This is a genomic window from Enterobacter cloacae, from assembly GCF_011078175.1.
Lineage (GTDB): Bacteria > Pseudomonadota > Gammaproteobacteria > Enterobacterales > Enterobacteriaceae > Enterobacter > Enterobacter cloacae_Q.
The window spans coordinates 344,737-402,407 of sequence record NZ_JAALCJ010000005.1 but is presented as its reverse complement, the minus strand read 5'-3'; the positions used below and the strand labels follow the sequence as shown (position 1 = coordinate 402,407).

Sequence of the window (57,671 nt, the reverse complement as noted above, 5' to 3'; positions counted from 1 at the left end):
CGTTGAGCATCCGGAAAAATACCCGCAGCTGACCATCCGAGTGTCTGGCTATGCGGTGCGTTTCAACTCTCTGACCCCGGAACAGCAGCGTGACGTTATCGCGCGTACCTTTACTGAAAGCCTGTAAGGTTTCAGCTTCGGGGGTGAAATAAAAAAGCCGGGAGATTCCCGGCTTTTTTTTACTCTTCCGTTTTCGTCTCTGGCACAGCAGAGCTTGGCTTACGGCGCTTACCAATATTTTTAGTATCGCGGTGGCGCTGTTTAACGCGCGGCTTCTCTTTTTCTTTCTCTTTTCTCTCAGCACGTTTCGCGAGCGCTTTCTTGGACGGTTTACCCGTCATTTTTTCACTTGGCGCACGTGTGGTCGGACGAAGTCCGTCAATCACGCGAGCTTTCAGCGGCTCATCAACGTAGCGGCCAATTTTCTGTAGCAGCAAATGGTCGTGCGCTTCTACCAGAGAGATAGCAATACCTTTGCGACCCGCACGGCCGGTACGACCAATACGGTGCAGGTAAGTATCACCGCTGCGCGGCATATCAAAGTTGATTACGTGGCTCACGTCCGGGATGTCGATCCCGCGGGCGGCAACGTCGGTGGCAACCAGCACATTCACGCGACCATCGGTCAGGCGCTTGATGCCTTCGGTACGCTTAACCTGCGCCATTTCACCTTCAAGATAGCAGTTGTTGATGCCGGCGTTGCGCAGCATTTCTGCCAGCTCATGCACGCGCTCGCGTTTGCGTACGAAGACGATGGTACGGGTTGCCTCTTCCTGCTTCAGCAGGTGTTTCAACAACTCAACCTTATGCTCAAGGTTATCTGCGCGGTAGTACCACTGGTGGATCTTCTTCCGCTCACGCGTCGATGGCGTAGCGGATACTTCTACCGGATCTTCCAGCAGACGTTCGGCGAAATCTTTAATGGCATCCCCTTCAAGGGTTGCTGAGAACAGCATGGTCTGGTTACGCCAGCGCGTTTCACCTGCGATGTGTTCGATATCCTGGGCAAAGCCCATGTCAAGCATGCGGTCAGCTTCATCGAGAATCAGCGTTTCCACCGCGCGGCAGTCGAAGTTCTCTTCTTTTATGTATTGCAGCAGACGGCCCGTCGTCGCGACAACGATATCCTGGTTTTCGCTGAATACTTCGGCGTGGTTCATATACGCTACGCCGCCAGTGATGGTCGCGATATCCAGATGGGTATTCGCCGCCAGCTCACGCGCGTGTTCGGCAACCTGCATCGCCAGTTCACGGGTCGGGGTCAGGATCAAAATGCGCGGCGGGCCTGATTTTTTACGCGGAAAGTCGAGCAAATGCTGCAACACAGGCAGCAAGTAGGCTGCTGTCTTCCCCGTGCCGGTTGGCGCAGAACCGAGCACATCGCGGCCCTCAAGCGCAGGCGGAATGGCCGCGGCCTGAATGGCGGTCGGGCGTGTAAAGCCTTTGCTCTCAAGTGCATTGAGCAGGCTTTCATCGAGTTCAAGTTCGGAAAAAGTCGTTACAGTCATGTTCTACCTCTGTGTGGGGCGCTGATTATAGACGTTACGGCTGTAATCTTCATCTGTTTGTATGGATATCGCTTTTCGACCACTTCGCTTTCCCCTATGCTACTCCCGTTTCACTCAGAAGGTTGCACTGACATGTCTCAACTCAAAGCGCAGTTGCGCCGCGATGGTTTTACGTTTAAACAGTTTTTTGTGGCGCACGATCGTTGTGCGATGAAAGTCGGTACAGACGGTATTTTACTGGGTGCATGGGCGCCTGTCGCTGGTGTAAAACGCATTCTGGATATTGGTACGGGCAGCGGACTACAGGCGCTGATGCTGGCGCAGCGAACGGAAGAACACGTCACGATCGACGCCGTTGAGCTTGATCCTCAGGCGTCCCGGCAGGCAAGTGAAAACGCAGCCGTCTCTCCGTGGGCAGAACGCATCAGGGTGGAATGTGCCGATGTGCTGACCTGGGCACCCGAGCAGACGGCGCGTTATGATTTGATTGTCAGCAATCCACCGTATTATACGCCTGGCGTGGAATGTGGAACGCCGGAACGCGAGCAGGCACGCTACACCGGCTCGCTCGATCACAAGGCGCTACTGACCAGTTCAGCGGATCTCATCTCGGAAGAGGGTTTTTTCTGCGTGGTCTTGCCTGAAAGCACCGGCAATACCTTCATTGAGATCGCACGGGAGATCGGCTGGAATTTGCGTCTTCGTACCGATATTTCGGATACGGAAGGGCGCTTACCGCACCGCGTGTTGTTGGCGCTCTCGCCCAAAGAAGGGGAGTGCTTTATCGACAGGATGGTCATTCGTGGGCCAGACCAGCGTTATTCCGAAGATTACACTGCCCTGACCCAGGCCTTTTATCTGTTTATGTGAGCCTGCGGAGACAATACCGACGGGCCGGAAACCTCCAGCGTGTCGGGATAGTCCAGCGTATAATGCAGCCCTCGACTCTCTTTGCGCATCATCGCACAGCGCACAATCAGCTCGGCTACCTGTACCAGGTTGCGCAGCTCCAGCAGATTATTGGAAACGCGGAAATTGGCGTAATATTCATCAATTTCCTGCTGCAACATCATGATACGGCGTAACGCGCGCTCCAGACGCTTCGTTGTGCGTACAATGCCGACATAATCCCACATGAAAAGCCGCAGCTCGTGCCAGTTATGCTGGATAACCACCCGTTCGTCCGGGTTCTCTACCCGGCTTTCATCCCAGGCCGGCAGGCGTGGGGACGGACGTGCATAGGATATGCGTTTTGTAATATCTTCCGCAGCCGACCACCCGAACACCAGACACTCCAGCAGCGAGTTGGAGGCCATGCGATTCGCCCCATGCAGGCCGGTGTAGCTGACCTCGCCGATCGCATACAAACCATCCACGTCGGTACGGCCGTGAGCGTCAACCATCACCCCGCCACAGGTATAGTGGGCGGCAGGCACAATCGGCACCGGATCGCGGGTTAGATCGATACCCAGACCCAGAAGCTTTTCGTAAATCATTGGGAAGTGCTGGCGAATAAAGTCTGCCGGTTGGTGGCTAATGTCCAGATACATACAGTCCACGCCAAGCTGCTTCATCTCATGGTCAATGGCGCGGGCCACAATATCCCGCGGTGCCAGCTCACCTCTGGGGTCGAAGTCCGGCATAAACCTGGAACCATCCGGACGCTTCAGATACGCCCCTTCGCCGCGTAACGCTTCCGTCAGCAGGAAGTTTCGCGCCTGCGGGTGGAACAGGGCGGTAGGATGGAATTGATTAAACTCCAGATTCGCCACGCGGCAGCCGGCGCGCCAGGCCATGGCGATACCGTCTCCGGAGGCGATATCTGGGTTAGTCGTGTACTGGTAAACCTTAGAGGCGCCGCCCGTCGCCAGCACAACGGCTTTTGCCTGGCAGGTTTCCACTTTTTCTTTATTACGATTCCATACCCATGCACCGACAACACGGCGCGTACCGGGCAGGCCGATCTTATCGGAAATAATCAGGTCGACGGCGTTGCTGCGCTCCAGCACCCTGATATTAGGATGGCTGAGGGCTTTGCTGACCAGCGTGGTTTCAACCGCTTTTCCGGTTGCATCAGCAGCGTGCAGAATACGGCGGTGGCTGTGCCCGCCTTCACGGGTAAGGTGATAGCTCTCTTCACCATTAGCCTGAACCTGCGTATCAAACAGCACGCCCTGGTCGATAAGCCATTGCACGCAGTGGCGGGCATTGCTGGCGACAAACTCTGCGGCATGCTTATCCACGATACCGGCGCCGGCAACCAGGGTGTCTTCTACATGCGAGGCAATGCTGTCCGTTTCATCAAACACGGCGGCAATCCCGCCTTGTGCATAGAAGGTGGAACCTTCGCTCATCGGCCCTTTACTTAGCACGATTACGTTATGATGTTCCGCCAGGCGTAGCGCAAGGGAAAGGCCGGCAGCACCGCTACCGATGATCAGTACATCACAATGAAGTTCAGGCGTCGTGTTCATGATGTTTGTTTAATTTACTAAACATGGTGCAGGGAGAATAGCATTGTGATGCGAGATATCGCACGTTTTTTTTGATGTCTGTTGCAATGACTAAACGTAAGGTCGGAAGGCAAATCTGCGCTAAACGACCGGAAATATTTTGCGAAGCAGATCGTTAGCTTCAGATTTTGTGGTGAAATAAAGCCTGTGTTGCGTTACTCTTCTGACGATAAAGTTGATGATTCTTGTCAGAAAGCGGGTGCGTATCGTGAACAGACTTATAATGAGAGAAAATGAACGGTCTGCGGCGCGATGAACAAAAACAAAGGCGTTACGGAACTTATTGAAGAACAGACACTCTAATTCGGTGCTTGCTCAAAGTGCAATGTTGTTAGAGTGGCGTTTCGATAACGCGTGGAATTTGGTTTGGGGAGACATTACCTCGGATGAGCGAGCAGTTAACGGACCAGGTCCTGGTTGAACGGGTCCAGAAGGGAGATCAGAAAGCTTTTAACCTACTGGTGGTGCGCTACCAGCATAAGGTAGCGAGTCTGGTTTCCCGCTATGTACCGTCAGGCGATGTTCCTGATGTGGTACAAGAGTCTTTTATTAAGGCCTATCGCGCGCTGGATTCATTCCGGGGGGATAGTGCTTTTTATACCTGGCTGTATCGTATTGCAGTCAATACGGCTAAGAATTATTTGGTTGCTCAGGGCCGTCGTCCGCCTTCAAGTGATGTTGATGCTATCGATGCAGAAAACTTCGAAAGTGGCGGCGCGCTGAAAGAAATTTCGAACCCTGAGAACTTAATGTTGTCAGAAGAACTGAAACAAATCGTTTTTCGCACGATCGAGTCGCTCCCGGAAGATTTACGCATGGCAATTACGTTACGGGAGCTGGATGGCCTAAGCTATGAAGAGATAGCTGCCATCATGGATTGTCCGGTCGGCACGGTTCGTTCACGAATTTTCCGTGCGCGAGAAGCCATTGATAATAAAGTTCAACCGCTTATCAGGCGTTGACGATAGCGGGATACTGGAAAAGGTATTAGGCATGCAGAAAGAAAAACTTTCCGCTTTAATGGATGGTGAAACGCTGGATAATGAGCTGCTCGATGAGTTGTCTCATTCTCCCGAAATGCAACAGACCTGGGAGAGCTATCATCTTATCCGCGACACTCTACGCGGTGATACCAGCGAGGTTCTCCATTTCGATATCTCAGCACGCGTTATGGCGGCCATTGAGAACGAACCTGTTCATCAGACCACGCCGCTGATTCCTGAAGCGCAGCCTGCACCTCACCAGTGGCAGAAAATGCCGTTCTGGCACAAGGTGCGTCCATGGGCCAGCCAGCTCACCCAGATGGGGGTCGCTGCGTGCGTATCGCTTGCAGTTATCGTTGGGGTCCAGCACTATAATACTCAGTCTGAAGCCAATCAGCAGCCTGAAGCGCCAGTGTTCAATACGCTGCCGATGATGGGTAAAGCCAGCCCGGTTAGCCTGGGCGTACCGGCAGATGCCTCCGCAAGCGGCGGACAGCAACAGCAGGTACAGGAGCAGCGTCGTCGCATTAATGCGATGTTGCAGGATTACGAGTTGCAGCGTCGTCTGCACTCCGAGCAGCTTCAGTTTGAGCAGGCCCAAACCCAGCAGGCTGCGGTACAGGTGCCAGGAAACCAAACTTTAGGAACGCAATCGCAGTAATGAAGCAACTTTGGTTCGCCATGTCTTTGATGGCGGGTAGCCTGTTCTTCTCTGCTAACGCCTCGGCTGATGTTTCATCCGGGGCGTTGTTGCAGCAAATGAATCTGGCCAGCCAGTCACTCAATTACGAGTTGGCATTTATCAGCATCAATAAGCAGGGTGTCGAATCGTTGCGCTATCGCCACGCCCGCCTTGATAATCAGCCGCTCGCCCAGCTTTTACAGATGGATGGCCCGCGTCGGGAAGTGGTCCAGCGTGGGAATGAAATCAGCTATTTCGAGCCAGGCCTTGAGCCATTTACGCTCAATGGCGACTACATTGTTGATTCCCTGCCGTCGCTCATTTATACCGATTTTAAACGTCTCGCTCCCTATTATGATTTTATCTCGGTGGGGCGAACGCGTATTGCTGACAGGCTGTGCGAAGTGATCCGCGTTGTCGCGCGGGATGGAACTCGTTACAGCTATATCGTCTGGATCGACGCCGAAACGAAGCTGCCAATGCGTGTTGATCTGCTCGATCGCGACGGTGAAACGTTGGAACAGTTCCGCGTGATCTCTTTCGACGTTAACAATCAGGTTGGCAACAGCATGCAGAATTTGGCCAAAGCCAGCCTGCCGCCTTTGCTTTCCGTGCCTGCCGGCGATTCTGTCAATTTTAACTGGGTACCATCCTGGATCCCGCAAGGGTTCAGCGAAGTTTCCAGCAGCCGTCGCCAGCTGCCGACCATCGAAACTCCAGTTGAGTCGCGACTCTATTCCGATGGGCTTTTTAGCTTCTCAGTGAATATTAATCGCGCTACGGCGAACAGTTCCGAACAGATGCTCCGTACCGGTCGCCGGACGGTCAGCACGACGGTGCGCGATAATGCGGAAATTACCATTGTAGGTGAATTACCGCCGCCAACGGCAAAACGTATTTCAGACAGCATTAAATTCAGGGCTGCGCAATGATAAAAGAGTGGGCCACGGTCCTATCCTGGCAGGATGGCGTAGCGCTTGTCAGCTGTGACGTTAAAGCATCATGCAGCAGCTGCGCTTCGCGAGCCGGTTGCGGCAGCCGCGTGTTGAATAAGCTGGGGCCGCAAACGTCGCACACTATTGCTGTGCCGAGCGCTCACCCGCTGGTGGCAGGGCAAAAAGTGGAGCTCGGCATCGCTGAAGGTAGCCTGCTCACTTCCGCCATGCTGGTTTACCTTTCTCCGCTCGCAGGCCTGTTCGTGATGGGCGGTATTTTCCAGGTGCTGTTCGGCACAGATTTGGCCGCCATGTGCGGGGCCGCTTTGGGCGGCGTGGGCGGGTTCTGGCTTGCTAAAGGCGTTTCCCCGAGGCTTGCCGCCCGGGAAGCGTGGCAGCCCGTCATCCTCAGCGTTGCACTGGCACCCGACCAACTTCGTGTTGAGACGCTCTCTTCTGAGGCCCGGTGATCTGCCGGGCTTTATTATTATTTACATCGCAATAGCGAAAACGCTGTCTCTTCGCGCTATACCTGGCTTTAAGTGCATTTCCAGCAGACGAGGATGTAGTGTAGAATGCTGCGTTTTCGCACTGAAAAACGTCAGGCTAAGAACAGCGGCCTCCAGGAATTCGTAAGGCATAATTATTTAACTATATGAAGAACATACGTAACTTTTCGATCATTGCTCACATTGACCACGGTAAGTCGACGCTGTCTGACCGTATTATCCAGATTTGCGGTGGCCTGTCTGATCGTGAAATGGCAGCCCAGGTTCTGGACTCCATGGACCTGGAACGCGAACGCGGTATTACCATCAAAGCGCAGAGCGTGACGCTCGACTATAAGGCTTCCGATGGTGAAACCTATCAGCTGAACTTTATCGACACCCCAGGGCACGTTGACTTCTCTTATGAAGTGTCACGCTCGCTGGCGGCCTGCGAAGGCGCGCTGCTGGTGGTGGATGCCGGGCAGGGCGTAGAGGCCCAGACGCTGGCAAACTGCTACACCGCTATGGAAATGGATCTCGAAGTGGTGCCGGTTTTGAATAAAATCGACCTGCCAGCCGCCGATCCTGAACGCGTCGCGGAAGAGATTGAAGACATCGTCGGTATTGATGCGACTGACGCAGTGCGCTGCTCGGCGAAAACCGGCGTAGGCGTTCCGGATGTACTCGAACGTCTGGTGCGTGACATTCCGCCTCCGGAAGGCGACCCGGATGCGCCGCTACAGGCGCTGATCATCGATTCCTGGTTTGATAACTACCTGGGCGTTGTCTCGTTGGTGCGTATTAAAAACGGCACCATGCGTAAAGGCGACAAAATCAAGGTCATGAGCACCGGACAGGTCTACAACGCCGATCGTCTGGGCATCTTCACGCCAAAACAGGTTGACCGTACCGAACTGAAATGCGGCGAAGTGGGTTGGCTGGTCTGTGCAATTAAAGACATCCTCGGCGCGCCAGTGGGCGATACCCTGACCGGCGCACGTAACCCGGCAGATAAAGCGCTGCCAGGCTTCAAAAAGGTGAAACCGCAGGTTTATGCGGGTCTGTTCCCGGTCAGCTCTGACGATTACGAAAACTTCCGCGATGCGCTCGGAAAGCTGAGCCTCAACGATGCCTCCCTGTTCTACGAGCCAGAAAGCTCAACGGCGCTGGGCTTTGGCTTCCGCTGTGGCTTCCTCGGCCTGCTGCACATGGAGATCATTCAGGAACGTCTGGAGCGTGAATACGATCTGGATCTGATCACCACCGCCCCGACGGTTGTCTACGAAGTAGAAACCACGTCGAAAGAGGTGATCTACGTCGACAGCCCGTCCAAGCTCCCGCCGCTGAATAATATTCAGGAACTGCGCGAGCCTATCGCAGAGTGTCACATGCTGCTGCCACAGGAGTTCCTCGGCAACGTAATCACCCTGTGTATTGAGAAGCGTGGCGTGCAGACCAACATGGTTTATCACGGTAACCAGGTGGCGCTGACCTATGAAATTCCGATGGCAGAAGTGGTGCTCGACTTCTTCGACCGTCTGAAGTCTACCTCCCGTGGCTATGCGTCGCTGGACTACAACTTCAAACGCTTCCAGGCCTCGAACATGGTTCGTGTGGACGTGCTGATCAACGGCGAGCGTGTGGATGCGCTGGCGCTGATTACCCACAACGATAACGCGCCGTACCGTGGTCGTGAGCTGGTTGAGAAGATGAAAGATCTGATCCCGCGTCAGCAGTTTGACATTGCGATTCAGGCGGCCATTGGTAACCACATCATTGCCCGTTCAACCGTGAAGCAGCTGCGTAAAAACGTTCTGGCTAAGTGCTACGGCGGCGACGTCAGCCGTAAGAAAAAGCTGTTGCAGAAGCAGAAAGAAGGTAAGAAGCGTATGAAGCAGGTCGGTAACGTTGAGCTGCCGCAGGAAGCATTCCTTGCCATCCTTCACGTTGGTAAAGACGGTAACGGTAAATAACCTTAAGGAGTTGGCATGGCGAACATGTTTGCCCTGATCCTGGTCATCGCTACCCTGGTGACAGGTCTGTTGTGGTGCGTGGATAAGTTTATCTTCGCCCCAAAACGCCGTGAACGTCAGGCTGCCGCGCAGGCAGCCACAGGCGATGAACTGGACGCGAAAACCCTGAAAAAAGTCGGCCCAAAACCGGGCTGGCTGGAGACAGGAGCATCGGTATTCCCGGTGCTGGCGATTGTGCTGGTGGTGCGTTCATTTATCTATGAACCGTTCCAAATCCCGTCAGGATCGATGATGCCAACGCTGCTGATTGGTGATTTTATTCTGGTTGAAAAGTTTGCCTATGGCATCAAAGATCCGATCTACCAGAAAACGCTGATCGAAACGGGTCATCCGAAACGTGGCGACATCGTGGTGTTTAAATATCCGGAAGATCCGCGGCTGGATTATATTAAACGCGCGGTAGGTCTGCCGGGCGATAAAGTGACCTACGATCCGGTGGCGAAAGAGGTGACCATTCAGCCTGGCTGTAGCTCTGGCACCGCATGTGAAAATGCGCTGCCAGTGACGTACTCCAACGTTGAGCCAAGTGATTTTGTGCAAACCTTCGCTCGTCGTAACGGCGGTGAAGCGACCAGCGGGTTCTTCCAGGTGCCCAAAGATGAATCCAAAGAGAACGGCATTCGTCTGGTTGAGCGTAAAGAGACGCTGGGCGATGTCACTCATCGTATTCTGACCGTGCCTATCGCGCAGGATCAGCTGGCAATGTACTACCAGCAGCCGGGCCAACAGCTGGCAACCTGGATTGTGCCGCCGGGACACTACTTCATGATGGGTGACAACCGAGATAACTCTGCGGACAGCCGTTACTGGGGCTTTGTGCCGGAAGCAAATCTGGTCGGTAAAGCAACCGCTATCTGGATGAGTTTTGAGAAGCAGGAAGGCGAGTGGCCGACCGGCGTTCGCCTGAATCGTATTGGCGGAATTCATTAATATTCGTCAAAAATAACACGTAGCGGCTTTTATTCGCCGCTACGTGAATTATTTCAGCGATAAATCTCTTTGAACTAACGACATCCCCTGTCGTTGTGTATAGAATATTCCCCCGAAGTTTAAGGTTGGCCCTGCAAGGGTGCCACGGCACACGAAACCGCGTTGGTTTTCTCAGGTCGGTTTCGTGTGCTGCATTTTTGACGCATTCATTTATTGGTATCGCATGAACCCCATCGTAATTAATCGGCTTCAACGGAAGCTGGGCTACACTTTTCAGCATCAGGAGTTGTTGCAACAGGCATTAACCCATCGCAGTGCCAGCAGCAAACATAATGAGCGTCTTGAGTTTTTAGGCGACTCTATTTTAAGTTTCGTGATTGCAAATGCGCTTTATCATCGTTTTCCGCGTGTGGACGAAGGTGATATGAGCCGCATGCGCGCCACGCTGGTGCGCGGCAATACCCTCGCCGAAATCGCACGCGAGTTTGAGCTGGGTGAATGTCTGCGTCTGGGACCGGGCGAACTGAAAAGCGGTGGATTCCGTCGTGAATCCATCCTTGCCGATACGGTCGAGGCATTAATCGGTGGTGTGTTCCTGGACAGCGATATCCAGACCGTAGAAAAGCTGATCCTGAACTGGTATCAGACCCGCCTGGACGAAATCAGCCCGGGCGATAAACAAAAAGATCCGAAAACGCGTTTGCAAGAATATTTGCAGGGTCGTCATCTGCCGCTGCCATCCTATCTGGTGGTGCAGGTGCGTGGCGAAGCGCACGATCAGGAATTTACCATCCATTGCCAGGTCAGTGGCCTGAGTGAACCGGTGGTCGGCACGGGTTCAAGCCGTCGTAAGGCTGAACAGGCTGCCGCCGAACAGGCGTTAAAAATGCTGGAGCTGGAATGAGCGAAGAAAAAACCTACTGCGGATTCATTGCCATCGTCGGACGTCCGAACGTTGGCAAATCCACCCTGTTGAATAATCTGCTTGGGCAGAAGATCTCTATCACCTCGCGTAAGGCGCAAACCACGCGTCACCGCATCGTCGGTATCCATACTGAAGGCGCGTATCAGGCGATCTACGTCGATACCCCCGGCCTGCACATGGAAGAGAAGCGTGCCATTAACCGTCTGATGAACAAGGCGGCGAGCAGCTCGATTGGCGACGTAGAGCTGGTCATTTTCGTTGTGGAAGGCACCCGCTGGACGCCGGACGACGAAATGGTCCTGAACAAGTTGCGTGACGGCAAAACGCCGGTGATCCTCGCGGTCAATAAAGTGGACAACGTGCAGGAAAAAGCCGATCTGTTGCCGCACCTGCAATGGCTGGGCAGCCAGATGAACTTCCTGGACATCGTCCCGCTGTCTGCGGAAACGGGTCTGAACGTTGATACCATCGCGGGCATCGTGCGTAAGCATCTGCCGGAAGCGATTCATCACTTCCCGGAAGACTACATCACCGATCGCTCTCAGCGTTTTATGGCGTCTGAAATCATCCGTGAGAAGCTGATGCGATTCCTGGGCGCTGAACTGCCGTACTCTGTGACGGTGGAGATCGAGCGTTTCCAGAGCAACGAGCGTGGCGGCTACGATATTAACGGTCTGATCCTCGTTGAGCGTGAAGGGCAGAAGAAGATGGTGATCGGCAATAAAGGCGCCAAGATCAAAACTATCGGAATCGAAGCCCGTAAAGACATGCAGGACATGTTTGAAGCACCGGTTCACCTGGAACTGTGGGTGAAAGTGAAATCTGGCTGGGCCGATGATGAGCGTGCGCTGCGCAGCCTCGGTTACGGCGAAGACCAGTAGTTCTCATACGCTATGGCTTTCGAGGTGCAGGAAGGCGGCAAGGCCGCGAATCCCCGGGAGCTTACTCCAGTATGTGACTGGGGTGAACGGGCGCAGCCAACGCGCCTGCAACTTGAAAGACGACGCGTATGATGGATGGATGGCAGCGCGCCTTCGTCCTGCATAGTCGCCCCTGGAGCGAAACCAGCCTGATGCTGGACGTCTTCACGGAAGAGTCCGGTCGCGTGCGCCTTGTTGCCAAAGGCGCACGTTCCAGGCGTTCTAATCTCAAAGGTGCCCTACAGCCTTTCACCCCACTGCTGGTCCGCTTTGGCGGGCGAGGGGAAGTCAAAACCCTGCGCAGTGCTGAAGCTGTCTCCCTGGCGCTTCCGCTTTCTGGTATTACGCTCTACAGCGGCTTGTATGTTAACGAACTCATCTCACGGGTTCTTGAACATGAGACCCGCTTCTCTGAACTTTTCTTTGATTACCTGCACTGTATTCAGTCACTTGCTGGCGCTGCCTGCACCCCTGAGCCTGCGCTGCGTCGTTTTGAACTGGCGCTGCTCGGGCACCTTGGTTACGGCGTCGATTTTCTGCACTGTGCGGGAAGCGGAGACGAGGTAGAAGATACCATGACCTATCGCTATCGTGAGGAAAAGGGCTTTATTGCCAGCGTTGTCGTCGATAACAGCACCTTTACCGGACGTCAGCTCAGAGCACTGTATGAACGCGAGTTCCCGGACGCCGACACCCTGCGTGCGGCAAAACGCTTTACCCGAATTGCGCTCAAGCCTTATCTTGGGGGCAAGCCCTTAAAGAGCCGCGAATTATTCAGGCAGTTTATGCCGAAACGCTAATGTTTTACCCCTCACCCCAGCCCACTCCCGGAGGGAGAGGGAGAAGGTAAATGAACATAAATACCGAGGATTGTCATGGCTGAATTACTGTTAGGCGTCAACATCGACCACATTGCCACGCTGCGTAATGCTCGCGGCACGGCTTACCCTGATCCGGTTCAGGCGGCATTTATCGCCGAGCAGGCTGGGGCCGACGGCATCACCGTCCACCTGCGTGAAGATCGTCGCCACATCACCGATCGTGACGTGCGCATCCTGCGCCAGACGCTGGATACCCGCATGAATCTGGAGATGGCGGTCACCGAAGAGATGCTGACCATTGCCTGCGAGACCAAACCGCATTTCTGCTGCCTGGTGCCGGAAAAGCGTCAGGAAGTGACGACCGAAGGCGGTCTGGACGTGGCGGGGCAGCTCGATAAAATGCGCGATGCCTGCAAACGCCTGGCGGAGGCCGGTATCCTGGTTTCCCTGTTTATCGACGCTGATTTTGCCCAGATTAAAGCGGCTGCTGATGTGGGCGCACCGTATATTGAAATCCACACCGGCTGCTATGCCGATGCCAAAAACGACGCAGCGCAGGCGAAAGAGCTGGAGCGAATCGCCAAAGCGGCAACCTACGCCGCAAGCCTGGGGCTGAAGGTTAACGCCGGGCACGGTCTGACCTATCACAACGTAAAAGCCATCGCAGCCCTGCCGGAAATGCACGAGCTGAACATCGGCCACGCCATTATTGGTCGTGCAGTGATGAGCGGCCTGAAAGAGGCGGTTTCCGAGATGAAGCGCCTGATGCTGGAAGCGCGTCAGTAATGGCCATTCTGGGTTTAGGCACCGATATCGTTGAAATAGCCCGTATTGAAGCGGTGATCGCCCGCAGCGGCGATCGCCTCGCAAGACGCGTGCTGAGCGACAACGAATGGGCTATCTGGGAGACCCATCAGCAACCGGTGCGCTTTCTGGCAAAGCGTTTCGCGGTAAAAGAGGCGGCGGCGAAAGCGTTTGGCACAGGTATTCGTAACGGGCTGGCGTTTAATCAGTTTGAAGTGTTTAACGATGAGCTGGGTAAGCCGCGTCTGCGCTTATGGGGCGAAGCGCTTAAGCTGGCGGAAAAGCTGGGCGTGGCGCACATGCACGTTACGCTTGCAGATGAACGCCACTACGCCTGTGCGACGGTGATTATCGAGAGTTAAATTTTGTCCGCGTGGTGCAGCATGACAAACTTATCCCAGAGCTGTTCTTCATTCTCGACGTGCGCCGGATCTTTTAAGATCGTATTGGGGATAGGACACACTTTCTGGCAGGTCGGCGTTTCATAGTGACCGATGCATTCGGTGCAGCGGTCGCTGTTAATCTCATAAATGCTGTCGCCCATCGAAATCGCCTGGTTCGGGCATTCGGGTTCGCACATATCGCAATTGATACATTTTTTGGTGATTAACAGCGCCATCGGGAAATTCTCAGAAACATCACAAACAGGGCGGGCATTATACGCTCATTCCCTGCTCAAACCAGTCTTTTTACCAGCTCTTCGCTGTGACGAATGCGCTCTGGCGCATGCTCCAGATCCTGTTGAACCAACGCCATAAATAGCAGGTCCGTCAGCATCATCTGCGCACTCGTCGACGAAATAGCCGCGCTGCGCGTGGCCTGCTCCTCGGCAATAGTATACAGACAGCGGGTTGCTCGCTGCTGGAGTGCATTCGGGCTAAAACCGGTGATCGCCAGAATTTTTCCCCCTGCGCGCAGAGCTTCGTCGGTAGCCATGTTAATTTCGCGGCGCTCGCCGGAATAGGAGATAGCCAGCAGTAAATCGTCAGGATCCATGGCCTGCACGGTCGCCAGCAGCGCGTGCATATCCTGTTCAACAATGGCGTTATAGCCAATTTTTGTCAGCTTCCAGCCAAAATTACGCGCAACCAGCCCGGAGGCGCCGATCCCGGTCAACACAATACGCCGCGCGTCGCGAAGCATGGCTACGCTTTCCAGCAGCTTCTCTTCGGTGTTCACATCCAGCGTGGCATGCATCGCCGCCACGTTCTCCTTGATCAGCTTCTCGCCGACCAGACGCATCGGATCGTCGCCACGGATCTGGTTATGCACCGGCATTGACTGCGGATTTGGGTTGCTCACCAGGGCTTCGCTGATTGCCAGTTTTAGCGCCGGAAAGCCCTTATAACCTATCTTCTGGGCAAATTTCACCACGCTCGACTGACTCACCCCGGCTTCGCCTGCCAGCTGCTGAGAGCTGAGGTGTCGCGCGCGATCGGGCTGGGAAAGTAAAAAATCCGCCAGCTTTTTGTCACTCTGGGCAAACCCTGCGTAGCGCTGGCGAATACGAATTAAACAGTTCATACGGTCTCCTGGCGAAAATGTGATTACCCGCGCAAATACGAATTTTGCTCGCCTGAATGAATTTTATATTCCATTATAGTGCGTTTATTATGAATTAAAAATTCCAGAGGTGAATAACATGAATCTAGGCTCTCTTGTGTCAGAAACGCGTAACCCGCAAACCATGGATCTTGATGCACTATCCACGCTGGAGCTGGTAAACCGCTTTAATCAACAGGATACCCTCGTCGCGCTGGCAGTCAAAGAGACATTGCCTGAGGTGGCGAAAGCCGTAGACGCCGCGGCCGACGCCCTGAAAGCAGGAGGACGTATTATTTATATGGGGGCGGGTACCAGTGGACGCCTCGGTGTACTGGATGCCTCAGAGTGTCCGCCGACATTTGGCGTTCCGCACGGTCTGGTCGTTGGTCTGATTGCCGGTGGCCCCGGCGCGCTGCTGAAAGCGGTAGAAGGGGCAGAAGACAATAAACAGCTTGGGGAAGATGATCTTAAGGCGCTGAACCTGACCGCGCAGGATCTGGTCGTCGGGTTAGCGGCTTCTGGCCGTACGCCGTATGTCATTGGTGGACTGGAATACGCCAGACAGACGGGGTGTACCACGGTGGCCATCTCCTGTAATCCGGGCTCGCCGATTGCGCAGGTGGCCGCCATTGCCATCTCCCCGGTTGTCGGGCCTGAAGCGTTGACCGGTTCGACACGGTTGAAATCGGGTACCGCACAGAAGCTGGTGCTCAATATGATCTCCACCGGCGCGATGGTGAAATTTGGCAAGGTTTATCAAAACCTGATGGTGGATATGCAGGCCACCAACATCAAGCTGGTGGACAGGGCATGTCGCATGGTGATGGAAGCGACGGGGGCCGGTCGTGAAGACGCTGAAAAAGTACTTCAGCAGACCGCTCACGATGTTAAACCGGCCATTCTGATGATATTAACCGGGCTGGATGCAGCCGCGGCCAGAGCCAGGCTCGAAGCCCATCACGGGTTTTTACGGGCGGCATTGGAACACGAATAAGAGGCGTGTATGGACAAAACAGCAGCGCTCGCCAGCGACATCCTGCTCGGGATCGGTGGGGAAAAAAATATTCAGCGTCTGGAAAACTGTATGACGCGTGTACGCGTCGAGGTGCACAACGACGAAAAGCTTGATTTAACGCGCCTGAAGCAGCTTTCCGGCGTGAGCGGGTATGTTAAACAGGGGCAACAGCATCAGCTGATTGTTGGTCCGGGCAAAGCGGCGCAGGTGGTTGATGCCATGCGTGCCCTGATGACAGACGGTGGAACGGCTCCCGCTTTTGACGACGCCGAACGCACCAAAGCGCAGGCGAAAGCAAAATATAAAGCACCCATGAGCGATGCGCTGCGGCAGCTGGCAAACGTCTTTATTCCGCTTATCCCGGCGTTTATCGCGTCGGGATTGATCACCGGCATTATCAATATCCTCAAGCGTCCGGATATTGTCGGGAATTTCGCCACCCAGTATCCGAACCTGCTGGGGATTCTGGCGATTTTCGGCAGCGCGGTGTTTGCCATCATGAACATTCTGGTGGGGGTGAACACGGCCAAAGTGTTCGGCGGCTCGCTGGCGATGGGCGGCGTAATGGCCGGTATCCTCTCCAGCCCGCAGCTGGCGCAAATTACGCTGTTTGGCGAGGCGCTTCAGCCTGGCCGCGGCGGGGTGATTGCCGTGCTGCTGGTGGTCATTCTGATGTGCTGGATCGAGAAAAAGCTGCGCGCGGTGCTGCCCGGCTCGATTGAACTGATCCTCAACCCGCTGCTGACCACATTGATTACCGGGAGCGTGGCGATTGTGGCGCTGCAACCGTTAGGCGGCGCGATCTCTGAAGCCATTGCCCACGGCGCCTCTCTGGCGATCGATCGCGGCGGTCTTCTGGTGGGCGCTGTGCTGTCCGGGACCTTCCTGCCGTTAGTGCTGACCGGTCTGCATCAGGGACTGGTGCCGATCCACGTCGAACTGGTGCAGGCGCACGGCTATAACGCCCTGCTGCCGATCCTGTCGATGGCCGGTGTTGGACAGGTTGGTGCGGCCATCGCGGTACTGATGAAAACCCGTAACGCGCGTCTGAAAAAGGTCATTAAAGGGGCACTGCCGGTTGGGTTACTCGGTATCGGCGAACCGCTGATTTTCGGCGTTACGTTGCCGCTGGGTAAACCGTTCCTGGCCGCCTGTCTCGGTGGTGCGGTGGGCGGGGCGTTAATCAGCTACTGGAAAGTGTCGACCGTCATTACCTTTGGAATATCCGGTTTACCGCTGGCATTAACCATCGTGACCGGAAAAGTGATGCTCTATCTGTTAGGCTATCTGGTAGCGGTGATCGCCGGGTTCCTGTTTACCTGGCTGTTAGGATTCAACGACCCAGAGGAGTAAGGTTTGGCCAATAACGAGCGTCGCGTTGTCTTTTTTGATCTGGATGGAACGCTGCATCAGCAGGATATGTTCGGCACCTTTATGCGCTACCTGCTGCGGCGCCAGCCCCTTAACGCGTTGCTGGTATTACCCCTGTTACCCGTTATTGGCATCGCGCTGCTGGTAAAAGGCCGTGCAGCGCGTTGGCCGATGAGCCTGCTGCTCTGGGGATGCACGTTTGGTCATAGCGAAGCGCGCCTTAAGCAGCTCGAACAGGATTTTGCGCACTGGTTTCGCGGGCACGTCGCCGCGTTTCCCGTGGTACAGGCGCGCCTGACCAGCTACCTCGACGCCAACGATGCCGATATCTGGCTGATTACCGGCTCCCCGCAGACGCTGGTGGAGCAAGTCTATTTTGATACGCCCTGGCTGCCGCGCGTAAATCTTATCGCGACACAAATCGCGCGCGGCTACGGGGGCTGGGTGCTGACTCTGCGCTGCCTCGGACATGAAAAAGTGGTGCAGCTGGAGAAGCGCATTGGTACGCCGCTGCGTCTGTACAGCGGCTACAGCGACAGCAAGCAGGACAACCCGCTGCTCTATTTTTGCCAGCACCGCTGGCGCGTCACGCCTCTGGGTGAACTTCAGCAACTCGAATAGTCTTATCTGTATCGGCTGTGTATAATGCCGCCCGCTTTTCGACTGGAGTATCAGCCCTTGTCCAATCCTGAACACAATCATGAATACTGGATGCGTCATGCGCTGGCGCTGGCTAAGCGCGCCTGGGAAGAGGGCGAAGTGCCCGTGGGGGCTGTGCTGGTCCATAACAATCAGGTGATTGGGGAAGGGTGGAACCGTCCGATTGGCCGTCACGATCCTACCGCGCATGCTGAAATTATGGCGCTGCGTCAGGGCGGACTGGTGCTGCAAAACTATCGTCTGCTTGATACCACCCTGTATGTCACCCTTGAGCCGTGCGTAATGTGCTCCGGAGCGATGGTGCACAGCCGAATCGGTACGCTGGTGTTTGGCGCGCGGGATGAAAAGACGGGCGCTGCTGGTTCACTGATGGACGTGCTTGGACATCCGGGCATGAACCACGAGGTGAAAACTATCGGCGGGGTACTTGCACCAGAATGTTCGGGTCTGTTAAGTGACTTTTTTCGAATGCGTCGGCAGCAGAAAAAGCAACAAAAGGCAGAATTGAAACCGCAGGATGATTAAGCTCGTCCGGTGCGACCACCGGATAGCTTTCAGCCAGCTGTTGCGCCTCGGTCGCCTCTTTTTCTTTCTCCAGCAGATATCCCACCAGGCTTATCTGATACTTACGAATATTTTCCACGTAAGCATACGCTTCATGCCCTCGCGCATAGCCATACGTCAGCTTCTGGTACCACTGTCTCTGGCTAAGCAGCGGCAGGCGCTGTTTTACATCTGACCAGCTGTCCGGGTTACCTTTGGTTTTCGCCGTCAGCGCCCGCGCGTCGAGCATATGCGCATAACCCATGTTATAGGCGGCCAGCGCGAACCAAATCCGCTCCCCTTCCGGGACCGTCTCCGGCACTTTCGCCATCATATCCTGTAAATACTGCGCACCGCCGCTGATGCTCTGTTCCGCATCGGTCCGGTCGCTAATGCCGAGGCTCTGGGCGGTATTTTTGGTCAGCATCATCAACCCACGCACGCCCGTGGGAGAGGTTGCCTGAGCATCCCAGTGCGATTCCTGATAGGAGATCGCCGCCAGCAGCTTCCAGTCAATCTCCTGGGCATACTTCTCAAACAGCGGTTGCAGATCTGGCAGCACGCTGTCCACCGCGCGCAGGAAGGTGCGGGTGTCAACGTAATCAAAATCGTCACCGTGACCGAGATATTTCTCTTCCAGACGCGCCAGGGTACCGTCTTCATTAATGGAGTTAAAGAAATCAAGCATGGCCGCAGAGACGGTTTGATCGTCGTCTAACTGAGTAAACCAGGTCACCGGCTGTTCGTCGGTCACATCCAGTGCCACAGCAATTTCAGGATGAACGCGCTGGAAAAGACTGATCGCTACCGAATCAGCAATGGTATAGGCCAGCTTTTTATCTTTTACCTGCTCCAGCAGTTCGGTCGTGCCGAGTTTAGGATCAACTGTCCAGCTGAGATTTGGATATTTTTTCTCTTTCAAGGCCCGCAGATCGTCAATCACCACATGGCCTGGCGCAATGGTCAATTGCTGGTCGGTGATGTCGGCCAGTGAGCGCGGGCGCAGGCTACCCACACGATAAACCACCTGCTGCGAGACGGAGTAATAGGTCGGGCCTGGCTGATAGTTTTTGCTGCGTTCGCTATTGTATACCAGACCCGCGGCGAGAATATCGGCACGGTCATGGTCCAAATCATCAAACAACTGGTTGATGTTCTGCCGCACGGTAACGTTCAGCTTCACGCCCAGATAGTCGGCAAACAGCTGAGCCAGTTCATAATCAAGACCAATGGTTTTACCGTTGATATCGTCGTAAATAAGCGGAGAGGAGAGGGTACTGACGCGCAACTCCCCCCGCTCCTTAATGGCGGCGATACGGTTTTCGGCTTTGCCGAACCAGGGGATTGACGGCCAGAGGGCCACTGCCAGCAGCAACGTAACAATGCCGATGAGCAGATAATTAATCTTTAATTTTTTCAATTAGTTAATTCTCTGCGACGCCGGTTGCCTCAGTGTGCTGTAGTCATGGTAAGAATAGAGTTTGCCATTGATTGAGCGGCATTTTGCGCAAAGTAGCGCCAGTTGGCAACCAATTAGAGAGACAGGTCACATCTATTGCTAAAGCGAAAGGTTGATTTTATTTCGACGCAAACGGTTTCGTCGGCGCTCAGGATTCACTATAATGACGCCCGTTTTCCCCCCTTGCGCACACTGTAAGCGCCCCGGCGCTTCGAAGACGAGAGACTTATGATGGAAATTCTGCGTGGTTCGCCTGCACTGTCTGCCTTCCGTATTAACAAACTGCTGGCACGTTTTCAGGCGGCCGACCTTCCGGTAAGCAATATTTACGCTGAGTATGTCCATTTTGCTGACCTGAATGCCCCCCTGAATGCAGAGGAGCGCGTGCAGCTGGAACGCCTGCTGAAATATGGTCCAAGCCTGAGCAGCCATACGCCGACCGGCAAACTGATCCTCGCCACGCCACGTCCTGGCACCATCTCCCCCTGGTCTTCCAAAGCAACGGATATCGCCCACAACTGCGGCCTGAGCCAGATTAACCGTCTGGAGCGCGGCGTGGCGTACTATGTGGAAGCATCAACCCTGAGCGAAGCGCAGTGGCAGGCCGTAGCGGCGGAGCTGCATGACCGCATGATGGAGAGTGTGTTCGACTCTCTGGATGATGCGCAGAAACTGTTCTCCCACCATCAGCCTGCGCCTGTGCAGAGCGTGGATCTGCTGGGGCAGGGGCGTCAGGCGCTGATCGACGCTAACCTGCGTCTTGGTCTGGCACTTGCAGAAGATGAAATCGATTACCTTCAGGATGCATTCGTTAAGCTGAATCGCAACCCGAACGACATCGAACTGTATATGTTCGCGCAGGCCAACTCCGAGCACTGCCGCCATAAAATTTTCAACGCCGACTGGATTATCGACGGCGAACAGCAGCCGAAGTCGCTGTTCAAAATGATCAAAAACACCATGGAGCAAACCCCGGACCATGTGCTGTCGGCCTATAAAGACAACGCCGCGGTAATGGAAGGTTCCGAGGTGGGCCGCTTCTTCGCCGATCGCGAAGCAGGGCGCTATGACTTCCACCAGGAGCCTGCGCATATCCTGATGAAAGTGGAAACCCACAACCACCCGACGGCCATTTCTCCGTGGCCGGGTGCGGCCACCGGTTCCGGCGGAGAAATCCGTGACGAAGGGGCGACCGGTCGTGGCGCGAAACCCAAAGCGGGTCTGGTCGGTTTTTCCGTTTCCAACCTGCGAATTCCGGGCTTTGAACAGCCGTGGGAAGAAGATTTCGGCAAGCCAGAGCGCATTGTGACCGCGCTGGATATCATGACCGAAGGCCCCCTGGGCGGCGCGGCATTCAACAATGAATTTGGTCGTCCGGCGCTGAACGGTTACTTCCGTACCTACGAAGAGAAAGTGGAAAGCCACAACGGCGAAGAGCTACGCGGCTACCACAAACCGATCATGCTGGCAGGCGGGATCGGCAACATTCGCGCCGATCACGTGCAGAAAGGCGAGATCGTCGTCGGCGCGAAGCTGATCGTGCTCGGTGGCCCGGCCATGAACATCGGTCTGGGCGGCGGCGCGGCCTCTTCTATGGCCTCCGGCCAGTCTGACGCGGATCTTGATTTCGCGTCCGTGCAGCGCGACAACCCGGAGATGGAGCGTCGTTGTCAGGAAGTGATCGACCGCTGCTGGCAGCTGGGCGATGCCAACCCGATTCTGTTTATCCACGACGTGGGCGCGGGCGGCCTGTCCAACGCTATGCCTGAGCTGGTGAGCGACGGCGGCCGCGGCGGGCGCTTCAACCTGCGCGATATCCTGAGCGATGAGCCAGGCATGAGCCCGCTGGAAATCTGGTGTAACGAATCCCAGGAGCGCTACGTGCTGGCCGTTGCGGCTGACCAGCTGCCGCTGTTTAACGAGCTGTGCCGCCGCGAGCGCGCGCCGTATGCCGTTATCGGTGAAGCGACCGAAGAGAAGCATCTGACCCTGAGCGACACCCATTTCGACAACCAGCCGATCGATCTGCCGCTGGACGTGCTGCTCGGTAAAACGCCGAAGATGACCCGCGACGTGCAGACGCGTAAAGCGGCGGGCAAAGCGCTGGATCGTCAGGGCATCACCGTGGCAGAAGCGGTAAACCGTGTCCTGCACCTGCCTGCTGTGGCAGAGAAAACCTTCCTGGTCACTATCGGCGACCGTACCGTGACCGGTATGGTCTCACGCGATCAGATGGTCGGCCCGTGGCAGATCCCGGTCGCTAACTGCGCCGTGACCACCGCCAGCCTCGACAGCTACTACGGTGAAGCGATGGCGCTGGGCGAACGCACGCCGGTGGCGTTGCTGGACTTCGCCGCGTCCGCCCGTCTGGCTGTGGGTGAAGCGCTGACCAACATTGCCGCGACGCAGATTGGCGATATCAAACGTATTAAGCTCTCCGCGAACTGGATGGCCGCAGCCGGTCACCCGGGCGAAGATGCTGGACTGTATGAAGCCGTGAAAGCGGTGGGCGAAGAGCTGTGTCCTGCGCTTGGCCTGACCATTCCGGTGGGCAAAGACTCCATGTCGATGAAAACCCGCTGGCAGGAAGGCAACGAGCAGCGCGAGATAACCTCTCCACTGTCGCTGATCATCTCCGCCTTTGCGCGCGTGGAAGACGTGCGTCACACCGTTACGCCGCAGCTTTCCACCGAAGACAACGCCCTGCTGCTGATTGATCTGGGTAAAGGTCACAACGCGCTAGGTGCTACGGCGCTGGCGCAGGTCTACCGTCAACTGGGTGATACACCGGCCGATGTACGTGACGTAGCCCAGTTAAAAGGCTTCTACGAGGCGATTCAGGCGCTGGTGGCACAGCGCAAGCTGCTGGCCTACCACGACCGTTCCGACGGCGGCCTGCTGGTGACCCTGGCAGAGATGGCCTTCACCGGCCACTGTGGCGTGGAAGCGAATATCGCCTCTTTAGGTGAAGACCGCCTCGCAGCGCTGTTCAACGAAGAGTTGGGCGCGGTAATTCAGGTACGTGCGGCGGATCGCGACGCGGTCGAAGCGCTGCTGGCACAGCACGGCCTGGCAGACTGCGTACATTATCTGGGTAAAGCCGTACAGGGCGACCGCTTCGTCATTGAAGCCGACGGTCATGCCGTCTTCAGCGAAAGCCGCACCACGCTGCGTATGTGGTGGGCGGAAACGACCTGGCAGATGCAGCGCCTGCGTGATAACCCGGAATGTGCCGATCAGGAGCACAATGCGAAGGCGAACGACAACGATCCTGGCCTGAACGTGAAGCTCAGCTTCGACATAAACGAAGACATTGCCGCGCCGTACATTGCGACCGGCGCGCGTCCGAAAGTAGCCGTGCTGCGCGAGCAGGGCGTTAACTCCCACGTTGAGATGGCGGCGGCCTTCCACCGGGCGGGCTTTGACGCCATTGACGTCCACATGAGCGACCTGCTGGCCGGTCGTACCGGGCTGGATGATTTCCAGGCGCTGGTGGCCTGCGGGGGGTTCTCCTACGGTGACGTGCTGGGCGCGGGCGAAGGCTGGGCGAAGTCCATTCTGTTCAACAGCCGCGTGCGTGACGAGTTCGAAACCTTCTTCCACCGTCCGCAGACGCTGGCGCTGGGCGTGTGTAACGGCTGCCAGATGATGTCTAACCTGCGCGAGCTGATCCCGGGCAGCGAAGCCTGGCCGCGCTTTGTGCGTAACCAGTCTGACCGCTTCGAAGCGCGCTTCAGCCTGGTAGAAGTGACCCAAAGCCCGTCTCTGCTGTTGCAGGGTATGGTGGGTTCGCAGATGCCAATCGCGGTTTCGCACGGTGAAGGTCAGGTTGAAGTGCGTGATGCGGCGCACCTGGCCCAGCTTGAAAGCAAAGGACTGGTGGCGCTGCGCTTTGTTGATAACTTCGGCAAGGTCACCGAAACCTATCCGGCTAACCCGAACGGTTCGGCAAATGGCATTACCGCGGTCACCAGCGAAAGCGGTCGGGTGACGATCATGATGCCGCACCCGGAGCGCGTGTTCCGTACCGTAAGCAACTCCTGGCACCCGGAAAACTGGGGCGAGGACAGCCCGTGGATGCGCATTTTCCGCAATGCGCGTAAACAGCTGGGTTAAGTTTTAACGCACTATCACCAGCCCGGTAAGCGTGAGCGCTACCGGGCTTTTTTGTTCCTGTCGCAAAATTGCGACAATCCATTAGGTTGAGTGTCTCCAATAAGAGACATTTAAGTTATTGATTTATATGTGGCAGGACAGGTTCCCGTTAAGGTGTTGCTTAATAGCGACACTTAGCCTGAAAATCATTCACGTTACAATCAATGCATTTCAATAATAAAACCTTTATTAATCAAGATTATAGAATTAAGATTTGCAATCTGGCACGCACGTTGCATAATAGTAACCAGTGGCTCATTCACCTTCTTATGTCAGCCCCTTCGGGACGTGCTACATAAACTTCGAATGACGCACAAAAAGGTGCCTGCCGTCCAACTACTGATTATTGCAATGCTTTATCAGGCCAGGGCGAAACGTCGAGTAAGGCACCGCCTTATTTAATAGCAAAGCCGGGTTTTTACCCGGCTTTGTTGTATCTGAAGGGCAGACTCAGTTACGCTCTCATCAAACCCGGATGAAGAGAGTAATGTGTTGAAACGCTGGCCCGCTTTCCCCCGCTCCCTGCGACAGCTCGTTATGATGGCCTTCCTGCTGATCCTGCTACCCTTGCTGGTTCTGGCGTGGCAGGCATGGCAAAGTCTGAACGCGTTGAGTGCCCAGGCGGCTCTGACTAACCGTACTACGCTTATCGATGCCCGTCGTAGCGAGGCAATGACCAATGCCGCGCTGGAGATGGAGCGTAGCTATCGCCAGTACTGCGTGCTGGACGACCGCACGCTGGAGAGGGTTTATCAGAACCAGCGTAAACGCTACAGCGAAATGCTGGATGCCCATGCCGGGGTTTTGCCGGATGACAAGCTCTATCAGGCGCTGCGTCAGGATCTGAACGATCTGGCGCAGCTCCAGTGCAAAAACAGCGGTCCTGATGCCGCTGCCGCCGCCCGACTTGAAGCCTTTGCGAACGCCAATACGGAGATGGTGCAGTCCACCCGGACGGTTATCTTTTCCCGTGGGCAGCAACTCCAGCAGGAGATTGCCGAGCGCGGCCAGTTCTTTGGCTGGCAGGCGCTGGTGCTGTTCCTCGTCAGTCTGGGACTGGTACTGCTCTTTACCCGCATGATCATCGGCCCCGTAAAGGGGATCCAGCGGATGATTAATCGTCTGGGGGAGGGCAAATCTCTCGGGGATACGGTTGTTTTTAAAGGCCCGCGAGAGCTGCGCTCGGTCGGACAGCGCATTATCTGGCTTTCTGAACGCCTGGCGTGGCTGGAATCGCAGCGTCACCAGTTCCTGCGCCATATCTCACACGAACTCAAAACACCGCTGGCCAGTATGCGTGAAGGCACGGAGCTGCTGGCAGACGAAGTGGCAGGGCCGTTGACCCCTGAGCAAAAAGAGATCGTGGCGATTCTGGATGCCAGTAGCCGCAATTTACAAAAACTTATTGAACAACTGCTGGACTATAACCGCAAGCTGGCGGATGGTGCTGTGGTGCTTGAGCGCGTTGAGATTCAACCGCTGGTGGACATGGTGATCTCCGCCCATAGCCTGCCAGCAAGAGCTAAAATGATGCATACCCAGGTAAATCTCAATGCGCCTTCCTGCCTGGCAGAGCCGATGCTATTAATGAGCGTACTGGATAATCTTTATTCCAATGCGGTGCACTATGGTACTGAATCCGGTACCATTTATATCAGAAGCAATAACAACGGTTCGCGGGTATTTATTGACGTAGCGAATACGGGAAGCCCGATTCCGGATGATGAAAAAACGATGATCTTTGAGCCCTTTTTCCAGGGGAGTCATCAGCGAAAAGGTGCGGTAAAAGGAAGTGGTCTGGGGCTGAGTATTGCCCGCGACTGCATACGACGCATGCAGGGTGAGCTTAACATCGTGAGTGATGAACGCGCCGATGTCTGTTTTCGTATCGAACTGCCTCTTGAGCCGGAAAAATCAATGAAATGAATAACAACCTGGTGAGTATGTCACACGTCTTTTTCCGCGCACTGCGCGCGGTGTTTTCCAGCAAAAATGTGCGCCTGAGTCTGCCCTGCTTATTGCTGGCTGGCTGTGTAACCCATGCGCCGAAAAGTGCAATTAGCCATAAACAGGAAGATAAATGGCCGCAAAAACAGCTGGCCGATTTCCTTTCAACACGTTGCGATGATATCTGGAGCCTGTCGGGGCGTGATGTGGAATCCAATCCGCTGTTCTGGCTGCGCGGAATAGACTGCGCCCAGCGGCTGGCGCCCGCCGAGGCCCGTGCCCAGGCGGCGATGCTGGTGGACGATACCTGGCAGGACGCGTTTAAACGTGGGATCGTGATGGCGGATGCCAGAATCACGCCTGTCGAACGCCGCGCCAACGTGACGCGGCTGGATACCTACGTGATCAATATTCCCCCCCAGGTGCGCCCGGTCTATCAGCTCTGGCGGGACGGACAAACCCTGCAATTACAGCTGTCTGAAGAGCGTTTCCGCTACAGTAAATTGCAGCAGTCGAGCGACAGCGAGCTTGATGCGCTTCGCCAGCAGCAGGAGTCGCTGCGCGAGCAGCTGGAAACCACCACCCGCAAGCTCGAAAATCTGACCGATATCGAAAGACAACTCTCGACGCGTAAGCCGGCAGGCAGCTATCTGCCCGATGGGTCGAAAGGCAATTCTGCCACGACGCCAGACAGTGATACGCCGAAACAAGAGGATGTGAAGCCATGACAAGCCGTAAACCTGCCCATCTGTTACTGGTGGATGACGATCCCGGACTGTTAAAGCTGCTGGGGATGCGTCTGGTCAGCGAAGGCTACAGCGTGGTCACCGCTGAAAGCGGGCAGGAGGGGCTGAAAGTGCTCAGCCGCGAGAAAATCGATCTGGTGATAAGCGATTTGCGCATGGATGAAATGGATGGCCTGCAACTGTTCACGGAGATCCAGAAGCAGCAGCCCGGGATGCCGGTGATTATCCTCACCGCTCACGGATCTATTCCTGATGCGGTGGCCGCAACGCAGCAGGGCGTATTCAGCTTCCTCACCAAACCGGTGGATAAAGACGCCCTCTATAAAGCGATCGACAGCGCGCTTGAGCACGCGGCGCCATCCGGGGACGACGCCTGGCGTGAATCCATCGTGACGCGTAGCCCTGTGATGCTGCGCCTGCTGGAACAGGCGCGGATGGTGGCCCAATCCGACGTTAGCGTGCTGATCAACGGCCAGAGCGGGACCGGGAAAGAGATCCTGGCTCAGGCGATCCACAACGCCAGCCCGCGCAGCAAAAATGCCTTTATAGCCATTAACTGTGGCGCGCTGCCGGAACAACTGCTTGAATCTGAACTTTTCGGCCATGCCCGCGGCGCTTTTACCGGTGCGGTGAGCAGCCGTGAAGGGCTGTTCCAGGCGGCTGAAGGGGGCACGCTGTTTCTCGATGAAATTGGCGATATGCCCGCGCCGCTACAGGTCAAGTTACTGCGCGTGTTGCAGGAGCGAAAAGTGCGCCCGCTCGGCAGCAACCGCGATATCGATATCAACGTGCGTATTATCTCCGCCACCCACCGTGATTTACCCAAGGTGATGGCGCGCAACGAGTTCCGCGAAGATCTCTATTATCGACTGAATGTCGTCAACCTGAAAATCCCGGCGCTGGCCGAGCGCGCGGAAGATATCCCACTGCTGGCAAATCACCTTTTGCGCCAGGCCGCTGACCGTCACAAACCCTTTGTGCGCGCGTTCTCCACCGATGCGATGAAACGCCTGATGACGGCAAGCTGGCCGGGTAACGTACGCCAGCTGGTGAACGTGATTGAGCAGTGCGTGGCGCTGACGTCATCGCCGGTGATCAGCGATGCGCTGGTGGAGCAGGCGCTCGAAGGGGAAAACACGGCTTTACCGACGTTTGCGGAAGCGCGAAACCAGTTTGAGCTGAACTATCTGCGCAAGCTGCTACAAATCACCAAAGGCAACGTCACACACGCGGCGCGTATGGCCGGGCGTAACCGTACCGAGTTCTATAAATTGCTCTCACGTCACGAGCTGGAAGCGAACGATTTTAAAGAGTAATACCGCAAAATTCGCCTGAATATGATACTGTGAGCAACCGATTACGAGGCTGCTTACTGGCAAGAGTTTAAGGACCCACCATGAAAAAGATTGATGCGATTATTAAACCTTTCAAACTGGATGATGTACGTGAAGCGCTGGCAGAAGTGGGCATCACCGGGATGACCGTCACTGAAGTGAAAGGTTTTGGTCGTCAGAAGGGCCACACCGAGCTATACCGTGGCGCAGAGTACATGGTGGACTTCCTGCCGAAAGTGAAAATCGAGATCGTGGTGAGCGATGATATCGTCGATACCTGTGTGGATACCATTATCCGCACGGCGCAGACCGGCAAAATTGGCGACGGGAAAATCTTCGTCTTTGACGTGGCGCGCGTGATCCGTATCCGTACCGGCGAAGAAGACGACGCGGCGATTTAACATTCTTGCCGGGTGGCGCTGCGCTTACCCGGCCTGGAAAACCCTTCGTAGGCCCGTGCAAGCGAAGCGCCGTCGGGCGATTACAGCACTTTATGCGGGCCAAAACATTCGTAATGAATGTTGTCTTTATTCACGCCCAGCTCAACCAGCTGCTTCGCGGCATACTGCATAAACGCTACCGGCCCACAAACATAAAACTGCATCCCCGGTGCGCTGAACGCCCCTTCATGCTGCCCTAAATTCATCAGGCCTTCGCTGTCGAAACGAGCCGCTGCGCGGTCTGCCTCCGTCGGCAGGCGATACCAGGTATGCGCGGTGAAACGCGGCAGGGTCGCTCCGAGCGCTTTCACTTCATCCGCAAAGGCGTGCACATCACCGTTCTCCGCCGCGTGGAACCAGTTAACCTGCGCGCTGTGGTTTGCTTTCGCCAGCGTATCCAGCATCGCCAGCATTGGCGTTTGACCAACACCTGCGGAGATCAGCGTCACTGGGGTATTCGTTTCAACGGCCATAAAGAAATCGCCCGCCGGTGCCGCCAGATGGACCACGTCGCCCACGCTGGCTTCGTTATGCAGCCAGTTGGATACCTGACCGCCTTCCTCACGTTTAACCGCAATGCGATAGCCTTTGCCGTCTGGCTTGCGGGTCAGGGAGTACTGGCGGATCTCCTGGTGCGGGAAGCCTTCAGGCTTCAGCCAGACGCCCAGATACTGGCCCGGCTGGTAATCGGCAACCGGCTGACCGTCCACTGGCTCAAACTCAAAGCTGGTGATCAGCGCGCTGCGCGGGGTTTTCTCAACGATGCGGAAGGCGCGCGTGCCTTCCCAGCCGCCGTTCTTGCTGGCGTTTTCGCTGTAGATCTGCGCTTCACGGTTGATGAATACGTTTGCCAGTACGCCGTATGCCTTACCCCAGGCATCCAGCACTTCCTGGCCCGGGCTGAACATTTCGTCCAGGGTTGCCAGCAGGTGACTGCCGACGATGTTGTACTGCTCGGGTTTGATCTGGAAGCTGGTGTGCTTCTGGGCGATTTTTTCCACCGCAGGCAGCAGAGCCGGCAGGTTTTCGATGTTGCTGGCATAGGCGGCAATAGCGTTGAACAGCGCTTCGCGCTGATCGCCGTTACGCTGGTTGCTCATGTTGAAAATCTCTTTGAGCTCCGGGTTATGCGCGAACATGCGATCGTAGAAATGGGCGGTCAGTTTAGGACCCGTTTCAACCAGCAGGGGGATTGTGGCTTTCACGGTAGCGATGGTTTGGGCGTCGAGCATAGCAGCTTCCTTCTGATGTTACTTTAATGATGTATTTTATATGCATCTTATAAAAATACCCCTGTAATGTAAATGGTTCTTTGCATCGTGAAAAATATGCATCACAAAGCTGAAAAGAAATCCGTTGAAAATGGCGAGAGCTTTATTGCTCAAACCCTTGCGTGGTGTGGAGGTAAACGTTTGCGTAAAATCGTTTGTCAAGACCTGTTATCGCAGAACTATTCAGTTATACTGTTGCCCGTCGTCCAACAGGACTGCCTTTTCAGGCCAAAAATTTACTTGTTAGCTGAGTCAGGAGATGCGGATGTTAAAGCGTGAAATGAACATTGCCGATTATGATGCCGAACTGTGGCAGGCTATGGAGCAGGAAAAAGTACGTCAGGAAGAGCACATCGAACTGATCGCCTCCGAAAACTACACCAGCCCGCGCGTGATGCAGGCGCAGGGTTCTCAGCTGACCAACAAATATGCTGAAGGTTATCCGGGCAAGCGCTACTACGGCGGTTGCGAGTACGTTGATATCGTTGAGCAGCTGGCGATTGACCGTGCGAAAGAACTCTTTGGCGCTGACTACGCGAACGTCCAGCCGCACTCTGGCTCGCAGGCTAACTTCGCTGTTTACACCGCGCTGTTGCAGCCGGGCGATACCGTTCTGGGTATGAACCTGGCGCAGGGCGGCCACCTGACTCACGGCTCTCCGGTTAACTTCTCTGGCAAACTGTACAACATCATCCCTTACGGTATTGATGAGTCCGGTAAAATTGACTACGAAGACATGGCGAAGCAGGCCAAAGAGCAGAAGCCGAAGATGATCATCGGTGGTTTCTCTGCTTACTCCGGCATCGTTGACTGGGCCAAAATGCGTGAAATCGCTGACAGCATCGGCGCGTACCTGTTCGTCGACATGGCGCACGTTGCCGGTCTGATTGCCGCGGGCGTTTACCCGAACCCGGTTCCGCACGCGCACGTTGTGACCACCACCACCCACAAAACCCTGGCAGGTCCACGCGGTGGCCTCATCCTGGCGAAAGGCGGTGACGAAGATCTGTACAAAAAGCTGAACTCCGCCGTGTTCCCAAGCGCCCAGGGCGGCCCGCTGATGCACGTTATCGCCGCGAAAGCCGTCGCGCTGAAAGAAGCGATGGAGCCAGAGTTCAAGGTTTATCAGCAGCAGGTTGCTAAAAATGCTAAAGCGATGGTGGAAGTGTTCCTGAACCGTGGCTACAAAGTGGTCTCCGGCGGGACTGAAAACCACCTGTTCCTGTTGGACCTGGTTGATAAGAACCTGACCGGTAAAGAAGCTGACGCTGCCCTGGGCCGCGCCAACATCACCGTCAACAAAAACAGCGTGCCAAACGATCCGAAGAGCCCGTTCGTGACTTCCGGTATCCGTATCGGTTCTCCGGCCGTCACTCGCCGCGGCTTTAAAGAAGCGGAAGTGAAAGAGCTGGCGGGCTGGATGTGTGACGTTCTGGACAATATCAATGACGAAGCGGTTATCGAGCGCGTCAAAGGTAAAGTTCTGGACATCTGCGCACGCTTCCCGGTGTACGCATAATTCTCTGCGTCGCAGAACTGAAAAAGGCCGCTCATGCGGCCTTTTTTTATGGGCTAACGTCGGTCAAGGGAGATGGCCCCCGGCCCGGTAATCGCCAGCAAAATAAAGGCGCCAGCGATACTCACATTTTTGTAGAAGTTAATCATATTTGGCAGAACCGCATCGCCCGTCATATCCCAGTAGTGGTGGCCAATCACCGCCGTTCCCAGCGTATAGAAGACAAAGATCACCGCGAGGGGGCGGGTGAAAAAGCCCAGCACGATCAGAATAGCGGCGGGGACTTCCATCACCACCGCAATAATGGCGGCCAGCATGGGCATGGGGGCGCCGAGGGAGGTCATATACTGAACGGTGCCGCTAAACCCCGTCAGCTTGGGATAACCGAAAATAATAAACAGGACCACGATGGCAATGCGGGCAATTAAAAGCAGGAGAGAACGAGAGGAGCCGAAATCGAAATAACGTAAGCTGTTCATGGCAAACGACCTCTTCAGGCGATGTCTTATAAACGTAATACAGTTTTACCGCTCTCGCCATACGCTGTCCGTCTGGCGATGATGTTAATTTTTAGTTAATTTATAGCACGCTAACGACTTGCTAAAGTCAGGGATTAACGCCAGACTATCGCCTCCATTTCGGGAGGGATTCATGGTCTTGCATTCCACGCGCTGGCTGGCGCTCAGCTATTTCACCTATTTCTTTAGTTACGGTATTTTTCTGCCTTTTTGGAGCGTCTGGCTCAAGGGAATTGGCCTGACGCCTGAAACGATTGGCATCCTGCTGGGCGCAGGTCTGGTGGCACGTTTCCTGGGTAGCCTGCTGATTGCGCCCCGCGTCAGCGATCCCTCTTTACTGATTAAAGCGGTGCGAATTCTGGCCCTGCTGACGCTGGTCTTTGCGGCCTGCTTCTGGTTCAGCCATCAGTTTGCCTGGCTGATGGTGGTAATGGTTGGCTTTAATCTGTTCTTCTCCCCGCTGGTGCCGCTGACGGATGCGCTGGCGAACACCTGGCAAAAGCAGATCACCATGGACTATGGCCGCGTGCGCCTGTGGGGATCGATTGCCTTCGTGATCGGCTCAGCGCTGGTCGGGAAACTGGTCAGCCTCTATGACTATCGTGCCATTCTGGCGCTGTTAACGCTCGGCATCGCCTCGATGCTGCTCGGTATGTTGCTGCGTCCGTCGGTGATGCCGCAGGGCGAAAGCCGCCATCAGGAAAGCGCCGGCTGGCCCGCCTGGCGCTCGCTGGTGGCGCAAAGCTGGCGTTTCCTGGCCTGCGTCTGTTTGCTCCAGGGGGCGCATGCGGCCTATTACGGCTTCAGCGCCATCTACTGGCAGGGGGCGGGCTACTCGGCTTCTGCGGTAGGCTACCTGTGGTCGCTTGGCGTGGTTGCGGAGGTCATTATCTTCGCGCTGAGTCAAAAACTGTTCCGTCGTTTCGGGGCGCGTGATCTGCTACTGCTTTCCGCCGTGTGTGGTGTGGCGCGCTGGGGCATCATGGGCTGGACGACGGAGTTGCCATGGCTGATTGCGGCGCAAATTCTGCACTGCGGAACCTTCACCGTCTGCCATCTGGCGGCGATGCGCTACATCGCGGCGCGAGAGGGTGGGGACGTTATTCGTCTTCAGGCGGTCTATTCAGCGGTGGCGATGGGCGGCAGCATTGCGGTGATGACCGTATTTGCCGGTTTCCTCTATCAGCACCTGGGGCACGGTGTGTTCTGGGTGATGGCGCTGGTTGCTTTACCGGCCCTCGCCATCCGCCCAAAGGTGGCTGCTCGCACGTAACTACGATTCGAGCATAACGCGAATGTGTTCCTGCTGCTGCGTGTTCAGGGTCTCAACGGCATGAATGAGCGGCGGCGAGAACAGTGGCAGGGCGGTTGGATAAGGCGTAATGACCAGCGCCGCCTCGCGGGGGGCGCCCTCCTTTTTAAACGCTTCCAGGCTAAGATAACGAATATTGAGCGGCAGCAGCGTCAGCTCGCGAAGCTGCTGTTCAATCAGCGCCTCACAGGCTTTATCTTCCCCCGTTAACAAGACCACCTGTTTTTCATGCAGGTCGGTTTCCTGCATCAGCCAGGCACCAAAAATCACCGCTACCAGAGCCATCTCTTCACCGGAGAATCGTACACCAAATTCGGCTTCCAGCTCAAACAGCGCCTCTTTGGTGGTGCGCAGCAGCCGGGGGTATAAACGATGGATCTCTTCCGGCAGACTGTTGTCGATACCGATATCAAATAAGGAGCGGTCCAGCGCCTGAGCCAGATGAATATAAAGCTGATCGGTTAGCCCTTGCTCGTCGCTGAAGTTCATCCCGGTTTGCGCCCGGAAGCGGGCAATCATACGCACGATGGCGCGACGCAGGCGCTGATCCTGCTGGTGTTTATCCATCACCGGGTCGGGTGTGCGAAGCATCATAAACAGCAGCGCCAGGAACAGCTGTTCATCGCTGTGCGTTCCCTGCGGGACGCGCCGTTTCCAGTGGCGGACAATTTCCTGCGCCGTAAAGTATTCCCCTCGGGACTGCGTCCAGCTGCGCTGAACGGGCGAAAACTCTGGCGTATTGCCCAGATGATGCTGAATCAGACAATATTGCAGATAAAGCTGTAAAAACTGTACGTCGCGGGACTCAAACTGGCGCTGAAGCTTGCGCGCACAAAAGTTGATAAGCGCCCGAAGGTTCGCATCGTCATAAAGCGGGCGGGCAATGCCGTGCTGTTTGAGCGCGGTTTTTAAGGCCGGGGTGAACTGTTGCGCGACAAAATGCGGACACAGCCGGAGCGCCCTGCGCAGCCAGTGTAGCAGGCACAAACGCTGGTTCAGGGCGGAACCCTCAATTCGGTAGCAGCCATCGAGGTGCGTGACGATATCGAGCCGATGATAGCGCTGGATTTCATCGCGCGTCTCGGCTATATCTTGCCGTGCCATGACGTCGTCCACGCCATTGGCAGCGATTATGCTCTGTGCGGTGACGGCAGCATCGGGCAGGTAAAGCATCAAAAGCACCTGGCAGCGGCGCTGCGAACTGGAAAGCACAGATGGAATTTCAAGCGTCGTCATCATCTGTCGGGTATCCAGTGTGAATGTTTGATAAGAATAGCTAAAGGATGGGCGCTGAAAAGCGCACCGGCAGGCCTTTCACTCAGGATTGCTGGCGAACATCACAGAATTTTTGACGTGAGGAACAGATGCAAATAGTTAAACAAAGCGCGGTAGCGTTATTTTTGGCGGTTTTCACCTTCGCCGCCGGCGCACATCCTCACAGTTTTATCAGCCTGAAAACCGAACTGGTGACGGACGGCACGCAGCTCAGCGGCCTGAAAATGCGCTGGACGATGGATGAAATAACCTCCGCCGACCTGCTGTACGATGCCGGAAACGCAAAGCCTGGCGATGAGATCTGGAAAAAGCTGGCGGCGGAAGTCATGGCCAACGTGCTGGGTCAGCACTACTTCACCGAGTTCTGGCACAACGGACAAAAGGTGAAATTTCTTAACCGTCCCACGGAGTACGGCATGACCCGCGACGGTCATCAGGCGGTGCTGACGTTTATCCTTCCGCTGGCGCACCCTCAGCCGCTGGCCGGGCAGAAGTACACGTTTTCCACGTTTGACCCAACCTACTATGTCGATATGCATTACGCTCAGGACAGTGACGTACAGTTGCCAGAAATATTGCAAAAAAGCTGCAAAATTGCCGTACACACGCCGACGCCCAGCGAAGAGACGCTGAACTTTGCCGTTTCCCTCGATAAAGAGGATGCGCCTCCTGAGGACATGGAATTAGGGAAACAGTTTGCGCAGGAGGTGACGTTGCAATGTCAGTGATCTCCTCTCCCGCCAGTAAGCCGCGTCGCTGGCTGCACCTCTGGCCTCTGGCGCTTTTTTTGTTATTAGCGGTTTGCGGCGCGCTCTGGCTGTGGCAGGCATGGCCGCAGGTGATGATGAAAAGCATCCTCTGGCAGAGGGACGTTAATCAGCAGATGAGCGGGCTGCTGAAAGCCGTGGCGGAAAATCCGACCAAAGCGGGCGGCGCTCTTATGGCGTTCAGCTTCATCTATGGCGTGCTGCATGCCCTGGGGCCGGGGCACGGCAAAATCGTCATCACAACCTGGCTTGCCACGCATCCGTCGAAGCTGAAATCGAGTATCGGCCTGACGCTGGCTTCCTCTTTACTTCAGGGCGGTGTGGCGATTGCGCTGGTCGTGGTCGTCCTTTCGCTGCTACAGCTGCCCGCCCGCCAGCTGCATATGAGCAGCTTCTGGCTGGAGAAGGGGAGTTACGCGCTGGTGGGCTTGCTGGGGCTGATCCTCTGCTGGCGGGCGCTGAGAAAACTGCGCGCGTTGCTGCAAAAACCGAAATTCAAAGCCTTTATGCCGCATCATGTTCACCATGAAAACTGCGGGTGCGGACATCAGCATCTGCCAACGCAGGAACAGTTACAGAATGGTGACGACTGGCGCGCGCGCCTGATGATTATTCTGTCTATGGGAATGCGTCCGTGCTCGGGGGCAATCATGGTGCTGCTGTTCAGTAAAGTGATTGGTGTCTTCGGCTGGGGCATGCTCTCGGCGCTGGCGATGGCGGCGGGAACGTCTCTGACTATCTCTTCGTTAGCCCTGCTTGTGCATAGCTTCCGTCAGCTTGCGGTAAAACTCAGCGGCAATAAAACGCCGGTATTGTGGCGACAGGTTGGATGGACAACGCTGGCGCTGGCTGGCGGGGTGATTCTGCTGGTGGCTGCGGTCACGATGTGGATGAGTGCGGTGCCGGTGGGAAGGGGATTGCGGCCTTTCTGGTAGGGTGCGGTCTGGTGTCCTCACCCTGACCCTCTCCCATAGGGAGAGGGAATTACCGGGATTAACGCTTCAGCGCATCGCTCAGTTCATCACGCATGTTTGCCAGCATGGCTTTAACGACGCGCGGGTTACCTGCAACGATGTTGCCGGTAGACATATAGTTATGGCCGCCGGTGAAGTCGCAAACAATCGCACCTGCTTCACGCGCGATCAGCTCGCCCGCCGCAAAATCCCATGGCTTCAGGGACAGTTCGAAGTAACCGTCAACGCGGCCGGTCGCTACGTAGGCCAGATCCAGTGCAGCAGAGCCGGTGCGACGGAAGTCCGCGCATTCGGTGAACAGCTTGCCCAGAATATTCATATAGGTAGTTGCGTGCTGCTTCGCCTTGAACGGGAAGCCGGTCGCCAGAATGGTGCCGTCCAGATCGCGTGCATTGCTGCAACGCAGACGGTAGCCGTTCAGCTGCGCGCCCTGACCGCGGGTCGCGGTAAACAGTTCGTTACGCATTGGATCGTAAACAACGGCGACTTCAGTACGGCCTTTGATGCGTACTGCGATAGACACAGAGAAGTGTGGCAGGCGTTTGACGAAGTTGGTGGTGCCATCCAGTGGATCGATAACCCATTGAACATCCTGATCGGTACCTTCATGTTCACCGCTTTCTTCGGTGATGATGGTGTGCTGCGGGTAAGATTTGCGGATCGTTTCGATAATAATCGCTTCTGCGGCTTTATCGACGTTAGTCACGAAATCATTGCTGCCTTTCTGGCTGGTTTCTACGGAGTCTGGGGTTTCGTAGTGTTTGGCAATTACATTACCCGCCTTGCGCGCTGCGCGCACGGCGATGGTCAGCATCGGATGCATCGGTCTCTCTCACTGGATGTTAAAGAACAGGAAAATCGGCGCAGAGTATAGCAGCGGGATCGGATTATGTCTCTCGTTTATGATAATATGCCCGAATATTCTTCAGACACTGAATCCAGACATCTAAAAATTATGCTGCAAAACATTCGAATCGTGCTGGTCGAAACATCGCACACCGGCAACATGGGCTCTGTGGCCCGCGCTATGAAAACCATGGGCTTAACGAACCTGTGGCTGGTGAATCCGCTGGTGAAACCAGACTCTCAGGCTATTGCTCTGGCGGCCGGCGCCAGCGACGTGATCGGTAATGCGCAGATCGTGGACACCCTGGACGAAGCCCTGGCCGGTTGCAGCCTGGTGGTGGGGACCAGCGCGCGCTCCCGTACGCTGCCCTGGCCGATGCTGGACCCGCGCGAATGCGGCCTGAAGAGCATCTCAGAAGCGGACCAGGCGCCGGTTGCGCTGGTGTTTGGTCGTGAACGCGTTGGCCTGACCAACGAGGAACTACAGAAGTGTCACTACCACGTGGCGATTGCCGCCAACCCGGAATACAGCTCGCTGAATCTGGCGATGGCGGTACAGGTGATCGCCTACGAAGTGCGCATGGCATGGCTGGCGACGCAGGAGAAGCCGGTCGAATCTAAAGAAGAGACGGCCTACCCGTTGGTGGACGACCTGGAGCGTTTCTACGGTCATCTGGAGCAGACGCTGCTCTCTACCGGTTTTATCCGTGAAGGCCACCCGGGCCAGGTGATGAACAAGCTGCGCCGTATGTTCACCCGAGCGCGTCCGGAAAGCCAGGAGCTGAATATCCTGCGCGGAATTCTGGCGTCGATTGAGCAGAAGAATAACGAGTAGTGCCGTCTGTTCGCCGGGTGGCGCTGCGCTTACCCGGCCTACAAAACCCGTAGGCCCGTGCAAGCATAGCGCCGCCGGGCAAAAGGATACGGCACAGAAGGTTAAATACCTGACTAAAACAGTCAAGTAAATAGTTGACCATTTTAGTCAGGAATGTCAGACTTGGCCCTGCTATGCAATACCCCCATTTTACAATAAAAAACCCCGGGCAGGGGCGAGTTTGAGGTTAAGTAAGACATGAGACTGACATCTAAAGGGCGTTATGCCGTGACCGCGATGCTGGACGTTGCGCTCAACTCCGAAGCGGGCCCGGTTCCGTTGGCTGATATTTCTGAACGACAAGGGATCTCCCTCTCTTACCTGGAACAGCTGTTCTCCAGACTGCGTAAAAATGGACTGGTGTCCAGCGTTCGTGGCCCGGGCGGCGGTTATCTGCTGGGTAAAGACGCGGGCAGTATTGCGGTTGGCGAAGTGATTAGCGCGGTTGACGAATCCGTTGACGCGACCCGTTGCCAGGGTAAAGGCGGCTGCCAGGGCGGCGATAAATGCCTGACCCACGCGCTGTGGCGCGATCTGAGCGACCGTCTGACCGGCTTCCTGAACAACATCACCCTGGGTGAACTGGTTAACAACCAGGAAGTTCTGGATGTCTCTGGTCGTCAGCATAGTCAGGATCCACAACGCAGTACCCGCACACAGGACGCTATCGACGTCAAACTGCGCGCGTAATTAAAAAGATAAGTATTCAGAATCAGGCCGGGGTGGACACATCCCGCGTACTCGGTCGTACATCCAGCCGGTTGCCTGATTCCTTGCATTGAAGCGATGTACGGAGTTTATAGAGCAATGAAATTACCGATTTATCTCGACTACTCCGCAACCACGCCGGTGGACCCGCGTGTTGCCGAGAAAATGATGCAGTGTCTGACCCTGGACGGAAACTTTGGTAACCCAGCTTCCCGTTCACACCGTTTTGGCTGGCACGCTGAAGAGGCGGTTGATATCGCCCGTAATCAGATTGCTGACCTGGTCGGTGCCGACCCGCGTGAAATTGTTTTCACCTCCGGTGCGACCGAATCCGACAACCTGGCGATCAAAGGTGCAGCCAACTTTTATCAGAAAAAAGGCAAGCACATTATCACCAGTAAAACCGAACACAAAGCCGTGCTGGACACCTGCCGTCAGCTGGAGCGTGAAGGGTTCGAAGTGACTTACCTGGCGCCCCAGAGCAACGGGATCATCGACCTGAAAGAGCTCGAAGCGGCGATGCGTGATGACACCATTCTGGTTTCCATCATGCACGTTAACAACGAAATCGGCGTGGTACAGGACATCGCTACCATCGGCGAAATGTGCCGCGCGCGCGGTATTATCTACCACGTAGATGCGACCCAGAGCGTGGGCAAACTGCCTATCGACCTGAGCCAGCTGAAAGTGGACCTGATGTCCTTCTCCGGCCACAAAATCTATGGTCCGAAAGGGATCGGCGCGCTGTACGTTCGTCGTAAGCCACGTATCCGCATCGAAGCACAGATGCACGGCGGCGGTCACGAGCGCGGCATGCGTTCCGGTACGCTGCCTGTTCACCAGATCGTGGGCATGGGCGAAGCGTACCGCATTGCGAAAGAAGAGATGGAAACCGAGATGGCACGCCTGCGCACGCTGCGTAACCGTCTGTGGGACGGCGTGAAGGACATGGAAGAAGTGTATCTGAACGGCGATCTTGAGCAGGGCGCACCGAACATCCTCAACGTCAGCTTCAACTATGTTGAAGGCGAATCGCTGATCATGGCCCTGAAAGACCTGGCGGTTTCTTCCGGTTCTGCCTGTACGTCTGCGAGCCTCGAGCCATCCTACGTGCTGCGCGCGCTGGGCATGACTGACGAGCTGGCACACAGCTCTATCCGTTTCTCTTTAGGTCGTTTCACTACCGAAGAAGAGATTGACTACACCATCAAGCTGGTTCGCAACTCCATCGGCCGTCTGCGCGACCTTTCTCCACTGTGGGAAATGTTCAAGCAGGGCGTGGATCTGAACAGCATTGAATGGTCACATCACTAATCGGTACATAAGGAGAATTCCATCATGGCATACAGCGAAAAAGTCATCGATCATTACGAAAACCCGCGCAACGTTGGCTCTTTTGACAACAGCGACGAATCTGTTGGTAGCGGCATGGTCGGTGCACCGGCGTGTGGCGACGTGATGAAGTTGCAGATTAAAGTCAACAATGAAGGTATCATTGAAGACGCGCGCTTCAAGACCTACGGCTGCGGTTCTGCAATTGCGTCCAGCTCCCTGGTTACCGAATGGGTGAAGGGCAAGTCTCTGGACGAAGCACAGGCAATCAAGAACACGGATATTGCTGAAGAACTCGAACTGCCACCGGTGAAAATTCACTGTTCTATTCTGGCAGAAGACGCGATCAAAGCCGCTATTGCGGATTATAAAAGCAAACGTGAAGCAAAATAATTGAGGTTTGAGTATGTCGATTACCCTTAGCGACAGCGCTGCCGCGCGAGTAAGCTCTTTTCTGGCGAACCGTGGTAAAGGCTTTGGCCTGCGACTGGGCGTACGTACCTCCGGCTGTTCTGGTATGGCTTACGTACTGGAGTTTGTTGACGAGCCGGCGTCTGATGACACCGTGTTTGAAGACAAGGGCGTGAAGGTGGTGGTCGATGGCAAAAGCCTGCAATTCCTCAACGGCACTCAGCTGGACTTCGTTAAAGAAGGCCTGAACGAAGGGTTCAAATTCACGAACCCGAACGTCAAAGACGAGTGTGGTTGCGGCGAAAGCTTCCACGTTTAACCGCGCGTCATCCGAAACCCCACCGTGGCTTTGCTGCGCGTGGGGTTTGTTCTAACAGGCTACCCCTGAGATTGTTATGGATTACTTCACTCTCTTCGGACTACCCGCTCAATACCCGATCGATCTTCAGGCGCTGACGGTTCGTTTCCAGGATCTCCAGCGTCAGTACCATCCGGATAAATTCGCCAGCGGGACGCAGGCAGAGCAGCTGGCTGCGGTATCACACTCCGCAACCATCAACCAGGCCTGGCAAACGCTGCGTCATCCGCTGGCGCGTGCAGAATATCTGCTCTCGCTCCACGGTTTCGATCTGGCGAGCGAACAACATACCGTTCGCGATACGGCGTTTCTGATGGAGCAGCTGGAGCTGCGCGAAGAGCTGGATGAGATTGAACAGGCCAAAGACGAAGCGCGCCTGGAAAGTTTTATCACGCGCGTGAAGGGCATGTTTGATACCCGCCATCAGCAGATGGTGGAGCAACTGAACAACGAGACCTGGGACGTGGCGGCAGACACTGTGCGCAAACTCCGTTTTCTCGATAAACTGCGAAGCAGTGCTGAACAACTCGAAGAAAAGCTGCTCGATTTTTAATTTCGGAAGCAATTATGGCCTTATTACAAATTAGTGAGCCTGGCTTAAGTGCCGCACCGCACCAGCGTCGTCTGGCGGTGGGGATTGACCTGGGCACCACCAATTCTCTCGTGGCGACCGTGCGTAGCGGCCAGGCGGAAACGCTGGCTGACGAGCAGGGGCGCCATCTGCTGCCTTCCGTGGTCCACTACCAGCAGCAGGGTCACGCGGTCGGGTTTGATGCCCGCGCTAACGCCGCGCGCGATCCGGCCAATACAATCAGTTCGGTTAAGCGCATGATGGGCCGCTCGCTGGCTGATATCCAGGCCCGCTACCCGCATCTGCCGTATCAGCTTCAGGCCAGCGAAAACGGCCTGCCGATGATTGCAACCGAGGCCGGTCTGCTGAACCCGATCCGTGTTTCTGCGGACATCCTGAAGGCGCTGGCAGCGCGCGCTACAGCGACGCTCGGCGGCGATCTCGACGGCGTGGTGATTACCGTTCCGGCCTATTTTGATGATGCACAGCGTCAGGGCACCAAGGATGCAGCCCGTCTGGCGGGCCTGCACGTGCTGCGCCTGCTGAATGAACCGACGGCGGCGGCGATTGCCTACGGCCTCGACTCCGGTCAGGAAGGGGTGATTGCAGTTTACGACCTGGGCGGCGGGACGTTTGATATCTCAATCTTGCGCTTAAGCCGCGGCGTGTTCGAAGTGCTGGCGACCGGCGGGGATTCCGCGCTGGGCGGCGATGACTTCGATCATCTGCTGGCGGATTACATTCGCGAGCAGGCCGGTATTGCCGATCGCAGCGATGCGCGCGTCCAGCGTGAACTGCTGGATGCGGCCATCGATGCCAAAATTGCCCTCAGCGATGCGCAGACGGTTACCGTGAACGTGGCGGGCTGGCAGGGTGAAATCTCCCGCGACCAGTTTAACGATCTGATCGCACCTTTGGTTAAACGCACCCTGCTGGCCTGCCGTCGCGCATTGAAAGATGCGGGCGTTGAGGCTGACGAGGTGCTGGAAGTGGTCATGGTCGGCGGCTCTACCCGCGTGCCGCTGGTGCGCGAACGTGTAGGTGAGTTCTTTGGCCGCACGCCGCTGACCGCCATCGATCCGGACAAAGTGGTCGCCGTAGGCGCCGCTATCCAGGCCGATATTCTGGTCGGCAACAAGCCGGACAGTGAAATGCTGCTGCTGGACGTTATCCCGCTGTCCCTTGGTTTAGAAACCATGGGTGGCCTGGTGGAGAAAGTCATCCCGCGTAACACCACCATTCCGGTGGCGCGCGCGCAAGAGTTCACCACCTTTAAAGACGGCCAGACTGCGATGTCCATCCACGTCATGCAGGGCGAACGCGAGCTGGTGCAGGACTGCCGCTCTCTGGCGCGCTTTGCGCTGCGCGGTATCCCTGCATTACCGGCGGGCGGGGCGCATATTCGCGTCACCTTCCAGGTGGATGCCGACGGCCTGCTCAGCGTCACGGCGATGGAAAAATCCACCGGCGTGGAATCGTCTATTCAGGTTAAGCCGTCCTACGGCCTGACCGATGGCGAAATCGCCTCCATGATTCAGGACTCAATGAGCTACGCCGAGCAGGATGTGAAGGCGCGTATGCTGGCGGAACAGAAAGTGGAAGCCGCACGCGTGCTGGAGAGCCTGACCGGGGCACTCAATGCCGATGCCGCGCTGTTAAGCGCCGCTGAGCGTCAGGTGATTGACGAGGCTGCCGCGCACTTAAGCGTCGTCGCCATGGGCAATGACGCTGACGCAATAGAAGAAGCCATTAAAAACGTTGATAAACAAACCCAGGACTTCGCCGCTCGCCGCATGGACAAATCTGTCCGCGTCGCGCTGAAAGGCCAGTCCGTGGACGAGGTTTAATATGCCAAAGATTGTTATTTTGCCTCATGCGGACCTCTGTCCGGATGGCGCTGTTCTGGAAGCGAAGACCGGTGAAACCATTCTCGATGTTGCCCTGCGCGCAGGTATCGAAGTGGAACACGCCTGTGAAAAATCCTGTGCCTGCACCACCTGCCACTGCATCGTGCGTGAAGGTTTCGACTCTCTTGCTGAGAGCACCGAAGACGAAGACGACATGCTGGATAAAGCATGGGGTCTGGAGCCAGACAGCCGCTTAAGCTGCCAGGCCGCGGTGACCGATGAAGATCTGGTCGTGGAATTCCCACGCTACACCATCAACCACGCACGCGAGCATTAATATGGGACTGAAGTGGACTGACAGCCGTGAGATCGGCGAAGCGCTCTACGACGCGAACCCGGATCTCGATCCGAAAACCGTACGATTCACCGACATGCACCAGTGGATCTGCGATTTAGAAGATTTCGACGACGATCCAAACGCATCCAATGAAAAAATTCTGGAGGCGATTCTGTTAGTCTGGTTAGATGAAGCAGAGTAAATCACTTAACGGGCTGCCTTCAGGCGGCCCGTTTGCTAATAAGGATAAATAAAATGACCGAAGCGATGAAGATTACGCTCTCTACGCAGCCTGCCGACGCGCGCTGGGGCGAGAAAGCCAGCTACAGCATCAACAACGACGGCATTACCCTGCACCTGACGGGCAACGATGATTTGGGCCTGATCCAGCGCGCCGCGCGCAAAATTGACGGCCTGGGCATCAAACATGTCTCGCTGGAAGGCGAAGGCTGGGACACCGACCGTAGCTGGGCGTTCTGGGCGGGCTACAAAGGGCCGAAAGGCACCCGCAAAATTGAGTGGGCGAACCTCGACGAAGCCGGTCAGAAAGAGCTGGAAAGCCGCCTGCAAATCATCGACTGGGTGCGCGACACCATCAACGCCCCGGCGGAAGAGTTAGGTCCTGAGCAGCTTGCACAGCGCGCCGTTGACCTGCTGTGCGGCGTGGCGGGTGACAAAATGTCCTACCGCATTACCAAAGGTGAGGACCTGCGCGAGCAGAACTATATGGGCATCCACACCGTAGGCCGAGGCTCTGAGCGGCCTCCGGTCCTGCTGGCGCTGGACTACAACCCAACCGGCGATAAAGAAGCGCCTGTCTTTGCCTGCCTGGTCGGGAAAGGCATTACCTTCGACACCGGCGGCTACAGCCTCAAGCAGAGCGCGTTCATGGACTCCATGAAGTCCGACATGGGCGGCGCGGCAACCATTACCGGCGCGCTGGCATTTGCGATTACCCGCGGCCTGAACAAGCGCGTGAAGCTCTACCTGTGCTGCGCGGACAACATGGTGAGCGGCAACGCCTTCAAGCTGGGCGACATCATTCGCTACCGCAACGGTAAAAACGTTGAGGTGATGAACACCGACGCCGAAGGCCGTCTGGTGCTGGCCGATGGCCTGATTGATGCGTCCGCGCAGAAACCAGAGCTGATCATCGACATGGCGACGCTGACCGGCGCGGCGAAAACCGCCCTGGGGAACGACTACCATGCGCTGTTCAGCTTCGACGACAAGCTGGCCGCACGTCTGCTGGCAAGCGCTGCCGCAGAGAACGAGCCGTTCTGGCGTCTGCCGCTGGCCGAATTCCACCGCAGCCAGCTGCCGTCTAACTTTGCCGAGCTGAACAACACCGCGAGCGCGGCGTACCCGGCGGGGGCAAGCACTGCCGCAGGCTTCCTGTCTCACTTCGTTGAGAATTATCACGAAGGCTGGCTGCACATCGACTGCTCCGCAACCTATCGTAAAGCGGCGGTTGAGCAGTGGTCCGCGGGCGCGACCGGTCTGGGCGTGCGTACCGTGGCGAATCTGCTGACGGCTGAGTGATCTTTTTTGCCGGGTAGCGCTAAGCTTACGCGCGCCTTCGGAGTCATCGTATTGCCCGGCGGCGCTGCGCTTGCACGGGCCTACGGTTTTGTAGGCCGGGTCAGCGAAGCGCCACCCGGCGTTTTTTGAAGTAGCCAAACTATGTCAGAAACCAAAAACGAATTAGAAACCTTGCTGGAGCAGGCGGCGACTGAACCCGCCCACCGTCCGGCATTTTTCCGCACGTTGCTGGAATCCACCGTCTGGGTGCCGGGCACCGCAGCGGAAGGGGAGCAGGTTGTCGAAGACAGCGCGCTGGATCTGCTGCACTGGGAGAAAGACGACGGCACGTCGGTGATACCGTTCTTTACCTCGCTTGAGGCCTTGCAGGAAGCGGTAGAAGACGAACAGGCGTTCGTGGTGATGCCGGTGCGCACGTTGTTCGAAATGACGCTGGGGCAGACGCTGTTCCTCAATGCCAAACTGCCGACCGGGAAAGAGTTCACCCCGCGTGAAATCAGCCATCTGATGGGTGAAGAGGGCAACCCGCTCAGCACTCAGGAAGTGCTGGAAGGGGGCGAAACGCTGCTGCTGTCTGAAGTGGCTGAGCCGCCTGCGCAGATGATCGACTCCCTGACCACGCTGTTTAAAACCCTCAAGCCGGTAAAACGCGCGTTCCTCTGCTCCATTAAAGAGAGCGCTGACGAACAGCCCGTGCTGCTGATTGGTATTGAGGCCGACGGCGATATTGAGGAGATCATCCAGGCGGCGGGCAGTGTGGCGACCGACACGCTGCCGGGCGATGAGCCAATTGATATCTGTCAGGTGAAGAAAGGTGAGAAGGGCATTAGCCACTTTATTACCGAGCACATCACTCCGTTCTACGAGCGTCGCTGGGGCGGTTTCCTGCGCGATCTCAAGACCAACCGCATTATCTGATCGCGGCGGGGTGAGCTTCACCCCGTCGCTTCCAGCAGCAGTAAATCCATCAGCAGCACCAGATTCGACTCAAACGACGTCACCCCTGCGGCTTCGGCGGCGAAGTGTACCGCTTCGTCATAGAGGGCAAAGTGCACGTCCGCCATGCCTGCCAGCGTATTGGCCGACGCGCGGGTAAAGGCGACGATTGTCATGCCGACGTTTTTGGCAATCCGCGCTTTATCCAGCACCTGCTCTGTTTCGCCGCTGCGCGAAACGGCAATAAACACCTGATAACGCGCGGCGTTGCTGAGGAATATATTCCGGCTGTCCCCCGGTCCGGAGATAAACGCCGTTTTTCCCAGCACCTGCAACTTCTTGGTCAGGTACTCTGCAAAAAGATAGGAAAAACCGGCGCCATAGAGAAAGAAACTCTCTTTCTGGCGCAACAGATTGGCAAACTGCTGGCGTTTTTCCTGGGTAACCCACTGGAAGGTGTGCTGATAGTTGGCAATGAACTGAGCAAAAAGCGCGGGCAATTCTGTACGTTGCTCAGGCTGCACGGTGATATGTGGCGTATCAGAAAGCAGCTGTTTGCAGTGCCAGATAAGCTCGCTAAAGCCGCTGAAACCCAGCTTCTGGCACAGCCGCATAATCGTTGCGGTGGAAACAAATGTCGCCTGCGCCAGCTCACGCACCGTGATGTTGCCCACCAGCAACGGATGCTCCGTGAGATGGGCGAGGACACGATACTCCGCACGGGTCAGCGACGATCCGCGCGTTAACAGCGTAGCGAGGCGATTATCCATTATTTCGCCGGTTCAATCGGCAAATCGTCCCGTGCACCCCATTCACTCCAGGCGCCGTCATACAGAGTCACGTCATTCGCACCAAGGGTTGCCAGCGCCAGAATCACCACGCAGGCCGTCACGCCGGAGCCGCAGCTGGCAATAACCGGACGATGTAAATCAACACCCGCACGTTCAAAGATAGTGCGCAATTCATCGGTGGTTTTCAGCTCGCCTTCAAACACCAAATCGCTCCACGGCACGTTCAGTGCCCCTGGAATATGGCCCCGCCTCAGACCCGGACGCGGTTCATCCGCTTCAGCGTTGAAGCGTGGTGCGGGGCGGGCATCGACGATTTGCGCCGTCTTTTCATGGCTCACGACCAGCACATCGGTCAGGCGCTTCACCACGTGCGCGTCAAACGACGCGTCGAAATCCCCTTCCGGCAGCGAGACGTCACCCTGCTGAAGCGGTAGTTCGTCACGCTTCCACCCTGCAAGCCCGCCCGCCAGAATCGACACTTTTTCCACGCCGAAGTTTTTCAGCATCCACCACGCGCGCGGCGCGGAGAAGAGATTGCCTTCATCGTAAATAACAAGATGTTTATCTTTGCTGATGCCCAGCTCGCGCATCGCCACGGAAAACGCTTCCGGACGCGGCAGCATGTGCGGCAGGGGAGAGTTGCGATCGGAGAGGGCCTCGATATCAAAATATACCGCGCCAGGCAGATGGCCGGCACGGTATTCACCGGGAACATCGCGATGCTCCTGGCCCGGAGGGGCCATCCGCGCGTCAATAATCTGAACTTCCGGGTCGTCGCCGTGCTCAATTAGCCAGTCGGCGGCGACAAAATATGAGGTGGACATGGGTTGCCTCCATTCTTTTCCGTAAAAAAGGATTGTCGGTGTTTTTTCTGACACCGACAAGCTAACCACGTTCAACTCGCGAGCAAGCCCCTATTTTTTCACCGCTTCGCCCTCCTGCCAGGCCTTTTGCAGTGCGGGCCAGTAGTCGCAGTTGGCTTCGATCATCTCATCCAGAATCGCTTTCGCGTGCTCCATGGTCGGTACGGTGCGGTTCAGGGTGAATGCCTGCAACGCTTTCTCATAGCTGCCTTCAATGGTTGCCTCCACCAGCAGCTGTTCTGAGGCGAGCTGCTGTTGCAGCAGGGTCTGGTGAAACAGTGGCACTTGACCGATGCGAATCGGCTCCGGCCCTTCGGAGGTAATATAGGCAGGTACTTCCACCACGGAATCGTACGGCAGGTTGGTAATCGCCCCGCGGTTTTCCACCATCACCAGATGACGTTGGCGCTGGTTGAACGCCAGTGAACAGGCGACATCGACGATAAATTCGCCGTGAACACCTACGTGGAAGGCGTCCGGTAAGATCCCGCTGCGCTGGTACTCTTCGGCGGCGGCAAACAGCTTTTTCTCACGCCCGTTCATCACTTCATTGGCGCGGGTATAGTCGGGGTTCTGATGCTCCACAATCTGGTTCGGCATCAGGTAGTACTGTAGATACGGGTTCGGCAGGTACTCCGGGAAGTTATCCATAATCGGCTTGATGTTGCGCCAGGTTTTCACCCACGACGGATCTGAGTGCTGCGGGTCGGTTTTCGCGGCATCTTCCGTCAGCAGGCCAAACTTCGCGATATGTTTACGCAGCTCGGGCAGCTTATCTTCGCCGTCCACCAGTACGCGGGTAAACCAGCCGAAGTGGTTGAGGCCAAAATAGTCCACCTCCAGTTTATGACGATCCACGCCCAGAATGGCGCCCATATTGCGCATTGCGGCCACCGGCATATCGCAGATGTTCAGCACGCGTGCGTTGGGACGCAGGCGACGCACGCCCTCAGCCACAATCGCCGCCGGGTTGGAGTAGTTCACGATCCACGCCTTTTCGTGCGCGTAGCGTTCCACCCGATCGATCAGCTCCACCATCGGCAGGATCGTACGCAGGCCATACGCCAGCCCGCCGGGTCCGCAGGTTTCCTGGCCGACCACGCCGTGGCGCAGCGGAATTTTTTCATCCTGCTCGCGCATTTTGTATTGTCCGACGCGCATCTGAGCAAAAACAAAATGCGCGCCGCTGAAGGCCACTTCCGGATCGCTGGTGACGGTGAATTTGATGCTCTGGCTGTGGTCGCGAATAACCTTCTCCACCACGGGCGCAATGGTGTTCTGGCGCGCCTCGTCGATGTCATACAGGCGGATCTCTGCCAGGGGGAAATCGTGCAGGCGTACCATCAGGCTTTTCACAATACCTGGCGTGTAGGTGCTACCGCCGCCGGCAATCGACAGAATAAATGGGGGTGTAAACATCTTTAGCTCCTTTCAGAGAAACGTCTCAACGGCTTCTCGCATTTTTTTGACATGCAGCCCGTAGACCACCTGAACGTTGTTACCTTGTTTGATAATCCCTTTCGCGCCGGTCGCTTTCAGGCGCGGTTCGTCGATGATGGCGACGTCCTTCACCGTGACGCGTAAGCGGGTGTAGCAGTTATCCACTACCTCTATATTTTCCCGACCGCCCAGACCCACCACGATTGATTCGCCCAGCCCGTCGTTATTGCCCTTCGCCTGGTACTCCTGCTTGCTGTAAAGGCGCGTCTTCTGGTCCTCATCTTCACGGCCCGGCGTTTTCATGTTGAAACGCAGGATCAGGAAGCGGAACACCACGAAATAAAGGGCGAACATGATCAGCCCGACCACGATGTACATGGGCCAGTTGGACTTCTCCGTACCGAGCGGCAGGTTGTAGAGGATGAAATCGATAATCTCGTTGGCGCCGATGGCGTGAACGCCAAACAGCGAGAACAGCATCATGCCGATGCCGGTCAGCACCGCATGCACCACGAACAGCAGCGGGGCGACAAACAGGAAGGAGAATTCAATCGGCTCGGTTACGCCGACCAGCAGCGAGGTCAGCGCCGCCGGGATCAGAATGGCTTTCGCAATCGCCTTACGCTCTGGCTTCGCGGTCATGTACATCGCCAGCGCGGCGGCAGGAAGGCCGAACATCTTGCTGATGCCGCGCGCATCCCACACCACGGTACTGCTGAGCTGCTTCACGTCCGGGCAGGCCATCTCGGCGAAGTAGATATTGCGCGCGCCCTGATAAACCGTACCGCACACCTCCTGCGTACCGCCCAGTTCGGTATACAGGAACGGCGTATACACCAGATGATGCAGGCCCGTCGGCACCAGTATGCGTTCAAGGAAACCGTAGATCGCCACGCCAAACGGACCGGACCCTTTGATTGCCAGCGCCAGGGCGCTTATTCCATGCTGTGCGTACGGCCAGAGTTCGCTCATGATCACGCCGAGCAGCATAGAGACAGGCAGCATCACAATCGCAACAAAGCAGTGACCGGAGTAAATCGCCATCGCGCCGTTAAACTGGACACCGGAATATTTGTTGTACAGATAACCGGAGAGCGCCCCGGTCAGGATCCCGGCGAAAACGCCCATTTCCAGCACCTGGACGCCCAGCACCATGCTTTGTCCGGCGGCTTTCATCTGTTCCGCAGGGGCCAGTTCTCCCTGAAGCTGTAACGTCACGTTCATGGCATTGATAAACACGATAAAAGTTACCAGCCCAATCAGCGCCGCGTAGCCTTTGTCTCGGGTTGCCAGCCCAATGGGGATCCCGACGGCAAACACCAGCGCCAGGTTGACCAGCACCGACACGGCAGACCTGGCGATCAGCTGGCCGACACTCTGGATCAGCGGGTGGCCGAGAAAAGGCAGATACTCGGCCAGATTGCCGTTACCGAGCACATTTCCAAAGGCGATAAACAGGCCGACGATGGGTAAGATAAGTACAGGTCCGTAAAGTGATTTTCCGAAATTTTGTAGGGCGTTCACGGCTCGTTTCATGGCTTTCTCTCTTATTGAACCGCGCACTCGGGGTGCGTCATGGTCATAAAACTAGCAGGCCTGATGCGAGCTTATCCAGCTATCTTCTTGTTTTAAAAACAAATGACGCGAAAGGTAACATGTTACGTTATGCGCTGTGATCGCCGTTCCATCACGGTGTAGCGGCGTAATGCCATTCTGCGAGGCGCTTTCCAGATTATAAAATTGGACTTTTTGTATTAACGAAACTTGCGGATAATACTTATCCGGACGACGACCAACAGGCCCCTCAGGCCAGGGACATAGGATGAAACCGTTTCGCTTAGCCGCGATCTCTCTCGCGCTTCTCACCACCTTTACGCTTGTCGGCTGTGATAATAGCGACGACAAACCTCAGGCCGCTGCCCCCGCAGCGTCTACTGCATCAGAACAGAAAACCCCGGCAAAACCGGATCCTGAAACGCTGGCGAAGATGGCCGCGCAGAGTCAGGGTAAGGCGTTGACGCTGCTGGATGCCTCTGAAGTGCAACTCGACGGCGCCGCGACGCTGGTTCTGACCTTCTCGGTACCGCTGGATCCCAGCCAGGATTTTGCGAAAACGGTACATGTGGTGGATAAAAAAAGCGGCAAAGTGGACGGGGCATGGGAGCTTGCCCCCAATCTGAAAGAGCTGCGCCTGCGCCATCTGGAGCCAAACCGTAATCTGGTCGTCACCGTTGAACGCGGCCTGAAGGCGCTGAACAAAGAGACGTTCGGAATTGACTATGAGAAAGCCCTGACAACGCGAGATGTAGAACCGACGGTCGGATTTGCCAGCCGCGGATCGCTGCTGCCGGGTAAAGTGGTGGAAGGGTTGCCGGTGATGGCGCTCAACGTCAACAATGTAGACGTGAACTTCTATCGCGTGAAGCCGGAGTCGCTGGCCTCGTTTGTCAGCCAGTGGGAGTACCGTAACTCGCTGACTAACTGGGAATCTGACAACCTGCTAAAGATGGCGGAACTGGTCTACACCGGCCGTTTCGACCTTAACCCGGCGCGCAACACGCGTGAGAAACTCCTCCTGCCGCTCAAAGATATTAAGCCGCTCCAGCAGTCTGGCGTCTATATCGCCGTGATGAATCAGGCTGGTCACTACAACTACAGTAACGCCGCGACGCTCTTTACCTTAAGTGATATTGGGTTGTCCGCGCACCGTTATCATAACCGCCTGGACATCTTCACCCAGAGTCTTGAAAACGGTGCGGCGCAGTCAGGCGTGACCATTACCCTTCTGAACGATAAAGGGCAGACCCTGGCCGAGGCGAACAGCGACGCCGATGGTCATGCGAAACTGGAAACCGATAAAGAGGCCGCGCTGATCCTGGCCAGTAAAGATGGCCAGACCACGCTGCTTGACCTCAAACTTCCTGCGCTGGATCTGGCGGAGTTTGATATCGCCGGTAACCCGGGCTACAGCAAGCAGTTCTTTATGTTTGGCCCTCGCGATCTCTATCGTCCGGGTGAAACGGTGATCCTTAACGGTCTGCTGCGCGACAGCGACGGAAAACCGCTTCCCGAGCAACCGGTAAAACTTGACGTGCTGCGTCCGGACGGACAGGTGGCGCGGACGGTCGTTGTGCAACCTGAGAACGGACTCTATCGCTTTAATTATCCACTTGATAGCGGTGCTCAAACCGGTATGTGGCATATTCGCGCAAATACGGGCGATAACCAGCAGCGCATGTGGGATTTCCACGTCGAAGATTTTATGCCTGAACGTATGGCGCTGAATCTGAGCGGGCAAAAAACGCCCGTTTCCCCGCAGGAGGATGTGGACTTTAACGTTGCGGGCTATTACCTGTATGGCGCGCCCGCTAACGGCAATTCTCTGCAAGGCCAGCTTTTCCTGCGTCCGCTGCGTGACGCGGTGCCTGCACTGCCTGGCTTCCAGTTCGGTGATATTGCAGAAGAGAACCTGAGCCGCAGCCTGGATGAAGTGCAGCTTACGCTGGATGAACAGGGGCGCGGGCAGGTTACCACCGAAAGCCAGTGGAAAGAGGTGCACTCGCCGCTGCAACTGATTTTGCAGGCCAGCCTGCTGGAATCAGGCGGGCGTCCGGTAACGCGACGCGCTGAGCAGGCTATCTGGCCTGCGGCTGAACTTCCGGGGATCCGCCCACAGTTCGCCAGCAAGGCCGTTTACGACTACCGTACCGATACCACCGTCAATCAGCCGATTGTCGATGAAAACGGCAACGCCAGCTTTGACATCGTCTATGCCGATGCCAGCGGGGCAAAAAAAGCGGTATCCGGTTTGCAGGTGCGTCTGGTCCGCGAGCGTCGCGACTACTTCTGGAACTGGTCCGAGAGTGAGGGCTGGCAGTCTCAGTTTGATCAAAAAGATCTGGTTGAGGGCGAGCAGGAGCTAAACCTCAAGGCCGATGAAACCGGTAAAGTCACCTTCCCGGTGGAGTGGGGCTCATACCGTCTGGAAGTGAAAGCTCCTGATGACATGGTCAGCAGCGTGCGCTTTTGGGCGGGGTACAGCTGGCAGGATAACAGCGATGGCACGGGCGCTGCTCGCCCGGATCGCGTGACGCTGAAACTGGATAAGCCAGCCTATCAGCCAGGCGATACCATCAACCTGCATATTGCAGCGCCAGCAGCAGGCAAGGGCTATGCCATGATCGAATCAAGCGAAGGGCCGCTGTGGTGGAAAGAGATCGACGTGCCTGCAAACGGTCTGGATCTCGCCATTCCGGTGGATAAGGCCTGGAAACGTCACGATCTCTACCTCAGCACGCTGGTGGTTCGTCCTGGCGATAAATCCAAATCCGCCACGCCAAAACGGGCGGTTGGCCTGCTGCATCTGCCAATGGGGGACGAAAATCGTCGCCTGACCATCGCACTGGATAACCCGCAAAAAATGCGTCCGAACCAGACGCTTTCTGTGAAAGTGAAAGCCAGCGTAAAAGAGGGGGCTGTGCCACAGAAGGTGAACGTACTGGTCTCGGCTGTCGATAGCGGCGTGCTGAACATTACCGACTACGTCACGCCGGATCCGTGGGAAGCTTTCTTCGGTCAGAAGCGCTATGGCGCGGACATCTATGATGTTTACGGCCAGGTGATTGAAGGTCAGGGACGTCTGGCCGCACTGCGCTTTGGCGGAGACGGCGATGAACTGAAACGCGGCGGTAAGCCACCGGTGAACCATGTCACCATTATTGCCCAGCAGGCGCAGCCGGTTACGCTTGATGCCAACGGCGAAGGCACCATCACGCTGCCGATTGGCGATTTCAACGGCGAACTGCGTCTGATGGCGCAGGCCTGGACTGAAGACGATTTCGGCAGCAGCGAAAGCAAAATCATTGTGGCGGCTCCGATTATCACCGAGCTTAACGCGCCGCGATTCCTTGCAAGTGGCGATACCTCTCGCCTGACGCTGGACCTGACTAATCTGACGGACCAGCCGCAAACGCTGAATGTGGCATTGACCGCGACCGGTAAATTGTCGCTGGAAGGCGCTCAGCCGCAACCGGTTCAGTTACCGCCGGGAGCACGTACCACTCTGTTTATTCCGGTGCGCGCGCTGGAAGGCTATGGTGATGGGGAAGTGACTGCTCAGGTGACGGGACTTCAGCTCCCTGGTGAGACGTTTGCGCCGCAGCAGAAGAGCTGGAAAATTGGCGTGCGTCCCGCATTCCCGGCGCAAACGGTGAATACGGGCACGATGCTGAACCCTGGCGAATCCTGGAGCGCGCCAGCACAGCATATCGACGGTTTCTCGCCTGCCACGCTACAGGGGCAGCTGTTGCTCAGCGGTAAACCACCTTTGAACCTGGCGCGCTACATTCGTGAACTTCAGGCCTATCCATATGGCTGCCTTGAGCAGACCACCAGCGGCCTGTTCCCGTCGCTTTACACCAACGCGGCACAGCTGAAGGCGCTGGGCATTAAAGGCGACACCGACGATAAACGCCGTGCTGCCATTGATATCGGGATCTCCCGTCTGCTGCAAATGCAGCGTGACGATGGCGGTTTTGCCTTGTGGGATAAAAACGGCCCGGAAGAGTACTGGCTGACCGCATACGTCACGGACTTCCTGGTGCGGGCGGGGGAACAGGGCTACAGCGTGCCTGCCGAGGCGGTGAATAACGCCAACAGCCGACTGCTGCGCTATTTGCAGGATCCGGGGATGATGTCCATCCGCTACAGTGACGACACCCAGGCCAGCAAATTTGCTGTCCAGGCATATGCTTCGCTGGTACTGGCGCGTCAGCAAAAAGCGCCGCTCGGTGCGCTGCGTGAAATCTGGGATCGCCACGCTCAGGCTGCTTCCGGGCTTCCGTTGATGCAGCTGGGCATGGCACTCAAACTGATGGGGGATGTACCGCGCAGCCAGCAGGCGCTGGAGCTGGCTCTCAAAACTCCCCGTAACGACAGCCGAAACTGGATGGCGGATTACGGCAGCCAGCTGCGTGATAACGCCCTTATGCTCTCCCTGCTGGAAGAGTACAAGCTGCTGCCGGATGCGCAAAACAGGCTGCTGAACGCGTTATCTGAAGACGCGTTCAGCCAGCGCTGGCTGTCAACCCAGGAGAGCAATGCGCTGTTCCTGGCCGGACGTTCACTGCAAACCTTGTCAGGCGCGTGGCAGGCAACGACCACCCTCTCTGAACAGACCCAGAGCGGTGATAAAGCGCAGGTAGAAAACCTGAACGGCGACCAGCTTGGTGCGTTGCAGGTGACGAATACCGGCACTACGCCGCTGTGGGTACGACTGGACACTACTGGCTATCCGGAGTATGCGCCTCAGCCATCCTCTAATGTCTTGCAGATTGAACGTCATATCCTGGCGACAGATGGCAGCAGCAAGTCGCTCTCTTCTCTGAAGAGCGGTGAACTGGTTCTGGTATGGCTGGAAGTGAAGGCCAGCCAGAACGTGCCGGATGCGCTGGTGGTGGATCTGCTCCCGGCAGGTCTGGAGCTGGAAAACCAGAATCTGGCGAGCAGCAGCGCCAGCTTGCAGGACAGCGGCAGTGAAGTGCAAAACCTGCTGAATCAGATGCAACAGTCTGATATTCAGCACATGGAATTCCGCGACGATCGCTTTGTGGCCGCTGTGCCGGTCAATGAAGGTCAGCCGGTCACGCTGGTTTACCTGGCCCGTGCCGTTACGCCGGGAACCTACCAGGTGCCTGTTCCGATGGTCGAGTCCATGTACGTTCCGCAGTGGCGGGCAACGGGGGCGGCCAGTGGCCCGCTGATCGTTGTTCCGTAAGATGCGGATAGCACGCCTGATTCGCTCCCGCTGGCTATGGCTGACGGGAGCGCTTCTCGTTTTAGGGGGGCTGATTGTCGTCGCTGACCGCGTGTGGCCGTTGCCCCTGAAAGAGGTCAACCCTGCGCGAGTGGTGGTGGATGAGCAGGGCGTCCCACTGTGGCGTTTTGCCGATAGCGAAGGTATCTGGCGTTATCCTGTTAGCGTTGAGGACGTATCCCCGCGCTATCTGGAAGCTCTGATCCAGTATGAAGATCGCTGGTTCTGGGAGCACCCGGGCGTTAATCCGCTTTCTGTACTACGTGCCGCCTGGCAGGATCTCACCTCCGGGAGAGTGGTTTCTGGCGGGAGCACGCTTACCATGCAGGTGGCGCGCCTGCTGGATCCGCATCCGCGCACCTTTGGCGGCAAAATTCGTCAGCTTTGGCGGGCGATGCAGCTGGAGTGGCATCTCTCCAAGCGTGAAATCCTGACGCTGTATCTTAACCGTGCCCCGTTTGGCGGCACGTTGCAGGGCGTGGGTGCGGCAAGCTGGACTTACCTGGGAAAACCGCCGTCACAGTTGAGCTATTCCGATGCAGCGCTGCTGGCGGTGCTGCCGCAGGCACCAAGCCGTCTTCGCCCGGATCGCTGGCCGGAACGTGCCGAAGCGGCACGGAACAAAGTGCTCGACCGCATGCTGACGCAGGGTGTCTGGTCAGAGAAGCAGGTTAAAGAATCCCGTGAAGAACCCGTCTGGCTCGCTCCCCGGCAGATGCCGCAGCTTGCGCCGCTCTTTTCACGAATGATGCTGAGTAAAAGCCGCGACATAAAAATAGTCACCACGCTGGACGCCGCCTTGCAACGACAGCTTGAAGAACTGGCAATGAACTGGAAATCGCGCCTGCCTGCCCGCAGTTCTCTGGCGATCATCGTCCTGGATCACACGTCCATGAAAGTGCGTGGCTGGGTAGGTTCGGTAGATATCAACGATGACAGCCGTTTTAGCCACGTGGATATGGTTAATGCGATCCGATCCCCGGGATCGGTCCTTAAGCCCTTCATTTATGGCATGGCGCTGGACGATGGCCTGATCCATCCCGCCTCGTTGCTTCAGGATGTTCCAAGAAAAACGGGGGATTATCGTCCCGGCAACTTTGACAGCGGCTTCCATGGGCCGGTCAGTATGAGCGAAGCCCTGGTGCGTTCCCTCAACCTGCCTGCGGTGCAGGTCCTGGAAGCGTTCGGCCCAAAACGATTTGCCGGAATGTTGAGCAACGCGGGATTACCGCTCATTCTCCCTGCGGGAGCGCAGCCCAACCTCTCCCTGATCCTGGGGGGCGCAGGGGCACGCCTGGCTGATATCGCGGCTGCCTATAGCGCCTTCGCGCGTCAGGGTAAGGCGGGCCGGCTGCGTTTACAGCCGGGCGATCCGCTCATCGAACGTCCGCTGTTGTCGCAGGGTGCGGCGTGGATCATTCGTCGCATTCTCGCCAATGAAGCACAGCCTCTGCCGGACAGCGCGCTGCCCCAGATTGCCCCGCTGGCGTGGAAAACTGGCACCAGCTATGGCTACCGGGATGCATGGGCCATCGGGCTCAATGCCCGGTATGTCATCGGTATCTGGACCGGACGCCCGGACGGCACGCCCGTCGCGGGGCAGTTTGGTTT

52 protein-coding genes (2 of these 52 only partly in view) are annotated in these 57,671 nt (G+C 56.4%); 39 read left to right on the top strand and 13 right to left on the bottom strand.

The genetic code is table 11. The annotated features are described in order from the left end of the window. A protein-coding gene (gene grcA, locus G6Q29_RS13825; protein WP_003860727.1) for an autonomous glycyl radical cofactor GrcA crosses the window boundary here: on the top strand, window positions 1-127 show its 3' end. The gene continues 257 nt to the left of window position 1, outside the view; the window shows 127 of its 384 coding nt (coding positions 258-384); its start codon lies beyond the left edge, outside the window; its stop codon occupies window positions 125-127. A gap of 52 nt (window positions 128-179) precedes the next feature. On the opposite strand, the gene srmB is transcribed toward grcA, so the two are convergent. Continuing rightward, entirely contained in the window at window positions 180-1,508 is a 1,329-nt protein-coding gene (srmB, locus tag G6Q29_RS13820) for an ATP-dependent RNA helicase SrmB (RefSeq protein ID WP_165466035.1), read from the bottom strand. A gap of 132 nt (window positions 1,509-1,640) precedes the next feature. Between srmB and trmN the strand changes: the two genes are divergently transcribed. Next, complete coding sequence (gene trmN, locus G6Q29_RS13815; protein WP_165466034.1) at window positions 1,641-2,378, top strand: tRNA(1)(Val) (adenine(37)-N(6))-methyltransferase TrmN; 738 nt, start codon at window positions 1,641-1,643, stop codon at window positions 2,376-2,378. Here trmN and nadB read toward each other — a convergent pair. Continuing rightward, window positions 2,363-3,982 (bottom strand): L-aspartate oxidase, encoded by a 1,620-nt coding sequence (gene nadB / locus G6Q29_RS13810; protein WP_165466033.1) that lies wholly within the window; start codon window positions 3,980-3,982, stop codon window positions 2,363-2,365. The two genes, trmN and nadB, sit on opposite strands and share 16 nt — an antisense overlap. A gap of 425 nt (window positions 3,983-4,407) precedes the next feature. Here nadB and rpoE point away from each other — a divergent pair, with 425 nt between their 5' ends. The 11 genes from rpoE (at window position 4,408) to acpS (ending at window position 13,904) form a co-directional block, all read left to right on the top strand. Further along, window positions 4,408-4,983 (top strand): RNA polymerase sigma factor RpoE, encoded by a 576-nt coding sequence (rpoE, locus tag G6Q29_RS13805; RefSeq protein ID WP_003860720.1) that lies wholly within the window; start codon window positions 4,408-4,410, stop codon window positions 4,981-4,983. Window positions 4,984-5,014: 31 nt separating this feature from the next. Then, on the top strand, window positions 5,015-5,665 hold the full coding sequence (gene rseA, locus G6Q29_RS13800) for an anti-sigma-E factor RseA (protein WP_003860719.1): 651 nt from the start codon (window positions 5,015-5,017) through the stop codon (window positions 5,663-5,665). Beyond that, window positions 5,665-6,618, top strand: coding sequence for a sigma-E factor regulatory protein RseB (rseB, locus tag G6Q29_RS13795; protein WP_126296777.1), 954 nt, complete (start codon window positions 5,665-5,667; stop codon window positions 6,616-6,618). Before rseA ends, rseB begins: the two co-directional genes overlap by 1 nt. After that, window positions 6,615-7,091 carry a SoxR-reducing system protein RseC gene (gene rseC / locus G6Q29_RS13790; protein ID WP_165466032.1) on the top strand — a complete coding sequence of 159 codons (477 nt, stop codon included), beginning with the start codon at window positions 6,615-6,617 and terminating at the stop codon, window positions 7,089-7,091. The genes rseB and rseC overlap by 4 nt, the downstream gene beginning before the upstream one ends. 185 nt (window positions 7,092-7,276) lie before the next feature. Then, window positions 7,277-9,082 carry a translation elongation factor 4 gene (gene lepA, locus G6Q29_RS13785; protein WP_003860714.1) on the top strand — a complete coding sequence of 602 codons (1,806 nt, stop codon included), beginning with the start codon at window positions 7,277-7,279 and terminating at the stop codon, window positions 9,080-9,082. A 15-nt stretch (window positions 9,083-9,097) separates the two neighbouring features. Continuing rightward, window positions 9,098-10,072: a signal peptidase I gene (lepB, locus tag G6Q29_RS13780; RefSeq protein WP_165466031.1), complete on the top strand. Its 975-nt coding sequence runs from the start codon at window positions 9,098-9,100 to the stop codon at window positions 10,070-10,072. 223 nt (window positions 10,073-10,295) lie between these two features. Beyond that, complete coding sequence (gene rnc, locus G6Q29_RS13775) at window positions 10,296-10,976, top strand: ribonuclease III (protein ID WP_014071376.1); 681 nt, start codon at window positions 10,296-10,298, stop codon at window positions 10,974-10,976. Then, entirely contained in the window at window positions 10,973-11,878 is a 906-nt protein-coding gene (gene era / locus G6Q29_RS13770; RefSeq protein WP_165466030.1) for a GTPase Era, read from the top strand. Before rnc ends, era begins: the two co-directional genes overlap by 4 nt. Before the next feature lie 131 nt (window positions 11,879-12,009). Further along, window positions 12,010-12,717, top strand: coding sequence for a DNA repair protein RecO (recO, locus tag G6Q29_RS13765; protein ID WP_165466047.1), 708 nt, complete (start codon window positions 12,010-12,012; stop codon window positions 12,715-12,717). Window positions 12,718-12,792: 75 nt separating this feature from the next. Then, complete coding sequence (gene pdxJ, locus G6Q29_RS13760; RefSeq protein ID WP_165466029.1) at window positions 12,793-13,524, top strand: pyridoxine 5'-phosphate synthase; 732 nt, start codon at window positions 12,793-12,795, stop codon at window positions 13,522-13,524. Further along, window positions 13,524-13,904 (top strand): holo-ACP synthase, encoded by a 381-nt coding sequence (gene acpS / locus G6Q29_RS13755; RefSeq protein WP_023295169.1) that lies wholly within the window; start codon window positions 13,524-13,526, stop codon window positions 13,902-13,904. The genes pdxJ and acpS overlap by 1 nt, the downstream gene beginning before the upstream one ends. On the opposite strand, the gene G6Q29_RS13750 is transcribed toward acpS, so the two are convergent. After that, window positions 13,901-14,161: a YfhL family 4Fe-4S dicluster ferredoxin gene (locus G6Q29_RS13750; RefSeq protein WP_165466028.1), complete on the bottom strand. Its 261-nt coding sequence runs from the start codon at window positions 14,159-14,161 to the stop codon at window positions 13,901-13,903. The two genes, acpS and G6Q29_RS13750, sit on opposite strands and share 4 nt — an antisense overlap. 56 nt (window positions 14,162-14,217) lie before the next feature. Then, window positions 14,218-15,066 carry a MurR/RpiR family transcriptional regulator gene (locus G6Q29_RS13745; RefSeq protein WP_165466027.1) on the bottom strand — a complete coding sequence of 283 codons (849 nt, stop codon included), beginning with the start codon at window positions 15,064-15,066 and terminating at the stop codon, window positions 14,218-14,220. 118 nt (window positions 15,067-15,184) lie between these two features. Here G6Q29_RS13745 and murQ point away from each other — a divergent pair, with 118 nt between their 5' ends. Genes murQ through tadA form a run of 4 tightly spaced genes read left to right on the top strand, consistent with a single transcriptional unit; the run spans window position 15,185 to window position 18,658 of the window. Further along, a complete protein-coding gene (murQ, locus tag G6Q29_RS13740) occupies window positions 15,185-16,081 on the top strand; it encodes an N-acetylmuramic acid 6-phosphate etherase (RefSeq protein WP_165466026.1) in 897 nt (298 codons plus the stop codon). A 9-nt stretch (window positions 16,082-16,090) separates the two neighbouring features. Then, the gene (locus tag G6Q29_RS13735; protein WP_165466025.1) at window positions 16,091-17,455 is read left to right on the top strand and encodes a PTS transporter subunit EIIC; all 1,365 of its coding nucleotides are present in this window, start codon (window positions 16,091-16,093) and stop codon (window positions 17,453-17,455) included. 3 nt (window positions 17,456-17,458) lie between these two features. After that, a complete protein-coding gene (gene yfhb / locus G6Q29_RS13730) occupies window positions 17,459-18,094 on the top strand; it encodes a phosphatidylglycerophosphatase C (RefSeq protein WP_165466024.1) in 636 nt (211 codons plus the stop codon). A gap of 24 nt (window positions 18,095-18,118) precedes the next feature. Continuing rightward, entirely contained in the window at window positions 18,119-18,658 is a 540-nt protein-coding gene (tadA, locus tag G6Q29_RS13725; protein WP_165466023.1) for a tRNA adenosine(34) deaminase TadA, read from the top strand. On the opposite strand, the gene mltF is transcribed toward tadA, so the two are convergent. Further along, a complete protein-coding gene (gene mltF, locus G6Q29_RS13720) occupies window positions 18,546-20,096 on the bottom strand; it encodes a membrane-bound lytic murein transglycosylase MltF (RefSeq protein ID WP_165466022.1) in 1,551 nt (516 codons plus the stop codon). The two genes, tadA and mltF, sit on opposite strands and share 113 nt — an antisense overlap. A gap of 267 nt (window positions 20,097-20,363) precedes the next feature. Here mltF and purL point away from each other — a divergent pair, with 267 nt between their 5' ends. The 5 genes from purL to glnB all read left to right on the top strand — a co-directional run bounded on the left by purL (window position 20,364) and on the right by glnB (window position 28,718). Continuing rightward, the gene (purL, locus tag G6Q29_RS13715; RefSeq protein ID WP_165466021.1) at window positions 20,364-24,251 is read left to right on the top strand and encodes a phosphoribosylformylglycinamidine synthase; all 3,888 of its coding nucleotides are present in this window, start codon (window positions 20,364-20,366) and stop codon (window positions 24,249-24,251) included. A gap of 531 nt (window positions 24,252-24,782) precedes the next feature. Then, window positions 24,783-26,216: a two component system sensor histidine kinase QseE/GlrK gene (gene qseE / locus G6Q29_RS13710; protein WP_165466046.1), complete on the top strand. Its 1,434-nt coding sequence runs from the start codon at window positions 24,783-24,785 to the stop codon at window positions 26,214-26,216. Beyond that, complete coding sequence (gene qseG, locus G6Q29_RS13705; protein WP_165466020.1) at window positions 26,213-26,965, top strand: two-component system QseEF-associated lipoprotein QseG; 753 nt, start codon at window positions 26,213-26,215, stop codon at window positions 26,963-26,965. The genes qseE and qseG overlap by 4 nt, the downstream gene beginning before the upstream one ends. Then, entirely contained in the window at window positions 26,962-28,299 is a 1,338-nt protein-coding gene (glrR, locus tag G6Q29_RS13700) for a two-component system response regulator GlrR (RefSeq protein ID WP_015572150.1), read from the top strand. The genes qseG and glrR overlap by 4 nt, the downstream gene beginning before the upstream one ends. Before the next feature lie 80 nt (window positions 28,300-28,379). Further along, a complete protein-coding gene (glnB, locus tag G6Q29_RS13695) occupies window positions 28,380-28,718 on the top strand; it encodes a nitrogen regulatory protein P-II (RefSeq protein WP_003860685.1) in 339 nt (112 codons plus the stop codon). An 80-nt stretch (window positions 28,719-28,798) separates the two neighbouring features. On the opposite strand, the gene hmpA is transcribed toward glnB, so the two are convergent. Continuing rightward, complete coding sequence (gene hmpA, locus G6Q29_RS13690) at window positions 28,799-29,989, bottom strand: NO-inducible flavohemoprotein (protein ID WP_063413207.1); 1,191 nt, start codon at window positions 29,987-29,989, stop codon at window positions 28,799-28,801. 304 nt (window positions 29,990-30,293) lie between these two features. On the opposite strand from hmpA, the gene glyA reads away from it, so the two are divergent. Further along, the gene (gene glyA / locus G6Q29_RS13685; protein WP_165466019.1) at window positions 30,294-31,547 is read left to right on the top strand and encodes a serine hydroxymethyltransferase; all 1,254 of its coding nucleotides are present in this window, start codon (window positions 30,294-30,296) and stop codon (window positions 31,545-31,547) included. Window positions 31,548-31,600: 53 nt separating this feature from the next. Here glyA and G6Q29_RS13680 read toward each other — a convergent pair whose 3' ends face one another. After that, entirely contained in the window at window positions 31,601-32,023 is a 423-nt protein-coding gene (locus G6Q29_RS13680; protein ID WP_003860675.1) for a DoxX family protein, read from the bottom strand. Between the two features lie 172 nt (window positions 32,024-32,195). Here G6Q29_RS13680 and G6Q29_RS13675 point away from each other — a divergent pair, with 172 nt between their 5' ends. Continuing rightward, window positions 32,196-33,335, top strand: a complete 1,140-nt coding sequence (locus G6Q29_RS13675; protein ID WP_165466018.1) for a 3-phenylpropionate MFS transporter — start codon at window positions 32,196-32,198, stop codon at window positions 33,333-33,335. Here G6Q29_RS13675 and csiE read toward each other — a convergent pair whose 3' ends face one another. Further along, window positions 33,336-34,613, bottom strand: a complete 1,278-nt coding sequence (csiE, locus tag G6Q29_RS13670; RefSeq protein WP_165466017.1) for a stationary phase inducible protein CsiE — start codon at window positions 34,611-34,613, stop codon at window positions 33,336-33,338. A gap of 125 nt (window positions 34,614-34,738) precedes the next feature. Between csiE and G6Q29_RS13665 the strand changes: the two genes are divergently transcribed. Continuing rightward, complete coding sequence (locus G6Q29_RS13665) at window positions 34,739-35,377, top strand: DUF1007 family protein (RefSeq protein WP_165466016.1); 639 nt, start codon at window positions 34,739-34,741, stop codon at window positions 35,375-35,377. Beyond that, complete coding sequence (locus G6Q29_RS13660; RefSeq protein WP_165466015.1) at window positions 35,368-36,351, top strand: nickel/cobalt transporter; 984 nt, start codon at window positions 35,368-35,370, stop codon at window positions 36,349-36,351. The genes G6Q29_RS13665 and G6Q29_RS13660 overlap by 10 nt, the downstream gene beginning before the upstream one ends. A 58-nt stretch (window positions 36,352-36,409) precedes the next feature. On the opposite strand, the gene suhB is transcribed toward G6Q29_RS13660, so the two are convergent. Then, window positions 36,410-37,213 (bottom strand): inositol-1-monophosphatase, encoded by an 804-nt coding sequence (gene suhB / locus G6Q29_RS13655; protein ID WP_003860668.1) that lies wholly within the window; start codon window positions 37,211-37,213, stop codon window positions 36,410-36,412. Between the two features lie 132 nt (window positions 37,214-37,345). Between suhB and trmJ the strand changes: the two genes are divergently transcribed. From trmJ to sseB, 11 genes are all read left to right on the top strand, one after another. Next, the gene (gene trmJ, locus G6Q29_RS13650; RefSeq protein ID WP_165466014.1) at window positions 37,346-38,071 is read left to right on the top strand and encodes a tRNA (cytosine(32)/uridine(32)-2'-O)-methyltransferase TrmJ; all 726 of its coding nucleotides are present in this window, start codon (window positions 37,346-37,348) and stop codon (window positions 38,069-38,071) included. Between the two features lie 237 nt (window positions 38,072-38,308). Continuing rightward, the gene (gene iscR / locus G6Q29_RS13645) at window positions 38,309-38,800 is read left to right on the top strand and encodes a Fe-S cluster assembly transcriptional regulator IscR (RefSeq protein ID WP_165466013.1); all 492 of its coding nucleotides are present in this window, start codon (window positions 38,309-38,311) and stop codon (window positions 38,798-38,800) included. 117 nt (window positions 38,801-38,917) lie between these two features. Continuing rightward, window positions 38,918-40,132, top strand: coding sequence for a cysteine desulfurase (gene iscS, locus G6Q29_RS13640; RefSeq protein ID WP_003860663.1), 1,215 nt, complete (start codon window positions 38,918-38,920; stop codon window positions 40,130-40,132). A 24-nt stretch (window positions 40,133-40,156) separates the two neighbouring features. Further along, window positions 40,157-40,543: a Fe-S cluster assembly scaffold IscU gene (gene iscU, locus G6Q29_RS13635; protein ID WP_003860661.1), complete on the top strand. Its 387-nt coding sequence runs from the start codon at window positions 40,157-40,159 to the stop codon at window positions 40,541-40,543. Between the two features lie 13 nt (window positions 40,544-40,556). After that, the gene (iscA, locus tag G6Q29_RS13630) at window positions 40,557-40,880 is read left to right on the top strand and encodes an iron-sulfur cluster assembly protein IscA (protein WP_003860659.1); all 324 of its coding nucleotides are present in this window, start codon (window positions 40,557-40,559) and stop codon (window positions 40,878-40,880) included. Between the two features lie 76 nt (window positions 40,881-40,956). After that, a complete protein-coding gene (hscB, locus tag G6Q29_RS13625; protein WP_003860657.1) occupies window positions 40,957-41,472 on the top strand; it encodes a co-chaperone HscB in 516 nt (171 codons plus the stop codon). 14 nt (window positions 41,473-41,486) lie between these two features. Next, window positions 41,487-43,337 carry a Fe-S protein assembly chaperone HscA gene (gene hscA / locus G6Q29_RS13620; RefSeq protein WP_165466012.1) on the top strand — a complete coding sequence of 617 codons (1,851 nt, stop codon included), beginning with the start codon at window positions 41,487-41,489 and terminating at the stop codon, window positions 43,335-43,337. 1 nt (window position 43,338) lies between these two features. After that, entirely contained in the window at window positions 43,339-43,674 is a 336-nt protein-coding gene (gene fdx / locus G6Q29_RS13615; RefSeq protein ID WP_003860652.1) for an ISC system 2Fe-2S type ferredoxin, read from the top strand. Window position 43,675: 1 nt separating this feature from the next. Beyond that, window positions 43,676-43,876, top strand: coding sequence for a Fe-S cluster assembly protein IscX (gene iscX / locus G6Q29_RS13610; protein WP_003860650.1), 201 nt, complete (start codon window positions 43,676-43,678; stop codon window positions 43,874-43,876). A gap of 53 nt (window positions 43,877-43,929) precedes the next feature. Further along, on the top strand, window positions 43,930-45,216 hold the full coding sequence (gene pepB, locus G6Q29_RS13605) for an aminopeptidase PepB (RefSeq protein ID WP_023331086.1): 1,287 nt from the start codon (window positions 43,930-43,932) through the stop codon (window positions 45,214-45,216). 141 nt (window positions 45,217-45,357) lie between these two features. Beyond that, window positions 45,358-46,134: an enhanced serine sensitivity protein SseB gene (sseB, locus tag G6Q29_RS13600; RefSeq protein WP_165466011.1), complete on the top strand. Its 777-nt coding sequence runs from the start codon at window positions 45,358-45,360 to the stop codon at window positions 46,132-46,134. Between the two features lie 17 nt (window positions 46,135-46,151). On the opposite strand, the gene G6Q29_RS13595 is transcribed toward sseB, so the two are convergent. The 4 genes from G6Q29_RS13595 to G6Q29_RS13580 form a co-directional block, all read right to left on the bottom strand. Then, on the bottom strand, window positions 46,152-46,922 hold the full coding sequence (locus tag G6Q29_RS13595; RefSeq protein ID WP_165466010.1) for a MurR/RpiR family transcriptional regulator: 771 nt from the start codon (window positions 46,920-46,922) through the stop codon (window positions 46,152-46,154). Continuing rightward, window positions 46,922-47,767 (bottom strand): 3-mercaptopyruvate sulfurtransferase, encoded by an 846-nt coding sequence (gene sseA, locus G6Q29_RS13590; RefSeq protein WP_165466009.1) that lies wholly within the window; start codon window positions 47,765-47,767, stop codon window positions 46,922-46,924. Before sseA ends, G6Q29_RS13595 begins: the two co-directional genes overlap by 1 nt. A 90-nt stretch (window positions 47,768-47,857) precedes the next feature. Further along, entirely contained in the window at window positions 47,858-49,225 is a 1,368-nt protein-coding gene (locus G6Q29_RS13585; RefSeq protein ID WP_165466008.1) for a 6-phospho-alpha-glucosidase, read from the bottom strand. A gap of 12 nt (window positions 49,226-49,237) precedes the next feature. Beyond that, window positions 49,238-50,782: a PTS transporter subunit EIIC gene (locus G6Q29_RS13580; protein WP_165466007.1), complete on the bottom strand. Its 1,545-nt coding sequence runs from the start codon at window positions 50,780-50,782 to the stop codon at window positions 49,238-49,240. A gap of 286 nt (window positions 50,783-51,068) precedes the next feature. Here G6Q29_RS13580 and G6Q29_RS13575 point away from each other — a divergent pair, with 286 nt between their 5' ends. Beyond that, window positions 51,069-56,021 carry an alpha-2-macroglobulin family protein gene (locus tag G6Q29_RS13575; protein WP_165466006.1) on the top strand — a complete coding sequence of 1,651 codons (4,953 nt, stop codon included), beginning with the start codon at window positions 51,069-51,071 and terminating at the stop codon, window positions 56,019-56,021. A 1-nt stretch (window position 56,022) separates the two neighbouring features. Beyond that, window positions 56,023-57,671: the 5' portion of a peptidoglycan glycosyltransferase PbpC gene (gene pbpC / locus G6Q29_RS13570; RefSeq protein WP_165466005.1), read on the top strand. The gene runs 679 nt beyond the window's last position; only the first 1,649 of its 2,328 coding nucleotides appear in the window; its start codon is at window positions 56,023-56,025; its stop codon lies beyond the right edge, outside the window.

Excerpts from the sequence above, each read along its gene's own strand:
- rnc (WP_014071376.1), top strand. The coding sequence starts at position 10,296 with ATGAACCCCATCGTAATTAATCGGCTTCAACGGAAGCTGGGCTACACT.
- csiE (WP_165466017.1), bottom strand. The coding sequence starts at position 34,613 with ATGATGACGACGCTTGAAATTCCATCTGTGCTTTCCAGTTCGCAGCGC.
- G6Q29_RS13680 (WP_003860675.1), bottom strand. The coding sequence starts at position 32,023 with ATGAACAGCTTACGTTATTTCGATTTCGGCTCCTCTCGTTCTCTCCTG.
- recO (WP_165466047.1), top strand. The coding sequence starts at position 12,010 with ATGGATGGATGGCAGCGCGCCTTCGTCCTGCATAGTCGCCCCTGGAGC.
- rpoE (WP_003860720.1), top strand. The coding sequence starts at position 4,408 with ATGAGCGAGCAGTTAACGGACCAGGTCCTGGTTGAACGGGTCCAGAAG.
- G6Q29_RS13675 (WP_165466018.1), top strand. The coding sequence starts at position 32,196 with ATGGTCTTGCATTCCACGCGCTGGCTGGCGCTCAGCTATTTCACCTAT.
- lepA (WP_003860714.1), top strand. The coding sequence starts at position 7,277 with ATGAAGAACATACGTAACTTTTCGATCATTGCTCACATTGACCACGGT.
- hscA (WP_165466012.1), top strand. The coding sequence starts at position 41,487 with ATGGCCTTATTACAAATTAGTGAGCCTGGCTTAAGTGCCGCACCGCAC.
- era (WP_165466030.1), top strand. The coding sequence starts at position 10,973 with ATGAGCGAAGAAAAAACCTACTGCGGATTCATTGCCATCGTCGGACGT.
- trmN (WP_165466034.1), top strand. The coding sequence starts at position 1,641 with ATGTCTCAACTCAAAGCGCAGTTGCGCCGCGATGGTTTTACGTTTAAA.
- iscX (WP_003860650.1), top strand. The coding sequence starts at position 43,676 with ATGGGACTGAAGTGGACTGACAGCCGTGAGATCGGCGAAGCGCTCTAC.
- G6Q29_RS13665 (WP_165466016.1), top strand. The coding sequence starts at position 34,739 with ATGCAAATAGTTAAACAAAGCGCGGTAGCGTTATTTTTGGCGGTTTTC.
- iscU (WP_003860661.1), top strand. The coding sequence starts at position 40,157 with ATGGCATACAGCGAAAAAGTCATCGATCATTACGAAAACCCGCGCAAC.
- pepB (WP_023331086.1), top strand. The coding sequence starts at position 43,930 with ATGACCGAAGCGATGAAGATTACGCTCTCTACGCAGCCTGCCGACGCG.
- G6Q29_RS13745 (WP_165466027.1), bottom strand. The coding sequence starts at position 15,066 with ATGAACTGTTTAATTCGTATTCGCCAGCGCTACGCAGGGTTTGCCCAG.
- trmJ (WP_165466014.1), top strand. The coding sequence starts at position 37,346 with ATGCTGCAAAACATTCGAATCGTGCTGGTCGAAACATCGCACACCGGC.
- qseG (WP_165466020.1), top strand. The coding sequence starts at position 26,213 with ATGAATAACAACCTGGTGAGTATGTCACACGTCTTTTTCCGCGCACTG.
- iscS (WP_003860663.1), top strand. The coding sequence starts at position 38,918 with ATGAAATTACCGATTTATCTCGACTACTCCGCAACCACGCCGGTGGAC.
- acpS (WP_023295169.1), top strand. The coding sequence starts at position 13,524 with ATGGCCATTCTGGGTTTAGGCACCGATATCGTTGAAATAGCCCGTATT.
- sseA (WP_165466009.1), bottom strand. The coding sequence starts at position 47,767 with ATGTCCACCTCATATTTTGTCGCCGCCGACTGGCTAATTGAGCACGGC.
- G6Q29_RS13575 (WP_165466006.1), top strand. The coding sequence starts at position 51,069 with ATGAAACCGTTTCGCTTAGCCGCGATCTCTCTCGCGCTTCTCACCACC.
- hmpA (WP_063413207.1), bottom strand. The coding sequence starts at position 29,989 with ATGCTCGACGCCCAAACCATCGCTACCGTGAAAGCCACAATCCCCCTG.
- lepB (WP_165466031.1), top strand. The coding sequence starts at position 9,098 with ATGGCGAACATGTTTGCCCTGATCCTGGTCATCGCTACCCTGGTGACA.
- G6Q29_RS13660 (WP_165466015.1), top strand. The coding sequence starts at position 35,368 with ATGTCAGTGATCTCCTCTCCCGCCAGTAAGCCGCGTCGCTGGCTGCAC.
- G6Q29_RS13750 (WP_165466028.1), bottom strand. The coding sequence starts at position 14,161 with ATGGCGCTGTTAATCACCAAAAAATGTATCAATTGCGATATGTGCGAA.
- G6Q29_RS13595 (WP_165466010.1), bottom strand. The coding sequence starts at position 46,922 with ATGGATAATCGCCTCGCTACGCTGTTAACGCGCGGATCGTCGCTGACC.
- nadB (WP_165466033.1), bottom strand. The coding sequence starts at position 3,982 with ATGAACACGACGCCTGAACTTCATTGTGATGTACTGATCATCGGTAGC.
- sseB (WP_165466011.1), top strand. The coding sequence starts at position 45,358 with ATGTCAGAAACCAAAAACGAATTAGAAACCTTGCTGGAGCAGGCGGCG.
- rseC (WP_165466032.1), top strand. The coding sequence starts at position 6,615 with ATGATAAAAGAGTGGGCCACGGTCCTATCCTGGCAGGATGGCGTAGCG.
- G6Q29_RS13580 (WP_165466007.1), bottom strand. The coding sequence starts at position 50,782 with ATGAAACGAGCCGTGAACGCCCTACAAAATTTCGGAAAATCACTTTAC.
- hscB (WP_003860657.1), top strand. The coding sequence starts at position 40,957 with ATGGATTACTTCACTCTCTTCGGACTACCCGCTCAATACCCGATCGAT.
- G6Q29_RS13585 (WP_165466008.1), bottom strand. The coding sequence starts at position 49,225 with ATGTTTACACCCCCATTTATTCTGTCGATTGCCGGCGGCGGTAGCACC.
- tadA (WP_165466023.1), top strand. The coding sequence starts at position 18,119 with ATGCCGCCCGCTTTTCGACTGGAGTATCAGCCCTTGTCCAATCCTGAA.
- suhB (WP_003860668.1), bottom strand. The coding sequence starts at position 37,213 with ATGCATCCGATGCTGACCATCGCCGTGCGCGCAGCGCGCAAGGCGGGT.
- rseB (WP_126296777.1), top strand. The coding sequence starts at position 5,665 with ATGAAGCAACTTTGGTTCGCCATGTCTTTGATGGCGGGTAGCCTGTTC.
- G6Q29_RS13735 (WP_165466025.1), top strand. The coding sequence starts at position 16,091 with ATGGACAAAACAGCAGCGCTCGCCAGCGACATCCTGCTCGGGATCGGT.
- glyA (WP_165466019.1), top strand. The coding sequence starts at position 30,294 with ATGTTAAAGCGTGAAATGAACATTGCCGATTATGATGCCGAACTGTGG.
- murQ (WP_165466026.1), top strand. The coding sequence starts at position 15,185 with ATGAATCTAGGCTCTCTTGTGTCAGAAACGCGTAACCCGCAAACCATG.
- glnB (WP_003860685.1), top strand. The coding sequence starts at position 28,380 with ATGAAAAAGATTGATGCGATTATTAAACCTTTCAAACTGGATGATGTA.
- pdxJ (WP_165466029.1), top strand. The coding sequence starts at position 12,793 with ATGGCTGAATTACTGTTAGGCGTCAACATCGACCACATTGCCACGCTG.
- srmB (WP_165466035.1), bottom strand. The coding sequence starts at position 1,508 with ATGACTGTAACGACTTTTTCCGAACTTGAACTCGATGAAAGCCTGCTC.
- rseA (WP_003860719.1), top strand. The coding sequence starts at position 5,015 with ATGCAGAAAGAAAAACTTTCCGCTTTAATGGATGGTGAAACGCTGGAT.
- fdx (WP_003860652.1), top strand. The coding sequence starts at position 43,339 with ATGCCAAAGATTGTTATTTTGCCTCATGCGGACCTCTGTCCGGATGGC.
- purL (WP_165466021.1), top strand. The coding sequence starts at position 20,364 with ATGATGGAAATTCTGCGTGGTTCGCCTGCACTGTCTGCCTTCCGTATT.
- iscR (WP_165466013.1), top strand. The coding sequence starts at position 38,309 with ATGAGACTGACATCTAAAGGGCGTTATGCCGTGACCGCGATGCTGGAC.
- glrR (WP_015572150.1), top strand. The coding sequence starts at position 26,962 with ATGACAAGCCGTAAACCTGCCCATCTGTTACTGGTGGATGACGATCCC.
- iscA (WP_003860659.1), top strand. The coding sequence starts at position 40,557 with ATGTCGATTACCCTTAGCGACAGCGCTGCCGCGCGAGTAAGCTCTTTT.